At 70.5% G+C, this 55992-nt stretch carries 56 protein-coding genes and 1 pseudogene (1 of these 57 only partly in view); 28 read left to right on the plus strand and 29 right to left on the minus strand.

Going from position 1 to position 55992, the window contains the following annotated elements; genetic code table 11:
* Positions 1-108: 108 nt before the first annotated feature.
* From AB0M73_RS35100 to AB0M73_RS35165, 14 genes and pseudogenes are all read left to right on the plus strand, one after another.
* A pseudogene (locus AB0M73_RS35100) lies at positions 109-819 on the plus strand (glycoside hydrolase family 16 protein); the annotation flags it as partial.
* A 325-nt stretch (positions 820-1144) separates the two neighbouring features.
* Positions 1145-2380 (plus strand): family 16 glycosylhydrolase, encoded by a 1236-nt coding sequence (locus tag AB0M73_RS35105; protein ID WP_363900131.1) that lies wholly within the window; start codon positions 1145-1147, stop codon positions 2378-2380.
* Positions 2380-3450, plus strand: coding sequence for a ricin-type beta-trefoil lectin domain protein (locus tag AB0M73_RS35110; RefSeq protein ID WP_363900134.1), 1071 nt, complete (start codon positions 2380-2382; stop codon positions 3448-3450). Before AB0M73_RS35105 ends, AB0M73_RS35110 begins: the two co-directional genes overlap by 1 nt.
* Positions 3447-4814, plus strand: coding sequence for a ricin-type beta-trefoil lectin domain protein (locus AB0M73_RS35115; RefSeq protein ID WP_363900137.1), 1368 nt, complete (start codon positions 3447-3449; stop codon positions 4812-4814). The genes AB0M73_RS35110 and AB0M73_RS35115 overlap by 4 nt, the downstream gene beginning before the upstream one ends.
* A 75-nt stretch (positions 4815-4889) precedes the next feature.
* On the plus strand, positions 4890-6281 hold the full coding sequence (locus AB0M73_RS35120) for a serine hydrolase domain-containing protein (RefSeq protein ID WP_363900303.1): 1392 nt from the start codon (positions 4890-4892) through the stop codon (positions 6279-6281).
* A gap of 6 nt (positions 6282-6287) precedes the next feature.
* Entirely contained in the window at positions 6288-6953 is a 666-nt protein-coding gene (locus tag AB0M73_RS35125; protein WP_363900140.1) for a YoaK family protein, read from the plus strand.
* Positions 6954-6985: 32 nt separating this feature from the next.
* Positions 6986-8362: a sialidase family protein gene (locus AB0M73_RS35130; protein WP_363900143.1), complete on the plus strand. Its 1377-nt coding sequence runs from the start codon at positions 6986-6988 to the stop codon at positions 8360-8362.
* 4 nt (positions 8363-8366) lie between these two features.
* On the plus strand, positions 8367-9395 hold the full coding sequence (locus tag AB0M73_RS35135) for an MsnO8 family LLM class oxidoreductase (RefSeq protein WP_363900146.1): 1029 nt from the start codon (positions 8367-8369) through the stop codon (positions 9393-9395).
* A 40-nt stretch (positions 9396-9435) separates the two neighbouring features.
* A complete protein-coding gene (locus tag AB0M73_RS35140) occupies positions 9436-10539 on the plus strand; it encodes an AMP-binding protein (RefSeq protein WP_363900149.1) in 1104 nt (367 codons plus the stop codon).
* 2 nt (positions 10540-10541) lie between these two features.
* Positions 10542-11852 carry an aldehyde dehydrogenase family protein gene (locus AB0M73_RS35145; RefSeq protein WP_363900152.1) on the plus strand — a complete coding sequence of 437 codons (1311 nt, stop codon included), beginning with the start codon at positions 10542-10544 and terminating at the stop codon, positions 11850-11852.
* A gap of 107 nt (positions 11853-11959) precedes the next feature.
* On the plus strand, positions 11960-13372 hold the full coding sequence (locus AB0M73_RS35150; RefSeq protein WP_363900155.1) for an FGGY-family carbohydrate kinase: 1413 nt from the start codon (positions 11960-11962) through the stop codon (positions 13370-13372).
* A gap of 48 nt (positions 13373-13420) precedes the next feature.
* Positions 13421-13906, plus strand: coding sequence for a hypothetical protein (locus tag AB0M73_RS35155; RefSeq protein ID WP_043725230.1), 486 nt, complete (start codon positions 13421-13423; stop codon positions 13904-13906).
* Positions 13907-13927: 21 nt separating this feature from the next.
* Complete coding sequence (locus AB0M73_RS35160) at positions 13928-14227, plus strand: hypothetical protein (protein WP_363900159.1); 300 nt, start codon at positions 13928-13930, stop codon at positions 14225-14227.
* Between the two features lie 89 nt (positions 14228-14316).
* Positions 14317-14475 (plus strand): hypothetical protein, encoded by a 159-nt coding sequence (locus tag AB0M73_RS35165; protein ID WP_157495181.1) that lies wholly within the window; start codon positions 14317-14319, stop codon positions 14473-14475.
* Positions 14476-14525: 50 nt separating this feature from the next.
* On the opposite strand, the gene AB0M73_RS35170 is transcribed toward AB0M73_RS35165, so the two are convergent.
* Positions 14526-15749, minus strand: a complete 1224-nt coding sequence (locus AB0M73_RS35170) for an amidohydrolase (RefSeq protein ID WP_363900162.1) — start codon at positions 15747-15749, stop codon at positions 14526-14528.
* A gap of 10 nt (positions 15750-15759) precedes the next feature.
* A complete protein-coding gene (locus AB0M73_RS35175) occupies positions 15760-16179 on the minus strand; it encodes a nuclear transport factor 2 family protein (protein ID WP_363900165.1) in 420 nt (139 codons plus the stop codon).
* Between the two features lie 80 nt (positions 16180-16259).
* On the opposite strand from AB0M73_RS35175, the gene AB0M73_RS35180 reads away from it, so the two are divergent.
* Positions 16260-16781 carry a TetR/AcrR family transcriptional regulator gene (locus AB0M73_RS35180; protein WP_363900168.1) on the plus strand — a complete coding sequence of 174 codons (522 nt, stop codon included), beginning with the start codon at positions 16260-16262 and terminating at the stop codon, positions 16779-16781.
* On the opposite strand, the gene AB0M73_RS35185 is transcribed toward AB0M73_RS35180, so the two are convergent.
* Positions 16768-17709, minus strand: coding sequence for an AsnC family transcriptional regulator (locus tag AB0M73_RS35185; protein WP_363900171.1), 942 nt, complete (start codon positions 17707-17709; stop codon positions 16768-16770). The two genes, AB0M73_RS35180 and AB0M73_RS35185, sit on opposite strands and share 14 nt — an antisense overlap.
* 72 nt (positions 17710-17781) lie before the next feature.
* Between AB0M73_RS35185 and AB0M73_RS35190 the strand changes: the two genes are divergently transcribed.
* The 3 genes from AB0M73_RS35190 to AB0M73_RS35200 all read left to right on the plus strand — a co-directional run bounded on the left by AB0M73_RS35190 (position 17782) and on the right by AB0M73_RS35200 (position 21015).
* A complete protein-coding gene (locus AB0M73_RS35190; protein ID WP_363900174.1) occupies positions 17782-18426 on the plus strand; it encodes a class I SAM-dependent methyltransferase in 645 nt (214 codons plus the stop codon).
* 180 nt (positions 18427-18606) lie between these two features.
* A complete protein-coding gene (locus tag AB0M73_RS35195; RefSeq protein ID WP_363900177.1) occupies positions 18607-19161 on the plus strand; it encodes an NADPH-dependent FMN reductase in 555 nt (184 codons plus the stop codon).
* 3 nt (positions 19162-19164) lie between these two features.
* Positions 19165-21015: a maleylacetate reductase and hydroxyquinol 1,2-dioxygenase domain-containing protein gene (locus tag AB0M73_RS35200; RefSeq protein ID WP_363900180.1), complete on the plus strand. Its 1851-nt coding sequence runs from the start codon at positions 19165-19167 to the stop codon at positions 21013-21015.
* On the opposite strand, the gene AB0M73_RS35205 is transcribed toward AB0M73_RS35200, so the two are convergent.
* Together AB0M73_RS35205 and AB0M73_RS35210 are read right to left on the minus strand one after the other, a co-directional pair.
* Positions 20991-22178 (minus strand): MFS transporter, encoded by a 1188-nt coding sequence (locus tag AB0M73_RS35205; RefSeq protein WP_363900183.1) that lies wholly within the window; start codon positions 22176-22178, stop codon positions 20991-20993. The two genes, AB0M73_RS35200 and AB0M73_RS35205, sit on opposite strands and share 25 nt — an antisense overlap.
* Positions 22175-22945 (minus strand): DeoR/GlpR family DNA-binding transcription regulator, encoded by a 771-nt coding sequence (locus AB0M73_RS35210; protein WP_363900186.1) that lies wholly within the window; start codon positions 22943-22945, stop codon positions 22175-22177. Before AB0M73_RS35210 ends, AB0M73_RS35205 begins: the two co-directional genes overlap by 4 nt.
* 95 nt (positions 22946-23040) lie before the next feature.
* On the opposite strand from AB0M73_RS35210, the gene AB0M73_RS35215 reads away from it, so the two are divergent.
* Complete coding sequence (locus tag AB0M73_RS35215) at positions 23041-23640, plus strand: TetR/AcrR family transcriptional regulator (protein ID WP_043725211.1); 600 nt, start codon at positions 23041-23043, stop codon at positions 23638-23640.
* A 193-nt stretch (positions 23641-23833) separates the two neighbouring features.
* On the opposite strand, the gene AB0M73_RS35220 is transcribed toward AB0M73_RS35215, so the two are convergent.
* The gene (locus AB0M73_RS35220; RefSeq protein WP_363900190.1) at positions 23834-24934 is read right to left on the minus strand and encodes a Gfo/Idh/MocA family oxidoreductase; all 1101 of its coding nucleotides are present in this window, start codon (positions 24932-24934) and stop codon (positions 23834-23836) included.
* A complete protein-coding gene (locus tag AB0M73_RS35225) occupies positions 24931-25665 on the minus strand; it encodes a TIM barrel protein (protein WP_363900193.1) in 735 nt (244 codons plus the stop codon). The genes AB0M73_RS35220 and AB0M73_RS35225 overlap by 4 nt, the downstream gene beginning before the upstream one ends.
* A 141-nt stretch (positions 25666-25806) precedes the next feature.
* On the opposite strand from AB0M73_RS35225, the gene AB0M73_RS35230 reads away from it, so the two are divergent.
* Positions 25807-26565, plus strand: a complete 759-nt coding sequence (locus AB0M73_RS35230; protein ID WP_363900196.1) for an SDR family oxidoreductase — start codon at positions 25807-25809, stop codon at positions 26563-26565.
* Between the two features lies 1 nt (position 26566).
* On the opposite strand, the gene AB0M73_RS35235 is transcribed toward AB0M73_RS35230, so the two are convergent.
* The 7 genes from AB0M73_RS35235 to hsaA all read right to left on the minus strand — a co-directional run bounded on the left by AB0M73_RS35235 (position 26567) and on the right by hsaA (position 34409).
* Positions 26567-29347: a BTAD domain-containing putative transcriptional regulator gene (locus tag AB0M73_RS35235; protein ID WP_363900199.1), complete on the minus strand. Its 2781-nt coding sequence runs from the start codon at positions 29345-29347 to the stop codon at positions 26567-26569.
* Between the two features lie 100 nt (positions 29348-29447).
* Positions 29448-29642, minus strand: a complete 195-nt coding sequence (locus tag AB0M73_RS35240; RefSeq protein WP_043725204.1) for a ferredoxin — start codon at positions 29640-29642, stop codon at positions 29448-29450.
* 25 nt (positions 29643-29667) lie between these two features.
* Positions 29668-30900: a cytochrome P450 gene (locus tag AB0M73_RS35245; RefSeq protein ID WP_363900202.1), complete on the minus strand. Its 1233-nt coding sequence runs from the start codon at positions 30898-30900 to the stop codon at positions 29668-29670.
* 80 nt (positions 30901-30980) lie between these two features.
* Positions 30981-31508 carry a 3-hydroxy-9,10-secoandrosta-1,3,5(10)-triene-9,17-dione monooxygenase reductase subunit gene (hsaB, locus tag AB0M73_RS35250; protein ID WP_363900205.1) on the minus strand — a complete coding sequence of 176 codons (528 nt, stop codon included), beginning with the start codon at positions 31506-31508 and terminating at the stop codon, positions 30981-30983.
* Positions 31509-32408: an iron-dependent extradiol dioxygenase HsaC gene (gene hsaC, locus AB0M73_RS35255; protein WP_363900208.1), complete on the minus strand. Its 900-nt coding sequence runs from the start codon at positions 32406-32408 to the stop codon at positions 31509-31511.
* A 1-nt stretch (position 32409) separates the two neighbouring features.
* Positions 32410-33243, minus strand: a complete 834-nt coding sequence (gene hsaD, locus AB0M73_RS35260) for a 4,5:9,10-diseco-3-hydroxy-5,9,17-trioxoandrosta-1(10),2-diene-4-oate hydrolase (protein ID WP_363900211.1) — start codon at positions 33241-33243, stop codon at positions 32410-32412.
* A complete protein-coding gene (hsaA, locus tag AB0M73_RS35265) occupies positions 33243-34409 on the minus strand; it encodes a 3-hydroxy-9,10-secoandrosta-1,3,5(10)-triene-9,17-dione monooxygenase oxygenase subunit (RefSeq protein WP_363900214.1) in 1167 nt (388 codons plus the stop codon). The genes hsaD and hsaA overlap by 1 nt, the downstream gene beginning before the upstream one ends.
* A gap of 102 nt (positions 34410-34511) precedes the next feature.
* Here hsaA and AB0M73_RS35270 point away from each other — a divergent pair, with 102 nt between their 5' ends.
* The 3 genes from AB0M73_RS35270 to AB0M73_RS35280 are packed head-to-tail and all read left to right on the plus strand — an operon-like array spanning position 34512 to position 36805.
* Positions 34512-35636: a Rieske 2Fe-2S domain-containing protein gene (locus tag AB0M73_RS35270; RefSeq protein WP_043725192.1), complete on the plus strand. Its 1125-nt coding sequence runs from the start codon at positions 34512-34514 to the stop codon at positions 35634-35636.
* A gap of 4 nt (positions 35637-35640) precedes the next feature.
* A complete protein-coding gene (locus AB0M73_RS35275; protein WP_043725191.1) occupies positions 35641-35868 on the plus strand; it encodes a hypothetical protein in 228 nt (75 codons plus the stop codon).
* The gene (locus AB0M73_RS35280) at positions 35861-36805 is read left to right on the plus strand and encodes a ferredoxin--NADP reductase (RefSeq protein ID WP_363900219.1); all 945 of its coding nucleotides are present in this window, start codon (positions 35861-35863) and stop codon (positions 36803-36805) included. The genes AB0M73_RS35275 and AB0M73_RS35280 overlap by 8 nt, the downstream gene beginning before the upstream one ends.
* Here the strand turns inward: AB0M73_RS35280 and AB0M73_RS35285 are convergent.
* Positions 36793-37692, minus strand: a complete 900-nt coding sequence (locus AB0M73_RS35285) for an LLM class flavin-dependent oxidoreductase (RefSeq protein WP_363900222.1) — start codon at positions 37690-37692, stop codon at positions 36793-36795. The genes AB0M73_RS35280 and AB0M73_RS35285 overlap by 13 nt on opposite strands.
* A gap of 127 nt (positions 37693-37819) precedes the next feature.
* On the minus strand, positions 37820-38587 hold the full coding sequence (locus tag AB0M73_RS35290) for a class I SAM-dependent methyltransferase (RefSeq protein WP_363900225.1): 768 nt from the start codon (positions 38585-38587) through the stop codon (positions 37820-37822).
* 46 nt (positions 38588-38633) lie between these two features.
* On the opposite strand from AB0M73_RS35290, the gene AB0M73_RS35295 reads away from it, so the two are divergent.
* Positions 38634-39197: a TetR/AcrR family transcriptional regulator gene (locus AB0M73_RS35295; RefSeq protein WP_363900228.1), complete on the plus strand. Its 564-nt coding sequence runs from the start codon at positions 38634-38636 to the stop codon at positions 39195-39197.
* On the opposite strand, the gene AB0M73_RS35300 is transcribed toward AB0M73_RS35295, so the two are convergent.
* Entirely contained in the window at positions 39181-39798 is a 618-nt protein-coding gene (locus tag AB0M73_RS35300) for a phosphotransferase (protein WP_363900231.1), read from the minus strand. The two genes, AB0M73_RS35295 and AB0M73_RS35300, sit on opposite strands and share 17 nt — an antisense overlap.
* A gap of 33 nt (positions 39799-39831) precedes the next feature.
* Here AB0M73_RS35300 and AB0M73_RS35305 point away from each other — a divergent pair, with 33 nt between their 5' ends.
* Positions 39832-40713 carry an ankyrin repeat domain-containing protein gene (locus AB0M73_RS35305; protein WP_363900234.1) on the plus strand — a complete coding sequence of 294 codons (882 nt, stop codon included), beginning with the start codon at positions 39832-39834 and terminating at the stop codon, positions 40711-40713.
* A gap of 127 nt (positions 40714-40840) precedes the next feature.
* On the opposite strand, the gene AB0M73_RS35310 is transcribed toward AB0M73_RS35305, so the two are convergent.
* The 5 genes from AB0M73_RS35310 to AB0M73_RS35330 are packed head-to-tail and all read right to left on the minus strand — an operon-like array spanning position 40841 to position 45820.
* Entirely contained in the window at positions 40841-41653 is an 813-nt protein-coding gene (locus AB0M73_RS35310; protein WP_363900237.1) for a DUF1932 domain-containing protein, read from the minus strand.
* A gap of 9 nt (positions 41654-41662) precedes the next feature.
* Positions 41663-42664 carry a 4-hydroxy-2-oxovalerate aldolase gene (gene dmpG, locus AB0M73_RS35315; RefSeq protein ID WP_363900240.1) on the minus strand — a complete coding sequence of 334 codons (1002 nt, stop codon included), beginning with the start codon at positions 42662-42664 and terminating at the stop codon, positions 41663-41665.
* Positions 42665-42667: 3 nt separating this feature from the next.
* Complete coding sequence (locus AB0M73_RS35320) at positions 42668-43549, minus strand: acetaldehyde dehydrogenase (acetylating) (protein ID WP_363900243.1); 882 nt, start codon at positions 43547-43549, stop codon at positions 42668-42670.
* The gene (locus AB0M73_RS35325; protein ID WP_363900245.1) at positions 43546-44346 is read right to left on the minus strand and encodes a 2-keto-4-pentenoate hydratase; all 801 of its coding nucleotides are present in this window, start codon (positions 44344-44346) and stop codon (positions 43546-43548) included. The genes AB0M73_RS35320 and AB0M73_RS35325 overlap by 4 nt, the downstream gene beginning before the upstream one ends.
* Positions 44333-45820, minus strand: a complete 1488-nt coding sequence (locus AB0M73_RS35330) for an FAD-binding protein (RefSeq protein WP_363900248.1) — start codon at positions 45818-45820, stop codon at positions 44333-44335. Before AB0M73_RS35330 ends, AB0M73_RS35325 begins: the two co-directional genes overlap by 14 nt.
* Positions 45821-45903: 83 nt before the next feature.
* Between AB0M73_RS35330 and kstD the strand changes: the two genes are divergently transcribed.
* The 3 genes from kstD (at position 45904) to AB0M73_RS35345 (ending at position 49248) form a co-directional block, all read left to right on the plus strand.
* A complete protein-coding gene (kstD, locus tag AB0M73_RS35335; RefSeq protein WP_363900251.1) occupies positions 45904-47532 on the plus strand; it encodes a 3-oxosteroid 1-dehydrogenase in 1629 nt (542 codons plus the stop codon).
* On the plus strand, positions 47522-48325 hold the full coding sequence (locus tag AB0M73_RS35340) for a MaoC/PaaZ C-terminal domain-containing protein (RefSeq protein ID WP_363900254.1): 804 nt from the start codon (positions 47522-47524) through the stop codon (positions 48323-48325). The genes kstD and AB0M73_RS35340 overlap by 11 nt, the downstream gene beginning before the upstream one ends.
* Positions 48326-48480: 155 nt before the next feature.
* Positions 48481-49248: a hypothetical protein gene (locus tag AB0M73_RS35345; protein WP_363900257.1), complete on the plus strand. Its 768-nt coding sequence runs from the start codon at positions 48481-48483 to the stop codon at positions 49246-49248.
* Here AB0M73_RS35345 and AB0M73_RS35350 read toward each other — a convergent pair.
* The 7 genes in view from AB0M73_RS35350 to AB0M73_RS35380 are tightly spaced (at most 60 nt apart) and all read right to left on the minus strand, a layout consistent with a single transcriptional unit that may run on beyond the window.
* Entirely contained in the window at positions 49232-49558 is a 327-nt protein-coding gene (locus tag AB0M73_RS35350) for a hypothetical protein (protein WP_363900259.1), read from the minus strand. The two genes, AB0M73_RS35345 and AB0M73_RS35350, sit on opposite strands and share 17 nt — an antisense overlap.
* Positions 49558-50718, minus strand: a complete 1161-nt coding sequence (locus AB0M73_RS35355) for a lipid-transfer protein (RefSeq protein ID WP_363900262.1) — start codon at positions 50716-50718, stop codon at positions 49558-49560. The genes AB0M73_RS35350 and AB0M73_RS35355 overlap by 1 nt, the downstream gene beginning before the upstream one ends.
* On the minus strand, positions 50715-51086 hold the full coding sequence (locus tag AB0M73_RS35360; RefSeq protein WP_363900265.1) for a MaoC family dehydratase: 372 nt from the start codon (positions 51084-51086) through the stop codon (positions 50715-50717). Before AB0M73_RS35360 ends, AB0M73_RS35355 begins: the two co-directional genes overlap by 4 nt.
* Positions 51083-51964, minus strand: a complete 882-nt coding sequence (locus AB0M73_RS35365; RefSeq protein ID WP_363900306.1) for a Zn-ribbon domain-containing OB-fold protein — start codon at positions 51962-51964, stop codon at positions 51083-51085. Before AB0M73_RS35365 ends, AB0M73_RS35360 begins: the two co-directional genes overlap by 4 nt.
* Before the next feature lie 59 nt (positions 51965-52023).
* On the minus strand, positions 52024-53178 hold the full coding sequence (locus AB0M73_RS35370; protein WP_363900268.1) for an acyl-CoA dehydrogenase family protein: 1155 nt from the start codon (positions 53176-53178) through the stop codon (positions 52024-52026).
* On the minus strand, positions 53163-54101 hold the full coding sequence (locus AB0M73_RS35375) for an acyl-CoA dehydrogenase family protein (RefSeq protein WP_363900271.1): 939 nt from the start codon (positions 54099-54101) through the stop codon (positions 53163-53165). Before AB0M73_RS35375 ends, AB0M73_RS35370 begins: the two co-directional genes overlap by 16 nt.
* A 60-nt stretch (positions 54102-54161) precedes the next feature.
* A protein-coding gene (locus AB0M73_RS35380; protein WP_363900274.1) for an acyl-CoA dehydrogenase crosses the window boundary here: on the minus strand, positions 54162-55992 show its 3' portion. 131 nt of this gene lie beyond the right edge of the window; only the last 1831 of its 1962 coding nucleotides appear in the window; its start codon lies off the right edge, out of view; its stop codon occupies positions 54162-54164.

Genomic DNA, 55992 nt, shown 5'->3' on the forward strand with positions numbered 1-55992 from the left:
CCGGTGGAGGGTGGCGTCGGCGATCGCGGCGGCCTTCTCGGCGCCGTCGGCGAGCACCTGGTCGAGGTAGCCGGGGTCGCCGCTGATCTCGTTGAGCCGCAGCTGACCGCCACCTTCACCGAGGACTTCAACGGCGCGGCCGGCAGCCCGGCCAACAGCAGCCGCTGGAACTACGAGACCGGCGACAACGTGAACAACCACGAGCGTGAGTGGTACACGTCCGGGGCGGCCAACGCCGCGCTGGACGGCAACGGCCACCTCGTGATCACGGCCAAGAAGGAAGGCGGCCACACCTGCTGGTACGGCCCGTGCCAGTACACCTCGGCCCGCCTGAACACCTCCGGCAAGTTCACCGCGCAGTACGGCCACGTCGAGGCGCGCATGCAGATCCCGCGCGGCCAGGGCATGTGGCCGGCGTTCTGGCTGCTGGGCACCAACATCGGCAGCGCGGGCTGGCCCAACTGCGGCGAGATCGACATCATGGAGAACGTCGGTTTCGAGCCGAACACCGTGCACGGCACCATTCACGGGCCGGGTTACTCCGGCTCCGGCGGCATCGGCGCCGGCTACAGCGGCCCGGTCTTCGCCGACACCTTCCACACCTACGCGGTGGACTGGTCGCCCAACAAGATCGTGTGGTCGGTGGACGGCCACGCCTACCAGACTCGCACGCCGGCCGATCTCGGCGGCAAGAGCTGGGCGTTCAACCACGGCTTCTTCATCATTCTCAACCTGGCGGTCGGAGGCTACTGGCCGGGCGACCCCAACGGCAGCACGCCGTTCCCGGGCAAGCTCACCGTGGACTACGTGCACGTCACAACCGGCTGACATATCAGCGTTTCCGACGTTCCCGCCCGGACCGCACGACGCCGGGCGGGAACGCCGCGCGCCCTAGTTGATCTTGACGTCGCGGGACTTGTTCCTAGTCCTGGACGAACTGGCCGCCAAAGCATTGCCAAATCCGGTCCCACCCTCGGATACTCGTCGCACCGACGGGCAAACCCCTGTGCCCGCTGGATTTCGATCCCTGCCACAGACCGATTTCGCGACCCTGCAAGGTAAACCGCCGCACACAGCCGAGATCCGCCCTCGGCCGGTGCCTCCTGCGGTGCGAACTGACGTTCCCCGAGAGGCGAGACCCATCATGCGCAGACCCAGACATCTCCTGCTGGCCGCGGTGTTCGCGGCCACCACCATCGTCCCCTTGGGACTGACGGCCTCGGCCGCGCCCGCCGCACCGGCGGCCGCCACCTTCACCGACGACTTCGACGGTCCGGCCGGCGCCGCCGCCGACGGCAGCAAGTGGCAGTACGAGACGGGCGACAACGTCAACAACCACGAGCTGGAGTGGTACACCGCCGGCAACTCCAACGCCGCGCTGGACGGCCAGGGCCACCTCGTGATCACGGCCAAGCAGGAGGGCGGCCACAACTGCTGGTACGGCCCGTGCCAGTACACCTCGGCCCGCCTCAACACCGCGCAGCACTTCACCCAGGCCTACGGCCACTTCGAGGCCCGCATGCAGATTCCGCGCGGGCAGGGCATGTGGCCGGCGTTCTGGATGCTCGGCGACAACATCGGCGACCCGAACGTCGGCTGGCCCAACAGCGGCGAGATCGACATCATGGAGAACGTCGGTTTCGAGCCGAACACCGTGCACGGCACCATCCACGGCCCCGGCTACTCGGGCTCCGGGGGCGTCGGCGCCGGCTACTCGCTGCCCGGCGGCCAATCCTTCGCCGACGGCTTCCACACCTTCGCGATCGACTGGTCGCCCAACCGCATCACCTGGTCCGTGGACGGAAACGCCTACGAGACAAGGACTCCAGCCGACATCAACGGCAACCGCTGGGTGTTCGACCACGGCTTCTTCATCATCATGAACCTGGCGGTCGGCGGCTACTGGCCGGGCAACCCCGACGGCAGCACGCCGTTCCCGGGCAAGCTCACCGTGGACTACGTGCACGTGACCACGGGCGACAGCGGGCCTCCCCCGGGCGGCGGCGGCTCGATCACCGGCCTCGGCGGCAAGTGCGTCGACGTGGCCGGCGGCAACAGCGCCAACGGAACCCCCGTGCAGCTCTACGACTGCAACGGCACGGCCGCGCAGCAGTGGAAGGTCGCCAACGGCCAGATCCAGGCGCTGGGCAAGTGCCTCGACGTCTCCGGCGGCGGCACCGCCAACGGAACCCCGGTGCAGCTCTACGACTGCAACGGGTCCGGCGCGCAGAACTGGGCGGTCAGCGGGGCCAACGACATCGTCAACGTCCAGGCCAACAAGTGCCTCGACGCCTCGAACAACAGCTCCGCCAACGGAACCCGGCTGCAGATCTGGGACTGCGGCGGCAACGCCAACCAGAAGTGGACGGTGAACAGCTGATGCGCAGGCGAATTCTCACCGTGCTCGCCGGTTTCCTGTTGGCCCTGCCCCTGTTCGGCGTGACCTCGGCGCCGGCCATGGCGTCCGATCCGGGCGGCCCGTCGGCCAGCCAGCTGCTGGCCAAGGTGACCAACTGCCAGCAGATCTCCAACGGCACCTACGCCACCGACGAGGGCCAGGGCGGCAGCGTGCCCGTCTGCCAGGCTAATGGCGCCGTGTTCTTCAAGGGCGACATGGACGTTGACTGCGACGGCGTGCGCACCTCGCAGTGCAACGAGCAGACCGACTGCTGCTTCTACCCGGACACCGCTTTCCACACGTCCACCGACCAGCCGCTGAACGCGGCTCAGCTGCCCTACATCGTGCTGCCGAGCCCCTCGGGCATCTGGGACTACCGGACGGCCGGCATCGAGGGCGGCGCGGTGGTCGCGGTGATCTACAACAACCAGGTGACCTACGCGGTCGTCGGCGACACCGGTCCGACCGGGATCATCGGCGAGGCCTCGTACGCCACCGCGCAGTCGGTGGGCATCAACCCCGATCCGCGCAACGGCGGCACCGCCAGCGGTGTCACCTACATCGTGTTCCCGCACTCGCAGGTGAACCCGATCGAGAACCACGGCAGCGCCGTGTCTCTGGGCCAGCAGCTGGCCACCACGTTCGTCGGCGGTGGCGGTGGCAACCCGCCGCCGCCCACCGGCGGCACGATCACCGGCATCGGCGGCAAGTGCGTGGATGTGGCCGGGGCCAACAACACCAACGGCACCGCCGTCCAGCTGTACGACTGCAACGGCAGTGCCGCGCAGCAGTGGAGCGCCGGTTCCGACGGCACGATCCGGGCCCTCGGCAAGTGCCTTGACGTCTCCGGCGCGAACTCGGCCAACGGAACCGTGGTCCAGCTGTGGGACTGCAACGGCAGTGCCGCGCAGAACTGGTCCCGCCCGGGCGACGGCTCGGTGCGGGCGCTGGGCAAGTGCCTCGACGCCTCGAACAACAGCTCCGCCAACGGAACTCGGCTGCAGATCTGGGACTGCGCCGGCTCCGCGAACCAGAAGTGGACGGTCGCATGATCAGGAAATCTCTCGTGCTGCTCGCCGGCGCGGCCGCGATCACGACCGTGCTGCTGCCGGGCACCGCGTCCGCGGCCACCGGGGCGATCACCGGCTTCGGCGGCAAGTGCGTCGACGTGGCCGGGGCCAACAGCGCCAACGGCACCGCCGTGCAGCTCTACGACTGCAACGGCACCACCGCGCAGCAGTGGACGGCCGGCTCCGACGGCAGCCTCCAGGCGCTGGGCAAGTGCCTGGACGTGGCCGGCGCGAATCCCGCCAACGGCACCAGGGTGCAGCTGTGGGACTGCAACGGCTCCGGCGCACAGCAGTGGACGGTCGGCGGTAACGGCTCGCTCCAGGCGCTGGGCAAGTGCCTGGACGCCACCAACAACAGCTCCGCCAACGGGACCCTGCTCCAGATCTGGGACTGCGCCGGCTCGGCCAACCAGACCTGGGCGGCCCCCGGCGGCGGCACCACTCCCCCGCCGCCGCCCCCGCCGCCCAACGGGGCGATGGCCGTCGCGCCGTACTACTACAACGGCTGGGGCAACCCGCCGGACCCGCGCACCATCATGAACGCGACCGGCGTCAAGTGGTTCACGATGGCGTTCGTGCTCAACAACGGGTACTGCAACCCGATGTGGGACGGCGGCCGGCCGCTGACCGGCGGCGTGGACCAGAACACCATCAACACCATCCGCTCGGCCGGCGGTGACGTGGTGCCGTCGTTCGGCGGGGCCAACGGCAACAAGCTGGAGGCCTCCTGCAACACCCCGGGCGAGCTGGCCGGGGCGTACCAGAAGGTGATCAACACCTACGGCCTCAAGGCGATCGACCTCGACTTCGAGGGCGACGTCTACGGCAACGCCACCTACCAGCAGCGCATGGTGGACGCCCTGAAGATCATCCGGGCCGGCAACGCCGGCATCGCCATCTACATCACCATCGGCAGCGGCCAGGACGGCCCGGGCAACGACCTGATCACCCGGGCGGCCAACTCCGGGCTGACCGTGGACGTGTGGACCATCATGCCGTTCGACTTCGGCGGCGCCGGCCAGGACATGGCCAGGCTCACCGCACAGGCCACCGACGGCCTGGAGCGGGCGGTGCGCGACGCCTACCACTACAGCGACGACGTTGCCTACCGCCACAGCGGCCTGTCCTCGATGAACGGCATCACCGACAACAACGAGCGGGTGACCGTAGCCAACGCCCAGACCATGCTCGGCTACGCCAACCAGCACCACCTGGGCCGGTTCACGTACTGGTCGGCCAACCGGGACCGGCCGTGCCCCGGCGCCTACCCGAACGACGACACGTGTTCGGGTGTTGCACAGAACGCGTGGGATTTCACTCGTACATTCGCGCAATACAAGGGCTAAAGCCCCTGATGTTGTGACCTGACAGGACGGCGCGGGGCGACCCGCGCCGTCCGTATGCTCCCTCCGGTGCAGCGTATGGAGCACTGGCAGAACAGGCTCGACGAACTGGCCCGGCGGCACGGTGTGCCGGGCGCCGTACTGGGGATCTCCTCCCCCGGCATGACCGGGGTGGCCGCCACCGGCGTGCTGAACGTGAGAACCGGCGCGCCCGTGCGGCCGGATTCCGTGTTCCACCTGGGGTCCATCACCAAGGTCTTCGTGACCACGGCGGTGCAGCGGCTGGTCCAGGACGGCCGACTGGACCTCGACAAACCGGTGTCGGCCGTGCTGCCGGAACTGAACCTGGGCGAGATCACCGATCGGGTGAGCCTTCGTCACCTGCTCACCCACACGAGTGGCATCGACGGCGACGTCATCGTGGACACCGGGCGGGGCGACGACTGCCTCGCCCGGTATGTCGCCCAGTTGGCCGATGTCGCCCAGAACTCCCCGCTCGGCGCCACCTGGTCGTACTGCAACTCGGGTTTCAGCCTGGCCGGGCGGGTCATCGAGCAGGTGACCGGGCAGGTGTGGGACGCCGCCATGCGGGACCTGGTGTTCGACCCCCTGGGATTGCGGGACACCCTCACCCTTCCGGAGGAGGCGCTGCTGCGTTCGGCCGCCGTCGGCCACATGGTCGAGGACGACAGGACGATTCCCGTGCGGCAGTGGCAACTTCCCCGCGCCATCGGCCCCGCCGGCCTCATCGCCGCCACGGTCTCGGACGTGCTGACGTTCGCTCGCCTGCACCTCGACGGCGGCGGGGAGCTGCTGACGACGTCGTCACTGGAGCAGATGCAGGCCGAGCAGGTCCGGGTGGACGCCAAGTACTCGCTGGCCGAGACCTGGGGCCTGGGCTGGCAGCGTTTCGTGTGGGACGGGCAGCGGCTGATCGGACACGACGGTTCGACCATCGGCCAGCAGTCGCATCTCGTGCTGCTGCCGTCGCAGGGGCTGGCCGTGGCGCTGCTGACCAACCGGCGCACCCCTCACCTGTACGAGGACCTCTACCGGGAGATCTTCGCCTCGGTCGGCGTGGAGATGGCCCGCCAGCCCGTGCCACCCGTCACGCCCCTGGGGTTGCTGCCCACCGACTACGTCGGCGTGTACGAGCGGGCCGGGCAGCGCATCGAGGTGCTGCTTTCGTCAGGGAAGCCCATCCTGCGGGTGACGACCCTGGGCAAGCTGGCCGAGTACATCCCCGATCCCGTCGAGGAGCTGCCCATGGTGGCCCTGGAGCCGGACGTCTACCTGGTCCCCCTGACCGGCAGCGACCACTGGCTCCCCGTCAGCTTCTACAGCCTGGCGGATGGCAGCCCGTACCTCCACTTCTGCGGGAGGGCAAGCGCTCTCAATGACATGCCGCGCGTCCCGCGCGGGGCGAGGTCGCACCGTAACGGCGGTGGGTCCGGCGACACGGCAAACTGATCCGCCATGGAGGTCATCACCGCCAAGACCCTGCGGCTGATCGTGCTGCTCGGCGTCGCGGGCGGCTACCTGGACGCGTTCACGTTCGTGGCCCACGGCGGCGTGTTCGCCAACGCCCAGACCGGCAACGTGGTGCTGCTGGCCGTGGACGCGGCCCGCGGCGACGTGGGCGGGGCGCTGGCCCACGTGCCGCCGCTGATCGCGTTCGTGCTGGGCGTGGCGGCGGCGGAGACGCTGACGCATCCCCGCATCGCCCCGGTCGTGCGCCGGCCGATCCGGGTGGCGCTGGTGATCGAGATCGTGGTGCTGCTGGTCGTGGGCGTGATCCCGACCTGGTTCGCGAGCAGCGCGGTGGTGCTGGCGGTGGCGTTCGTGGCGGCGCTGCAGAACGCCACCTTCGGCACGGTCCGGGAGTGGTCGGTGAACACGACGATGACCACCGGCAACCTGCGGACCGCCGCCCGGGCCACGTACCGGGCTGTGTTCCGCCGCGACGAGGATGCCGGCCGCCAGGCCCGGACCTTCGGCCTGGTGGTGCTGTCGTTCCTCGTCGGCGCGGGTGTGGGCGCGCTGGTCGCCGAGCTCGTCGGCAACATGGCGGCCTGGGGTGCGAATTTCCTGATCGTGACCGGATTGGCGCTTTTCTTCCTCGACGAGCGTGCCCCGGGTTAGGGTCCCCACCGCCACCGAGCAGGGGGGACTACATGAAAAAGTACCTGGTCACGGCCATCGCCGGTTTACTGGCGCTGGCCCCGGCAACCGCTCACGCGGACACCCCGCCCACCGCGGTCAAGATATCGACGCCCAGCCCCTTCCCGGCGGGCTGCGACCACAAGGACCCGGTCGGCGTCAACTACCCGAACGCCGAGGTGCAGCCGGACATCGCGGTCGACCCGCGCAACCCGTCGCACATGGTCTCGGCCTTCCAGACCGACCGCTGGCAGGGCGTCGGCGGCCACGGCCTGATCACCGCGGCCACCTTCGACGGCGGCCGCACCTGGACCTACGCCACGCCGCCGGCCGTGTCGACGTGCTCGGGCGGAGCTTTCGACCGCGCCACCGACACCCAGGTGTCCATCGCCCCCAACGGCATGGTCTTCCTGACGTCGCTGAGCATGAACACCACCACCCCGCACGGCGACCACGCGCTGCTGGTCGTCAAGTCGGGTGACGGCGGCCGCAGCTGGGGCACGCCGACCACGATCACTCGTGAGGGCACGGGCGACACCGACAACATCTGGAACGACCTGCCGACGGTGTACACCACCGGCAAGGACGTCTACGTGGCGTGGGACCGGATCAACCTGGACGACGGCACCGGCCCGATCTACCTGGCCCACAGCGGCGACGGCGGCGCGACGTGGGGCGCGCCTCGCAAGGTCGTGGACTTCGGCGTCGGCAAGGGCGCGTCCGGCGTCCGGCTGGCGTCCGTGCAGGGCAAGCTGGTCGCCTTCTTCGCCTACTACGAGCCGATTCCGGGCACGGCCGACTACGCCACGTCCTGGCGGTCGATCACCTCGGCCGACCTCGGCGAGACCTGGTCCGCGCCGGCCGTCGCCGGTCAGGCCAAGTCGGTCGGCACCAAGGAGCCGGGCGGCAAGAACGTGCGTGACGGGCACGACGTGTTCGGCCAGCTCGCGGCCGGCCCGCACGGCGAACTCCGTGCCGTGTGGCAGGGTTCGCAGTTCGCCGGCGACCACGACGGCGCCGTCATGGCCACCTCGACCGACGCCGGGGCCACCTGGTCCGCGCCGGTTCCGGTCGGCTCCTCGCCGGCCAAGCAGTTCATGCCGGCCGTCGCGGTCAACTCCGACGGGGTCGTCGGCGTGACGTACTACCAGCTCGACAGCACCGGCACGTCGTACTGGCAGGCCACCTCGGCCACCGGAACCTCGTGGCACACCACCAAATTGTCCGGTCCGTTCGACATCACGGCCGCGCCGGTCGTCAACGACGGCTCGTACTACGTCGGCGACTACCACGGCATGGCCGCGGCCGGCACGTGCTTCGTGTCGGTGTTCGCCAAGACCAACAGTGGCCAGCCGGACAACCGTACGGACATCTTCTTCACCGTATCGTAGAAGCATGATCCCACTGTCCGTATTGGACCTGTCGCCGATCGTCTCCGGCGGCAGCGCGGCCGAGGCGTTGCGCAACAGCGTCGACCTCGCCCGGCGGGCGGAGGAGCTGGGCTACCACCGTTACTGGGTGGCCCAGCACCACCTCACGCCGGGCGTGGCCGCGGCGGCCCCGTCCGTGCTCGCCACCGCCATCGCCGAGGCCACGTCCCGCATTCGGGTCGGCTCGGCCGCGGTGCTGCTCGGCTACGTCTCGCCCGTGGTCGCGGCCGAGCAGTTCGGCACCCTCGCACACCTGCACCCCGACCGCGTCGACCTCGGCCTGGGCCGGTCCGGGACGACCAAGCTGGCCGAGGTGGTCGGCAAGGTCCCGGACGCGCAGCTGACGGTGTGGGAGCAGCTGAACCGGATCCTCATTCCCGTGGACGCCGGCCCGTACCTCGACCAGGTGCGGTCGATCCTGGAGTTCCTGGACGGCACCGGCGAGCACCACGCCGTCGCCGCCGAGCACGCGCGCTTGCAGGTGTGGATCCACGGAGCGACGCCGGGCGAGAGCGCCCGGGCCGCCGGGGCGCTGGGCCTGCCGTTCGGCGTGGCCTACCACTTCGCGCCGGAGACCGCTTTCGACACGATTGCCGCCTACCGCGCGGCATTCGTGCCGTCGGCCCGGCTGGCCGAGCCGTACGTTGCCGTGTCGGCAGATGTCGTCGTGGCCGAAACCACTTCCGCGGCAAGGGAACTGGCCAGCGGCTACGGTCAGTGGGTGCTCGGCGTGCGGTCCAGCACCGGCGCGCCGCCCTATCCCTCGCCGGCCGAGGTGGCAGCATTCCCTTGGACCGAACGGCAGCGCGCCTCGGTGGCCGACCGGGTCGGCTCGCAGTTCGTTGGCGCGCCGGAGGAAGTGGCCGCCGACCTCGAGGAGTTGCGCGCCAAGGCCGGCGCGGACGAGGTCGTCGTCACCACGATCACCCATGACCACGCCGCGCGCGTGCGTTCGTACGAGCTGCTGGCCAAGGCCTGGGGTACACCCGGATGATGTACTCCGCGCGGGTTGGCGCCGGGTTATGTTCGAATGCGTGTGGGACAACGATGATCTCCCCGGGGCCGAACTCTCCGGGGCCGAGCTCTCCGGCGCCGACGCCGACGGGTACATCCGCGCGGCCATGCGGTGGCACTTCGATCCCGAGACGGGGTCGCCGTTCTGGCTGGCGCAGGCCGCCTCGCTCGGCTTCGACCCGCGCGAGGCGGTGCGGTCGGTCGAGGATCTCCGGCTGTTCCCCACTGTGGTCGACCAGCTGCGGAATGTGCGCCCCGAGCACCTGATCCCGCGCGGCTACGGCGATGCCGCCGACATCGTCGGCGTGTACGACAGCGGCGGCACCACGGGGGCGCCCAAGCGGGTGGTGTTCCTCGACGACTGGCTCCAGCGGATGATCACCCACATGCTGGAGCCGTTGGACCGCCTGGGCATTCCCCTCGGCCTGAACTGGCTGGGCATCCTGCCCACCGGGCCCCACGCCGTCGGCCACTTCATCGGCCTGGCGGCGCGGGCCCGGCGCGGCCTGATGTACACAGTGGACATGGATCCCCGCTGGGTCCGCAAGCTCATCGCCTCCGGCCAGACGGCCCAGGCCGACGCCTATGTCGAACACCTGGTCGAGCAGTCCTCGCATATCCTGCTCAGCCAGGAGATCGGCGTCCTCATGACCACGCCGCCCATGCTGGAGCGCCTGGCCCGGCGGGATGACCTCCTGGCTGCCATCACGCGCAACGTCCGGCTCATCATGTGGGGCGGCGCCCACATGGACGCCGACACCCACGACCTGTTCCGCAACGAGGTCTTCCCCGGCATTCCCCTGCACGGCGTGTACGGCAGCACCATGATCATGGGCGGCGCCAGCCAGCGCCTCGGCGACACCGAGTACCCGATCTTCGACGGCTTCGGCCCGCACATCACTTTCCGTGTGGTCGATCCCGTCTCGCTGGAGCGCGTCCCCTACGGCACGCGGGGCCAGGTCGTCACCAACCACGTCAGCCGTTCCATGTTGCTGCCCAACAACCTTGACCGTGACACGGCCATCCGGGTGCCCGCGCTGCCCGGCCAGCCCGGCGATTCCCTGGGCGATCTAGCGCCCGTGCAGGTGTTCGGCAGCGAGACCGTCATCGAGGGCGTGTACTAGCCATGCTCGCCGTGGACGCCCTGGGCCCAGCCGGCCCTTACCGTTCCCGCAAGCAGCTCACCGTCACCGACGTCACCGGCGTGCCGGTCGCGTCGGTCAGCCTCGTGCCCCGGCTCTACGTCACCCGCACCATGTCGGCTCTCCACCGCGCTGCGGAACTGCCTCTGGCGCAACGGCTTCGGGCCCTGGCCACCGCCGGTTCCTTGTTCGCCAAGGATTCCGACGACTACGTGGACCTGGTGACCCGCGTCTCCGGCCTGCCCCTGGACGACATCCGCTTCGCCGCCAACGCCATCTCCGAGGCGTGCTGCACGGCTTTCGAGGCCGCCCAGCAGGGCCGCCCGCGCGGCGCGTCCACTGTGGAGGATGACCGGGCGGTCGAAGGAGCCGTGTGGACCCGCCGCGGCCACGTCTTCGCCGTCCATGCCGCCGGCAACCATCCGGCCGTGCATTCCCTGTGGCTGCAAGCCCTTGCCCTCGGCTACCGCGTCGCCGTCCGGCCTTCCCGCCGGGAGCCCTTCACCCCGCACCGGCTCATCGCCGCCCTGCGGGCCGCCGGTTTCCCCGACGACCACGTGGTTCTCCTGCCGTGCGAGCACGACGTCGCCGACGAGATCCTTCGCTGCGCCGACCTCGGCATGGCCTACGGCGGCGACGAGGTCATCGCCAAGTACGCCGGGAACCCCCGCGTCCTGCCCCAGGGCCCCGGCCGCTCCAAGATCCTCGTCACCGCCGGGGACTGGGCGCCTTTCCTCGACACCATCGTGTCGTCCATCGCCCATCACGGCGGCGTCGGCTGCATCAACGCCACCGGCATCCTCGTCGAGGGCGACCCCGCGCCCCTCGCCGCCGCCTTGGCCGCCCGCCTCAGCGCCCTGCCCGACACCGTTCTCCCCCGCTACCCCCTCGCCGCCGCCGTTGCCCTGCGCGACCACCTCGCTCAACGAGCCGCCGGCACCCGGCCCTTTCTCGGCGCCGACCAGCTGATCCACGACCTCGGCGACGGCTCCGCCGTCCTCCGGCCAGCCCTGCACCTGCTGCCGTCGGCCGCTTCCCCCCAACTCGGCGCCGAGCTCCCCTTCCCCTGTGCCTGGATCGCCCCCTGGACGCGCGCGGACGGCCTAGCCCCCCTTCGCAACACCCTCGTCCTCACGGCCATCACCGACGACCGCCCCCTGATCGCCGCTCTCCTGTCCGAACCCACCATCGCCAACCTCTACCTAGGCAACCGCCCCACCCACTACTTCCACCCCCACCTCCCCCACGACAGCTACCTCACCGACTTCCTCATGCGCACCAAATCCCTCGCCTGAACCCCCGCGAGTCCCGCTCTCCGTCACACCGAAACACGGTTTCCGGCAGACTGCCCGAACCTGACATTCGGTGGTTCCGAGGGCGTGACTCGCGGAGGTAGCAGGGCGTGCGTGAAGCGATGGTGGGGATCGACGTCGGCACCACCGCGGTGAAGGTCGCGGCCTTCGGCCTGGACGGGGAGCTCCTGGCGAACCACCGGGTCGGCTACCCGATCCACCGCCCCCGGCCGGGCTGGGCCGAGCAGGACGCCGACGACTGGTGGCGTGCGGTCCAGGAAGGCCTCCAGGCCATCGCCGGCCGCTGTGCGATCACCGCGACCGGGATCGTCAGCCAGGTCAACACGCATCTCCTCGTCGACCAGGACTTGAACCCGCTGACGCCGGCGATCATCTGGCAGGACCAGCGGTGCGCGGAGATCGCCAAGAAGCTCGACGGGCGGTTCACCGCCGAGGACAAGGCCCGGATCTGGGGCGGCCCGATCACGCTGGACGCCTCGTTCGTCGGCGCGCGGGCGGAGTGGTTCGCCCGCAACGAGGCGGAGGCGTGGCGGAAGGCCCGCTGGCTCCTGAGCCCGAAGGACTTCATCGGCGCGAAGCTGACCGGCCGCGTGGCGACGGACCTCCTCTCCGGCGTGCGCATCGCGAACGCGGGCGGCTACATCCCGGAAGCCGCCGGCGTGACCGAAGGGCTGCGGGAGCGGCTGCCGGAGATCCTCGAACCGGAGTCGGTCCTCGGGAACGGCCTGGTCGTGGGCACGATGGACGCCTTCGGGGCGGTCTTCGGCGCGGCCACGACCAAACCGGGCCGGGGCATGATCTCCTGCGGAACCTCCCTGGTCGTGGCGGGCGCGTCCGAACACAACGTCCCCACGGCCGGGATCGTCACCTTCCCGCCCCGCGACGGCCTCTACGTGCACGCCGGCCCCACCCAAGCCGCCGGCGACGCGGTGCGCTGGTGGAGCGAGACGACGGGCCTGAGCATCCCCGAGGTATTCGACGACGCCGCGAACGGCGCCTCGCAGGTGATCTTCACGCCCTACCTGTCCGGCGAACGGGCCCCGCTCTGGGACTCCACGCTGCGGTCCAGCTTCCTCAACGTGAGTTCGGCGACCACCCGCGCCGACCTGTCCCGAGCGGTGCTCGAAGGCGTCGCGATGTCCGGCCGGCACGTGCTCGAATTCGTCGAAAAGGCCTGTGGTGCGCCGATGAAAGCGCTTGCCTTCTGTGGCGGCGGGGCCCGGAGCGACGTCTGGGCGCAGATCTTCGCCGATGTGCTGCAACGGCCGATCCACCGGCTCCGGGTGCACGACGCCGGCGTGCTCGGCGCGGCGCTGCTGGGAGCCGTCGGCGCGGGCCTGTACCCGAACGCCGAAACCGCTGCTGAGGCCGCTGTCACGGTCGCGAAGACCGTTCTGCCGTCAAAAACCAACAACCTCTATGACGTTTATGTTGAGATCCACCAAGCGCTGCACGGCATCCACCACCGTCTGGATCCCCAGTTCCCGCGAACGGAGGATTGAGATCAACCGGATCGGGTAATCCCTGGGCCTGATGGGAGGGGAGGACACATGAACGACCGCAAGGACGGCATGGTGCGGCTGCTGGTGCGCACCGCGGTGACCCGCATGCAGGACGAGGATCCGGACGGCGCGCTCGACGCGCTGACGGCGCTGTACCAGGGCGCCGACCACAGCCCGAGAGAGGCCGCCGACGTGCTGGCCGATGCCTCGGCGGACATGCTGAAGTCCCTGTGCGTGCAGGTCGGCGATGGTGCACCGATCAAGATGCAGCTGGGTGACACCGAGGGCAACGAGATCCCCATCGACGACATCGACCCGCCGCTGCGGGCCAGCTTCCGCGCGGTGATGGCGCTGGTCAACTCCGACGAGCAGTCCGCGGACCTGCAACTGGGGCTGGTGTTCGACCGGCACGATCCGGAGGAGGACACCGTCGCGCTCATGCACCTGCTGCTGTGGACCACCGACCTGCTGACGGCCTGTCGCGAGGGCGGGGCCCGGGCGCCGGACTGGCTGGCCGACACCTCGGCCGGCTAGAGCGAAAAGGAAGCACCCCATATGGACTCCTTCGAGGAGACGGTCGAGCTCGCGGTGCCGCTGCGTTTCGCCTTCGAGCAATGGGCCAGCCACAGCTCCTCACCGCGCCCGGTGACCGCGCAACGCCAGGACGAGCTGATCGCCTGGCCCGGGGGTCGCGTTACCTTCCAGTACGTCGACACCCACACCACCAGACTCACGCTGCGCGCGGACCCGGACACCACACCGGCCGGCATCCTGCTGCGCTTCAAGGAGTTCGTGGAGTCGGCGCCGCTGACCTCGCCGGCCACCCGGCAGTACTGGCGCGTGGAAAGAGCCTGATCGGGTTACCCCCGGCGGGGTAGTTTCCCCCTCGGGCACGCCCGGAGCCTGGTAGGCAGACATCAGCACCTGGGGAGGGAGTTTCGCTGATGTCGCCAGGCACTCCGATCTTCGACCAGCTGGCCGAGGCCAGCGGCCTGCACTGGGTGATGCTGCCGGACGGCCGGATCAAGGTCGCCCTGGGCGAACCACGGCCCAAGGAGCAGGCCTCGGACCAGGCCGCCGCCCACCGGGCGCCGGCCCGATGACACGCCGCCCGACGACGGCCAGGCCGACGACGGCCAGGGGCCGGTGAGCGCTACCCCAGCCAGGCCAGCGCCGCCGCCACCAGGGCCGTGACGCCGCCGTCGAGAGTGGGCTGGACCAGGGGCGCGAAGTGCGGCGAGTGGTTGGACGGAATGTCCCGCTCGAACGTGCCGCCGCTGTAGGCGGTCACGAAGCGCTCCTGGTCCTCGCCGCCGAACAGCCAGTAGCAGGTGGGCACGCCGGCCGTGGCGCCGAAGTGGCCGAAGTCCTCGCTGCCGGTCACCGGCCCGGGGTCGACGACCATCGGGAACGCCTCGTCGAAGGCCGCCTTGGTACGTGCCATCGCCGCCTCGTCGTTGACCAGCACAGGGAACGCGTTGGACCGGGTGATCTCCGGGTCCTTGGGCGCGCCGGCGGCAGCGGCCTCGGCGCGCACGATCCGTTCGATCGAGGCCAGCACCCGCGCGCGGACCTGGTCGTCGAAGGTGCGCACGTTCACGCCGAGGTCGACGTGGTCGGGGATGATGTTGTCCTTGGTCCCGCCGTGCACCATGCCGACGGTGACGACCGCGGAGTCCTTGGCCGCGATCTCACGGGAGACGATGGTCTGCAGGCGCAGGATGGTCGACGCCGCCATCACCACCGGGTCGACGGTGGTCTCGGGCCGTGACCCGTGTCCGCCCTTGCCGTGCAGCCGCACGTCGAGCGTGTCGGTGGCGGCGAACGCGGGCCCGGCGTGGCAGCCCAGCCACCCCGCCGGGATGGGCGCGAGGTGCTGGCCCAGCGTGATGTCGGGCTGGCCGAACCGCTCGTAGAGGCTGTCGTCGACCATGGCCTCGGCCCCGACCGCCAGCTCCTCGGCCGGCTGGAACACGGCCAGGATGGTGCCCGACCAGTGGTCACGGCCGCGGGCCAGCAGGTCGAGCGCCCCGAGCAGGCAGACGGTGTGCATGTCGTGCCCGCACGCGTGCATCACGCCGTCGACCGTCGAGGCGTACGGCAGGTCGGTCTGCTCCTGCACCGGCAGCGCGTCCATGTCGGCTCGCAGCAGCACGGTCGGGCCGTCTCCGTTGCGCAGCACGGCAACCACGCCGGTGCGGCCGACGCCGGCGGTGACCTCGTAGCCGGCCGCCTGCGCCCGCCGCGCGACCTCGGCGGCGGTGCGATGCTCCTCGAACGCCAGCTCCGGGTGCGCGTGCAGGTCCCGGTAGAGGTCTTCGAGGCCGGCCCGGACGTCGTCCAGGCCCGCCATCACGTGCTCGCGCGCCGCGGTCATGCTCCCGACACTACAGAGCGAGCCTGCGCTCCTCGGCGGTGATCTTGAGGTCGTTGATGCTGGCGTAGCGCCGCGCCATCAGGCCGTTCTCGTCGAACTCCCACTGCTCGTTGCCGTAGCTGCGCCACCACTGGCCGTCGGCGTCGCGCGACTCGTACTCGAAGCGCACCGCGATCCGGTTGCCCGTGTACGCCCACAGCTCCTTGCGCAGCTTGTAGTCCTGCTCCCGGGCCCATTTCTGGGTCAGGAACTCGCGGATCTCGGCCCGTCCCTTGAGGAAGGTGTCCCGGTTGCGCCACTCCGAGTCCTCGGTGTAGGCCAGCGACACCCGTTCCGGGTCGCGGCTGTTCCAGGCATCCTCGGCCGCCCGCACCTTGGCGCGGGCGGTCTCCTCGGTGAACGGCGGCAGCGGCGGGCGCTGGTCGGCCATGGTCGGCTCCGATCGCTAGAGAACGAGCGTTCTCCGCGTTACCCTAGGAGAACGTTGGTTCTCCAGGCAAGGGGCCGGACATGATCCAGGAAGCCGAAGTGCTGGCCGCGGCCGAGGCGCTGTTCTACGAACGCGGCGTGCAGCAGGTCGGCATGGATCAGGTGCGGGCCGCCGCGGGCGTCTCCCTCAAGCGCCTCTACCAGCTCTTTCCCTCCAAGGACGACCTGGTCATCGGCTACCTGACCGCTCGCGACGAGCGCTGGCTGGCCTCGGTCGCCGCCCACGCCCGCGCCGCCGACGACGTGCTCGCTGTCTTCGACTGGCTGGCCGAGTGGTTCGCCGAACCCGACTTCCGCGGCTGCGCCTTCGTGAACTCCTTCGGCGAACTCGGCGGAACCTCCGAGGCCGTCGCCGCCATCGCCCGACGCCACAAAGAGGCCTTCCGCCAGCTCATCCGCGACCTGGCCGGCGACGACGAACTCGGCGACCAGCTCACGCTGCTGGCCGAGGGCGCGATCACCATGGCCGCCATCGGCGGCTCGCCCGAACCGGCCCAGCAGGCCAAACGGGCGGCTCGGGCGCTGCTCGCTATCCCTGCTTGACCGTCCGCATCAGCACCGCGGTTTCGAGCGACGTGATCTTCCGCAGCGCCCCCACCCGCTCCGTCAGGTACCGGTAGAACTCACCGCTGTCCCGACACGCCACCACCGCCACCAGATTCGTCGGCCCGGTGGTCGCCGCCACGAACGACGTCTCCTCGTGCTCGGCCAGCCGGCGACCGACCTCCGTCAACGCATGCGGTGGCACGGTCATCCACAGCCGGGCCTGGGTGCCGAACCCGAGCACCGCCGCCGGTATGTCCACTTGGTACGAAACAATCCCGTTGTGCCGCAAGATGTCCAGCCGTCGGCGCACGGTCGACTCCCCCAGCGTCGTACGGCCGGCGAGCTCCGCGTACGGCATGCGGCCGTCGCCGGCCAGCAGCTCCAGCAACGCCCGATCGGCGCCATCGACCTCAACCCGAGCCACGCTCGACTCTGGCGGCCGCAGCCGCGAAGCCTGGTCCTCGTCGAGAAACCGCAGGCCCGACCAGTCCGACGGCAGCGAGAAGGCACTCAACACCGAATGCGCGCTGACACCCAGCACCCGCCCGGATCGCGGCAACTTCTCCAGCAGCAGCGTCTCCTCGCCGGGCGGCAACTGGGCGTGGCAGGAGATCTCGGCGCCACCGGACATCACGTGCACCCAGGACACATCGGGACGTTTCGCCAGCGCCTTGGCCAGCGGCAGCGCGACATCCGGCGTGCAACGCAGCCGCAGCGTCCAAGCGCTCCGGCCGAACAGCACGCCGTTGACCGCGCCGACTACCCGCAGCCCGGCCACCGCCCGCAGCCGCCTGTAGCGCCGCGCGACCGTGGTCTCCGAGACGCCCAGCACGTCGGCCACCCGGGCGAACGGAATCCGGCCGTCGAGCTGCAAGGCGTGCAGGAGTCCGCGATCCAGCTCGTCAAGAACGACAGATTCTGCCATATCGGGCAGCCTAGCGCCGGAATGCGCCACCTCCCTAGGCGTTCCCGCCGCCGACGGCTCAGACTTGGGCCCATGAGCCACGACTTCGACGCCTTCTACCAGGGCGAACCGCTCGCCCCCGGGCTGAAGCACAACGGCATCCCGTGGGACATCGCACGGCCGCAACCGGCGCTGGCCGGTCTCGACTTCCACGGCGACGTGCTCGACATCGGCTGCGGTTTGGGCGACAACGCGGCGTTCGTCGCGAACCAGGGCTTCGCGGTGACGGCCGTCGACAGCAGTCCGACCGCCATCGCCGAGGCCAGCAAACGCTTTCCGGACGGCAACGTCCAGTTCGTCCTGGCCGATGCGATCGACCTGGCCGGTTACGCTGCCTCTTTCGACACCGTGCTGAGCTGTGCTCTCTTTCACTGTCTGGACGTCACCGACCGGATCCGCCACCTGCACGCGCTGCGCCGGGCCACCCGGCCGGGCGCGGTCCTGCACCTGCTGACGTTCTCCGACCGGGTGCGCGACGGCCTGCCGTCGCCCTTCCCCCAGTCCGAAAAGGACGTTCGCAAACCGTTGTCCGACAACGGGTGGAACATCACCGACTTCGACGAGGGCACCCTCCTGGCCAACGGCGCGACCATGGTCGCCTTCTTCGACGCCGTCGGCCGGCCGCCCACCGAGCGGCCGGCGTTGCCGTGCTGGGTGGTGCGCGCGGTTCGGGGGTGATCTGGGACACCGAAACTTTCCGAATGGGTCCACCTCAGGATGCGGGCTGGCACGGGGCTTCGGTTCGCGATTAAGTGGACCTTGTCGAATCTTGAGGAGCCGCGTGACCGAGCTTGCGAGGGCACCATTCAACACGGGGACATCGGTCGCCGACGCTCCGAGCGCCACCGAGGAGAGTTTGTGACCGACCTGAACATCCTGGCCATCTCCGGCAGCCTGCGCGCGGGCTCGTTCAACACCGCACTGGTGCGCAACGCCCAGAAGCACGCGCCGGCCGGCATGACCATCTCCACCTACGAGGGGCTCGGCGACCTGCCGCACTACAACGCGGATCTGGACAACGACGAGAACCTGCCGGCCTCGGTGGCCCAGCTGCGGCTGGCCATCGCCGACGCCGACGGGCTGCTCATCGCCACCCCCGAGTACAACTACTCGATCCCCGGCGGACTGAAGAACCTGCTGGACTGGGCCTCGCGGCCGGCCGCGAGCTCGGTGCTGCGGCACAAGCACATCGCCATCATGGGCGCCTCGCCCAGCCAGTTCGGCACCGTGCGGGCGCAGCTGGCCCTGCGGCAGGTGTTCCTGTGGACGCACTCGCACGTGGTGATCAAGCCCGAGCTGATGCTGTTCGGCGCGGCCCAGCGGTTCGACGACGGCGGCAACATCACCGACGAGATGACCATCAACCTGCTGCGCGAGCTGCTGACCGCGCTGCACGACCAGATCCGAGGCTGAGCCATGACGCGCGGTTTCGTGCATTCCCCCAGTCCCACCCGGGTCGTCTTCGGCGCCGGCACGGTGGCGGCGGTGGCCGAGGAGGTGCGGCGGCTGGGTGGTTCCCGGGTGTTGCTGCTGGCTCGGCCCCGGCACGCCGAGCGGGTCGCCGCAGCGCTGGGTGATCTGGTCGTCGCACAGTTCGACGGGGCGCGCATGCACACCCCGGTCGAGGTCACCGCGCAGGCGCTGGACGTCCTGAAGTCGGCCGCCGCGGACTGCGTGGTCGCGGTCGGCGGCGGCTCCACCACCGGCCTGGCCAAGGCGTTGGCCGTGCGAACCGGTGTGCCGCAAGTGATCCTGCCCACCACGTACGCCGGCTCCGAGGTGACGCCGGTGCTCGGCGAGACCGAGAACGGCCGCAAGACCACCCGCCGGTCGCCGGACATCCTGCCGGAGACCGTGATCTACGACGTGGACCTGACGGTGGAACTGCCGGTTCCGACGACGGTCACAAGCGCCGTCAACGCCCTGGCCCACGCCGTGGAGGCGCTGTACTCGCCGGAGGCCAACCCGGTCACCGATGCCGTTGCCGTGCAGGCGATCCATGGCATCACGCACTCGCTGCCCCTGGTCACGGCCGATCCGTCCGATGTGGATGCCCGGGCCGAGCTGCTGGAGTCGGCGTGGCTGGCCGGCAGCCTCATGGCGCAGGTGAGCATGGGCCTGCACCACAAGCTGTGCCACCAGCTCGGCGGCCAGTTCGACCTGCCGCACGCCGAGACCCACACGGTGATGCTGCCGCAGGTCATGGCGTACAAGGAGAAGGAGTCGCCGGAGGCGCTGGCGAAGGTGGCCGACGCGCTGGACGTGCCGGACGCGGCGGCGGCCGTGTACGACCTCGTGCACTCGCTGGGCGGCCCGACCTCGTTGCGGGATCTCGGTCTTGCCGAGTCCTCTTTGGACGACATCGAGCCGGCGTCGGTGCTGCGTGCGGCCTGGGAGGGCACCCGGCCCGAGGGCGCCCCGGACCTGAGCGCGCTGACCGCGCAGGTCATCGCCAGCTTCGACGAGACCCCGAGCCCGCGGCTCAAGCAGCTGATCACCGACCTCGTGCGGCACCTGCACCACTTCGCCGTGCACAACGACCTCACCGAGGACGAGTGGCTGTTCGCCATCGACTTCCTCACCCGCACCGGGCAGATCAGCGACGACAAGCGCAAGGAGTTCGTGCTGCTGTCCGACACTCTCGGCGTGTCCAGCGTCGTGGACGCCCTGACCAACTCACGCAGCCCGCTGACCACGCCGTCGGCGGTGCTCGGACCGTTCTATGTGGAGGGTCCGCCGGCCATGGAGCACGGCGCGGACATCTCCGGCGGCCTCGACGGCGATCCGCTGTGGGTGTCCACGCAGATCGTCGACGTGGACGGCAAGGCGGTGCCGGGCGCGGTCGTGGATGTGTGGCAGGCCAACAAGGACGGCTTCTACGACGTGCAGTTGCCCGAGGTGGACGGCCCGGTGCTGCGCGCCCGGTTCGTCGCCGACGACGAGGGCAGGCTGACGTTCTGGACCACCCTGCCGCGCGAGTACCCGGTGCCGGAGGACGGGCCGGTGGGCCAGATGCTCCAGGGCGCCAACCGCCATCCGTACCGGGCCCCGCACGTGCACTTCATGATCATGGCCCCGAACTACCACAAGCTGGTCACCCAGCTGTTCGTCGAGGGCGGCGCGTACATGGACTCCGACACGGTGTTCGGCGTCAAGAACGGCCTGATCGTGGACTTCCCGAAGGCGCAGGGCGAGCCGCCGGCCGGTCGCGCGGTGGGGCCGGACGGCTGGCACCGGCTGGACTACACGTTCCGCATCGGCCGCTGATCGACGAGTTCGTCGTCCTTGCGTGGATTCAACGCCGACGCGAACACGACGGTCAGCACACACAGGACGATGGGCACGAAGAAGGCCGCGTTGAGGGGCATGAACCGGGTCAGGCCGCCGATGACGGCCGGCCCGGCCAGCAGGCCGACGTAGCCGAGGCCGACGACCCGGGCCATCAGGGCGCCGGCCGAGCGGTGGTCGAGGTTGCCGGCGGCGGTGAACAACTGCGGCACGCCACCGGCCAGCCCGATGCCGAACAGCGCGTATCCCACCAGCGCCAACCAGATCCACGGCGAGAACACCACGACCGTCAGCCCGATCGCGGCGATCGCCGCGCCGTAGCGGACGATTCGGGTCGCCCCGATCCTGGCGGCGACCCGGTCGGTGGCGAAGCGGCCGACGGTCATGGCCACCGCGAACGCCCCGTAGCCGAGCGGGGCCTCGCCGGCCGAGGCGTTGAGGATGCCCTTGAGCTCCAACGTCGCCCAGTCGTTGGCGACGCCCTCGGACAGCATCAGCGCCAGCGCGAGGAAGCCGAGAATCCAGACCAGGCCCTTCGGGGCCGGCTTGGCCGGCGTGACAACGGTTTCCTCGGCCTTGTGGTGGTCGGCGTCGATGGTGAAGCGGCCGGCCACCAGCGAGAGCGCGGCCACGAACAGGCCCACGGCGGTCAGCGTGATCCCGGTCGGCACATTGGCACCAAGCACGACCGAGCCGATCAGGGCGGCGAAGGCGCCGCCGATCGACCACACCGCGTGGAACGCCGCCATGATCGGCCGGGGGTAACCCCTTTCCACCACCACGGCGTGAGCGTTCATGGCGACGTCCAGCGCGCCGTTGGCGAAGCCCATCACGATCATGATCAGGCCGAGCGCCCACCACGAGGTCAGCCAGCCCGGCACCGTCAGCGAGAGCCCGAAGGCCGCCGCCGCGGCCGGCACGAGCCGGCGGGGGCCGATCTTGTCCACCAGCGGGCCGACCACCTGCATGCCGACCAGGGCCGAGCCGCCCAGCACCAGCAGGAGCAGGCCGAGCACGCTGTGCGGGATGTCGACGTCGCGCTCCACGTTCGGCAGGTGCACCAGCCACATGCCGAGGCCGAAGCCGTTCAGGCCGAAGGTCAGGAAGGTCGCGAAGCGGGCAGCCCGTGGGGGCGAGGTCATGCGGTCTCCTCTGTGACGTGCACCAGCACGCCACGTTCGGCCAGCGCCCGGCGCTGGTCCTCGGGTGCGGTCGGGTCGGTGACGACGACGTCGGGGCGGTCGGCCGCGCAGACGTGGGCCAGCGCGGCGCGGTCCCACTTCGCGCCGTCGATCAGCGCGAGGGTCCGGGCCGACATCGCGAGGGCCTGCTGCTTGACCTCCGCGTCGTCCAGGTCGAAGGCGGTGAGCCCGTCGTCGAGGTTGAACGCGCAGGGGCTCAGCACCGCGACGTCGAATCGGAGCTGTCGGAGGGAGTTCAGGGTCAGCGGGCCGACCATGGCCAGCTCCCCAGGCCGCGGCTCACCGCCCGGGATCAGCAGCCGAACCCTTGGCGCGTCAAGGAGTTCCGTCACCGCGTGCAGCGACAACGGCAGCACCGTCACCGCGCGGTCGCGCAGCCGGCGGGCCACCTCCAGCGCGGTCGTGCCGCTGTCCAGGACGATCGTCTCGCCGTCACGGATCAGGTCGACCGCAGCCTCGGCAATGGCCCGCTTGGCCTGCGTCGCCGACACGGCCCGGGCCGCGAACGGCGGTTCCACTCCGGACGGCGTCGCCGGCACCGCGCCCCCGTGCACCCGGCGCAGCACTCCGTGCGCGGCCAGGACGTCCAGGTCGCGGCGCACGGTCATCTCCGACGCGCCCATCTCCACCGCGAGCTCCGCGACCGTCACCTGAGCCGTGCTCTTCAGCCGCTCGACGATCACCCGCTGCCGCTCCGCTCCTCTCACCCGTGGGATGTTTCCATTCCGGACCGTGTTCGCACAACCCGTTTGTTCGTTCTATCACCCGGCTTGTGCCTTTGCCGCTGCGGCATGATGGTTTCATGCGCGCCGTCGACACCGGGGGCTACCTGAAGGGCCGGATCCGCCGGGAGGACATCATCTCCGCGGCGGAAGTCGTGTACGGCGAGGTCGGCTACCACGGGGCGTCGCTGCGGGAGATCGCCAAGCGCGTCGGCATGTCCCACGCCGGCCTGCTGTACTACTTCCCCACCAAGGAGGCCCTGCTCGCCGCCGTCCTGGAGCGCCGCGACGCCGAGGACGCCGAGCGGGAGCAGCTCGCCTCGCCGCCCGGGCTGGAGGTGCTGCGGCACTACCTGGCCCTGGCCTCCCACAACGTCCGCCACCCCGGCATCGTGGATCTGTACTCCCGCCTGGCCGCCGAGGCCGTCGCCGCCGACCACCCCGCCCACGACTACTTCCGTCGGCACTACGACGAAGCCCGGGCCGGTGTGCGGGACTCCTTCCGCGTGCTGGCCGACTCCGGCGACCTCCGTCCCGGCATCGACCCCGAGCAGGCCACCGTCACCTTCATCGCCCTCATGGACGGCCTCCAGGTCCAGTGGCTCACCACCCCCGACGACGTCGACCTCGTCGCCTCCCTCCGCTTCTACCTCCAATCCCTGCTCACAGTCCCCCTCTGACACCGCGAGTCCCGCTCTCGGGCAACTGAATGTCGAGTCACGGAACTCGACACATGGCTGCCCGACAGCGGGACTCGCGGTTGCGGGCCGTGCTCGCCGCCACCATGACCGCCAGGCACCGCAAGGCCGGGTCCGGCGGCGGAGCGGTGGTGGGACAGCACCGAACCGGCCCCACCCGCCAAGAACCGGTCGGTCAGGTGCCGAAAGTAGCGCTGAAAGGATCCCAGTCCACCGGCAGGGCGGGCGGAACCTCAACGGTGCTGGCGACTTCTACGGAATGGCCAGCGGCGATGGACTCCTCCACGGCGAGCAGGGCGTCCAGCACGTGGTAGGCCAGTTCGCCGGAGGCGCGCTCGGGCACGCCGGCGCGGATGGAGCGGGCCAGTTCGAGGGCCCCGGTGCCGCGCTCGGCGGAATGTCCTTGCGCCGCAAGCTCCTCCGGCTCGTCGCCGAGATGCAGGACGGTGCTGCCGACGAACTTGTTGGGGTCGGGCAGGACGGCGGTGCCGGCGGAGCCGGTGACCTCCAACTGGCCCCGCCGCACGAGCTTGGAGTCGAAGCTGAACACGACCTGGGCGGAGCCGCCGCGCTCGAACTCCAGCAGCGCGGTGACGTTCGTGAGGACGTCGACGGGGAACTCGGTGCCGGCCTTGGGTCCGCTCGCGATGACCCGGCGGTCCTGGGCCCGCGCCCCGGATCCGGTGACCCGCCGGATGGGGCCGAAGAGCTGGATCAAGGTGGTCAGGTAGTACGGCCCCATGTCCAGCAGCGGACCGGCCCCGGGCTGGTACAGGAACTCCGGCGACGGATGCCAGATCTCGGGCCCGGGCACCTGGAACAGCGCCAGGGCCGACAGCGGCGTGCCGATGGTGCCGGCGTCGACGGCCCGGCGCGCGGTCTGAAGGCCGGCGCCGAGGACGGTGTCAGGGGCGCTGGCGACCCGAAGGCCGCGCTCGCGGGCACGGTCGAGCAGCTTCCGGCCGGTCTGCCGGTCCATGGCCAACGGCTTCTCGGCCCACACGTGCTTGCCGGATTCCAGCGCCGCCAGGCCGACGTCGACATGCGCGCTGGGCACGGTCAGGTTGATGACGAGCTCGATGTCCGGCGAGGCCAACAGCTCGGCCACGGCGCCGGAGGAAGGCACGCCGAACTTGGCGGCCTGGGCGGCGGCGCGGGCGGTGTCGAGGTCGGCGACGAACAGCACCCGCAGGTCGGGGAAGCTGGTCAGGTTGGTCAGGTAGGTGTCGCTGATGACGCCGGCGCCGATCACACCGACGCCCATGGGCCCGCTCACGGCTCAAGCCCCACGACGAAGGCACGGCTGGCGGCGATGCCCTCGTAGATGTCGCCGTCGTACTGGTCGAACTCCACGACCCGCAGCGCCTGCGGAGCGGCGGCGAGGACCTCGGCGACGGGCACGGTGCCCTGGCCGGCCGGGACCTGGCCGGTGGCGTCGGTGTTCAGGCCGCCGTCCTTCACGTGGATGGCCCGCACCCGGTCCCCGAGCCGCCGCAGCAGCGCCGGGGCGTCCTCGCCGCCGGCCGTGGCCCAGTAGGTGTCGACCTCCAGCACCAGGGCGGGGTCGAGCTGGTCGGCGAACACCTCGAAGGCGCTGCGGCCGTCGAGTCGGGACTGCAACTCCCACCAGTGGTTGTGGTAGCCGACGCGCACCCCGTGCTCGGCGGCGAGCTTGGCGGCGGCGTTCAGGGCGTCGGCGGTAGCGCCGATATCGCCGGCCTGCTGCCAGTGCTCGGCGCCGACGAACGGGTCGATCACCACGTCGATGCCCAGCTCGGCCGCGGCGGCGAAGACCGCGGCCTGGTCGGCGCCGATCAGCCGGGCGTGCGCGGTGGGCGCGGTGAGGCCGTTGGCCGGCAGGCCGGTGCGCAGCGTGGCCACGTTCTCCAGCACGCCGTACGGCTCGACATGCTTGAACCCGATCTCGGCCAGCCGCGCCAGCACGGCGGCCGGGTCCTCGGCGAACCTGTCGCGGACCGAGTACAGCTGCACGGAAAGCTCGCTCATCCCAGCTCCTTGGGGTCGGTGACCGCCGTCACCCCAAATCTCTACCACTTGGTAGAAATCTACGCCAGAGGGTTATGGCTCCGCGAAAGATGGCGTGGGCGGTGGTTGTGCGCCGTCCGTGAGCCGTGATCATGTAACCGAGTGAAACGATTCGACGGACGCCGGGTGCTGATCACCGGCGGCGGTTCGGGCATCGGCCGGGCGGTGGCGTTGCGCCTGGTGTCCGAGGGCGCGGAGGTCGTGGCGGTCGACGTGGCCGAGGACAGCCTTCAGGAAACCGCTCAGCAGGCCGGCAAAGGCCTATATCCGCTCATAGGCGACGTTTCCTCGGAATCGTCGGTCACGGATTTCATGGCCACGGCGTTGCACCACCTGGGCGGCCTGGACGTGCTGGTGAACAACGCGGCGGTGCTGCACGCGGCGCACACCCACGAGACCTCTCTGGAGCTGTGGAATCGCACGATCGCGGTCAACCTGACCGGGATGTTCCTCGTCACGAGGGCGGCCTTGCCGGCGCTGACCGCAACCGGGAACGGAGTTGTCGTCACGATCGGCTCGACCGCCGGCTCGTTCACCCATCCGTTCCTGTCGGCCTACGCGGCGACCAAGGGCGGGGTGCAGGCCTTCAGCCGGGCCATCGCGGCCGAGTACGCCGACCAGGGTCTGCGAGCGGTCACCATCCAGCCGGCCGGCATCGACACCGGCATGCCGGCCCGGGTCGGCGAGATCCTGCCCGAGGGCGCGGACATCATGCTGCTGGCCCGAAACGTCTCGCTGCTGACCAAGGGCGCGCTGGTGCCGCCGGACCGGGTCGCGGGGGTGGTGGCGATGGTGGCCTCCGACGACGGCCGGCACATCACCGGCACCGAGATCCGCGTCGACGGCGGCGCGCACGCGTGAGCTAAGCCAGGCCCAGCGCCACGGCGTCGTCGATGGACAGCCGACTGCCGACGGCGAAGGCCAGCTCGTACCCACGATCGCCCAGCGCCTGCCGGGCCAGCTGCTCGCACTGCTCGTGCGGGGCGGCAAAGTTGCGGGAGCCGAACAGCGGAACGCCCACGTGCGGCCAGATCCCGGCGACCGCGCCCAGCAACTGGGCCGCCCGCTCCGCCTCGCCGACCATCGCGGCCAGCAACGCCAACAACTCCACCGACAACGCGATGCCCAGCAGGTCGTTGAAGGTCTGCTTGATGGCCAGGCACTTCTTGGCGTGGGCGACGGCCTGCCCCAACGCGCCCTGCAGACACGCGGCGAAGCCCAAAACGTAGTGCGCATAGGCCAACGCCCACTGCTCGCCGTGCTGTTCGGCGACGGCGTGGGCGTCCTGGGCCAGGGCGACCGTGGTCGGCAGGTCACCGGTGAAGGCCACGGTCATGGCCAGGGCGACCTTGGTCATCACGACGTTGCTGTCGAGCTGGCCGAGGCCGGTCAGCCGCTGGTTGGCCTCGGCGAACAGGGCCGTGCCGGCGACGAGGTCGTCGGTGAAGATGGCCGCGGCGCCGCGGACGTAGATGGAGTACGCCACCGCGACGAGGTCGTCGGACTGGGCCCGGCACTCGTCGAGCATGCCGATGGCGGCGGGCGTGTCGCCCTGCAAGGTGGCGACGTAGCCGTTGACCCACAACGCCTTGTGTCGCTCGTAGCCCCGAAAGGGCAGCCCTAACAAGGCATCGAGCCACCGCCGCCCCTCGGCGAACACCCCGCACCCGATCCAGTAGAACCACAGCGTGCCGGCCAGCCGCAGACCGGCGGCCGGATCCGATTCGAGACCGAACTCCAGTGCCGCACGGAGATTCGCCCGATCAAGGTGGATCCGCGTGAACACCACGGCCTGGTTGGGCCCGAACCACTCCTTCTCGCCCCACGACGCCAGCCGCTGGCACCAGGCCAGATGCCGACGCCGCAACGTCTCCGTGAAGCCGTCGGCCAGCAGCTGCTCGGCCCCGAACTGCCGCAACGTCTCCAGCAGCCGGTACCGCACCACGCCGCCGACGGTCTGCGACGACAGCACGGACTTGTCGACCAGCCGGGCCACCAGCGACAACACGTAGTCGCCGCCGCACACCTGCTCGACGGCCTCCAGGTCGAAACTGCCGGCGAACACCGAAAGCTGGCTCCACAGCAGGCGTTCCGCCGGCGTGCAGAGCTCGAAGCTCCACTCCACCGCGGCCCGAATCGTCTGGTGCCGGGCCATCACGCCCCGTCGGGCCCCGCTCAGCAGCGCGAATCGATCATCCAAACGGGACAACAGCTGGGACGGCGACAATGTGCGCAGCACGAGGGTGGCCAGCTCGATGGCCAGTGGGATCCCGTCCAGCCGCCGGCACAGGTTCTCCACGATCCGCACATTGTCGGCCGTCACCTCGAAATCGAGGACGGCGTCCCGGGCCCGCTCCGCGAACAGCCGCATCGCCGCGTGCTCGACCGGCATCGGCGGCACGATCAGCACCTGCTCGCCCTCGACGCCCAGCGGCTGCCGGCTGGTCACCAGCATCAACAGCCGTGGGCATCCTCGCAGCAGCGCCGTCACGAAATCGGCGCAGGCCTCCAGCAGGTGCTCGCAGTTGTCCAGCACCACCAACACATCCCGGTCCCGCAGCACGTCGACCAGAACGTCCACAGGGGACCGTCCAGACTGGTCGCGAACCCCCAACGCCTCGGCCACGGCATGGGGCACCAATGCCCGGTCCCGCAGCCCGGCCAGCTCCACCAGCCGCACCCCGCCCTGCACGGACGCCGCCAACTGCCCGGCGCACCGCAACGCCAGCCGGCTCTTGCCCACCCCGCCGGTGCCGGCCAAGGTCACCAGACGGCCGCCGGCGAACATGCCGCCCAGCTTGGCCAACTCCTCCTCGCGGCCGACGAAGCTGGTCAGTTCCGCCGGCAGGCCGACGGAAACCACGGCCTGCAACGACACCGGCGGCTCCTGCACCGGCTCGTCGGCCAGGATGGCGCTCTCCAGGCTCCGCAGCCGTGTCCCCGGCTCCACGCCCAACTGCTCCACCAGCGTCGACCGCGCGCGCCGGAAGGTGGCCAGCGCCTCGGCCTGCCGCCCGGACCGGTACAGGGCGAGCATCAGCTGCTCCCACAGGCGTTCCCGGAACGGATGGGCCACGACCAGACCGGCCAGCTCCCCCAGCACCTCGCCGTGCCGGCCCAGCGCCAGCTCGGCCCCGATCAGGTCCTCGTGCGCGTCCAGCCGGGCATCCCCGAGCCGGGAGGCCTCCTGCCGTACCCACTGGCCCTGCCGGCAGTCGCCCAGCGCGTCCCCACGCCACAACGCCAACGCGGCCTGCAACTGGTCGGCGGCGGCACGGTGATCACCGGACGACAGGGCCTGATGCCCGCGTCGGGCCAGCGACTCGAAGCGCACGACGTCCACCGAGAACGGCGGGATGCGCAGCAGATACCCGGGATCCCGAGTGACGATCATGTTCAGCACGTCGGCGGCCCGCAGGTCGCGGCGCATGTGCGCGACGTGGCTGCGCAGCGTTTTGGGCGCGGTCGGCGGCGCCTGGTCCCACAGCGCGTCGATCAGCGCGGACGAGGCGACGGGCTGGCCGGGCCGCAGGGCCAACCGGGCCAGCAGGGTTCGGTGCCCCCTGCCCCGCAGCGTCACCGGCCCCTGCGGGCCGGCGATCTCGACGGGGCCGAGCACCCGGACTCTGATGTCGTCGGACACGAGTGCTCGGATCGACAGCGCAACGCACGCACTCCATCGGCCAACCGGGTGTCATCACCACACGTCTCGGTGATTTAGCCCGGTTGGCCGATGGCTGCGATCACTCCTTGTCGATCCAGATGGCCGACGACGGGCACACGTTGACCGCCTGGCGGACGGCGTCCTGCTCGCCGGTCTCCGGGTCCATGGTCAGCGGCGCCACCAGACCGTCGTCGTCCTGGTCGAACACGGCGGGCGCGGCCAGCACGCACTGGCCGGCGCCGACGCACCGCTCCCTGTCCGCGGTGATGTGCATGGTGTGGCCTCTTCCTGCGAGAGCGTCAGAAATTCACGGGAACCCGGTAGATACCGTAGATGCCGGCGTCGTCCTTGTACGGCAGTTCGCCGGCCGGCACGGCCAGCGACAGACTCGGCACCCGACGGAACAACGTCTCGAAGACGATCTCGAGTTCCAGCCGGGCCAGGTTCTGCCCGAGGCACTGGTGGACGCCGTAGCCGAAGGCCACGTGGTGGCGGGCGCCGCGGTGGAAGTCCAGCTGCTCCGGGTTCTCGAACACGTCGCCGTCCCAGTCGGCGGCCAGGCCGGACACGATGACGCCCTCGTCCTTGCGGATGGCCACGCCGCCGAGCTCGAGGTCTTCGGTGACCACGCGGGCGGTCGCGCTCTCCACGATGGTGAAGTAGCGCAGCATCTCCTCGATGGCCGAGGGCAGCAGCGAGGAGTCGGCCACGACCTGGGCCTTCTGCTCCGGGTTCTCCAGTAGCGCGACCGTGCCGAGCGAGATCATGTTGGCCGTGGTCTCGTGGCCGGCGATCAGCAGCAGGATGGCGGTGCCGACGATCTCGTCGTGGGTCATCACCTGCTTCTCGCGGTTGCGGGCGATGAGGCGGCCGATCACGTCGTCGGTGGGCTCGCCGGCCTCCTTGGCGGTGACCAGCCCCTCCAGGAAGTCGTTGAGCGCATCGGCGGCAGCGGCCCGCTCCTGCGGCTCGGTGGTCCGGCTGATCAGCTTGCGGGTCCACTCGTGGAAGCCGTGCCGCTGCTCGTAGGGCACGCCGAGCAGCTCGCAGATGACCAGCGACGGCACCGCCAGCGACACGTGCTCGACCAGGTCCGCGCCCTGACCGGCGGCCAGCAGGTCGTCGATGCTCTGGTCGACGATCTCCTGGATGCGCGGGCGCAGCGCGGCGATGCGGCGCACGGAGAACTCGCTGATCAGCATCTTGCGGTGGGCGCCGTGCTCGGGCGCGTCCAGGCCGATCATGGATCGGCGGATGCTGAGCCGGCTGTTCTGCTGGAACGCCTTGCGCTGCTCGGTGGTCAGCGCCAGCGGGAAGTTCGGGTGCTGCCGGTCGGAGCTCACGCGCGGGTCGGACAGCAGCTGGCGGCTCAGCTCGTGGCCGGTGACCAGCCACGCGAGCTGACCGTCGGGCATGCGGACCCGGCTGACCGGCTCCTGTGCGCGGATCTCCCGGTACTCGGCCGGCGGGTGCATCGGGCACTCGCGGGCCATCGGGAACGACGGAAGGTCGGTTTCGAGCATCTCGGTCATCGGACGCGCTCCCCAGGGTCGTCACAGTTGCCTGTTACAACCAACGTACCCGAAGCGGAGGGAAATCGTCCACATATTGGCTACAGCCAGTCGGCACTCCGTGACCAGGTGAGAAGATTGTCCAGTTCCCCGTCGACCTCGTACCGGGAATCCGTGGCCGCGTAGGCCCCGCGGTAGAACAGCAGCGGCTGCCCGTCGCGGCATTCGCCCAGCTCGGTCACCCTTCCGACGACCACGTGGTGGTCGCCGGCGTCATGCACGTCCTCGACCTTGCAGTCGATCCAGGTCAGCACCCCGTCCAGCACCGGGCAGCCGCTGGGCGACGGCCGCCAGCCGGTGCCGCTGAACCGGTCCGCGCCGCGCGTGCCGAACAGCTTGGAGACCGGCTGCTGGTCGTGGGCCAGCACGTTCACGCAGAACAGGCCCGAGTCCCGGATCGCCGGCCAGGTGCCCGACCGGCGGTCCGGGCAGAACAGCACCAGCGGCGGGTCCAGCGACAGCGCCGCGAACGACTGGCAGGCGAAGCCCACCGGCACGCCGTCCACCACGGTCGTGACCACGGTGACGCCCGTGCAGAAGTGGCCGAGAACCGAGCGGAAGCGGTCCATCTAGCGGCTGCCGATGCCGAAGTCGTGGCCCCACAGGCTGACCGCGGTGCTCTCCCGCGCGATCCACGACTCGTCCTCGACCTGCCGGCCCTCGGTGCCGAACTCGACGTCGAAGCCGCCGGGGGTCTTCATGTAGAAGCTGAGCATCAAGTCGTTGACGTGCCGGCCCAGCGTCGCCGACATCGGCACCTTGCGGCGCGCGGCCCGGTCCATGGCCAGGCCCACGTCGTCGGAATTGCCGACCTCGATCATCAGGTGCACGATGCCGCTCGGCGTCGGCATCGGCAGGAACGCCAGGCTGTGGTGGCGCGGATTGCAGCCGAAGAACCGCAGCCACGCCGGCGCGCCGTCGGCCGGGCGGCCGACCAGCTGCGGGGGCAGCCGCATGGAGTCGCGAAGCTTGAAGCCGAGCACGTCACGGTAGAAGCGCAGGGCCTCCTCGTCGTCACGGGTGCTCAGCACCACGTGCCCCAGCCCCTGCTCCCCCGTCACGAAGGTGTGCCCGTACGGGCTGACGATGCGCCGGTGTTCCAGCGCCGCCCCGTGGAAGACCTCCAGCGTGTTGCCGGAGGGGTCGTCGAAGCGGATCAAACCGTTGACACGACGGTCTTTCAGGTCGTCGTCGCTGGCCTTCTCCACGGCCACGCCGGCGGCGTCCAGGGCGGTGGCGATCTCGGCCAGCTCGCCTTCGTTGGCCACTTCCCAGCCGGCCTGGGCCAGGCGGTCCCTCTCGCCGGGGAAGATCACCAGGCGGGCCGGGAAGTCGTCCATACGCAGGTAGAGCGCCTCGGGGTCGGAGCCCTTGCCCTCGATCATGCCCAGCACCTTGAGGCCGTATTCGCGCCAGGCCGCCATGTCCGTGGCCTCGATGCGCAGGTATCCCAGTGACCTGATGCCCATCTCAGTCCTCGCTCAGGAAGTCGATCGCCAGCCGGTTGAACTCGTCGAACTTCTCCAGCTGGGCCCAGTGTCCGCAGCCGCCGAACACGTGCAGCTGGGCGCGCCGGATCAGCTTCAGCGCCACCAGCGCCCCGTCCAGCGGGTTGACCCGGTCCTCACGGCCCCAGACCAGCAGGACGCGCTGGCGCAGGCGGTGGGCCTCGCGCCAGAGCATGCCCTCCTCGACCGTGTCCGGGCGGGAGAAGGAGGCGCCCATGGCGGCCATGGCCTTGAGCGACTCGGGCTGGCTGGCGTACTGGAAACGCTCCTCCACCAGCTCGTCGGTGATCATCTTCTGGTCGAAGACCAGCGTCTTGAGGAAGGCCTTGAGCGCTTCCTTCGACGGCGCCATCCCGAAGGCCCCCAGGCGTTTCACGCCTTCGGTCGGGTCCGGCGCGAAGACGTTGAGGCCGAGGCCGCCCGGGGCCATCAGCACCAGCCGGCCAGCCCGTTCGGGGTACTTGAGAGCGAACCGCACGGCCGTGCCGCCGCCGAGGGAATTGCCCAGCAGGTCGGCCTTTTCCACGTCCAGTTCGTCGAGCAGGGCCTTGAGCGCGTCGGCGCTGTGCGTGAAGTACTGGCCGTGCTCGGTCGGCTTGTCCGACTGGCCGAAGCCCGGCTGGTCCGGCGCGATGACCCGGAAGTGCTTGGCGAACACCGGGACGTTGCGGCCGAAGTTGCTCCACGCCGAGGCGCCGGGGCCGCCGCCGTGCAGCAGCACCAACGGTTTTCCCTCGCCGGCGTCGTGGAAGTGCAGCCGGACAGCCGCCTTTTCGGTGTGCTTTCCGTTGGACATCACAGCATCGCGTCCTGCACCGGGATGCCGAACTCGCCGTTGCCGAACATCATCAGCGCCCGCTCGGGGTCGTTGATCGCGTGCGCGCGGCCGGCGTGGGCGTCCCGCCAGAAGCGCTGGATCGGCGTGCCCATGCGGATCGCGCGGCCGCCGGAGTTCTCGAACAGCATGTCGATGGCCTCGATGGCCCGGCCGGTGCCGCGCACCTGGTCCCGGCGGACCCGCAGCCGCAGCGGCAGCGGGATTCGCTCACCGCGGTTGGCGTGGCCCATCAGCTCGGTCATGTTGTGCGTGAGCTGCAGCCAGGCCGCGTCGATCTCGCTGGCCGCGGTGGCGATGCGCACCTTGGCGAACGGGTCCTCGCTGGAGCGTTCACCCTTGTAGGACACGCGAACCCGGGCCTTCATGTGCTCGACGTGCGCGTTGTAGGCGCCGGTGGCCATGCCGATGATCGGCGTGGTAATGGCGTACGAGAAGAGCGAGGCGAACGGCAGCTTGTACAGCGGCGAGGTGTTGAGCTCCTGGCCCGGACACACGCACTTCGACGTGTCAGCGAAGCTCAGCGCCCGGTGCTTGGGCACGAAGACCTTGTCCACGATGATGTCATTGCTGCCGGTGCCGCGCAGGCCGACCGTGTCCCAGACGTCCTCGATGACGTAGTCCTGGCGTGGCAACAGGAACGTGCAGAAGTCGACCTGCTTGCCGCCCTCGTCGCTGACCACGCCGCCGAGGAACACCCAGGACGCGTGGTCGCAGCCCGAGGAGAAGCTCCAGCGTCCGGTCAGCTCGTAGCCGCCGTCGACCAGCGTGGCCCGGCCCGTCGGCGCATACGAGGAGGAGATGCGGCTGTCCGGGTCATCGCCCCAGACCTCGCGCTGCGCTTCGTCCGGGAACAGGCCCAGCTGCCAGGGGTGGATGCCCACCACCGAGCTGACCCACCCCGTCGATCCGCAGGCGCTCGCGATCGCGCGGATCGTCTCGTAGAACGTGACCGGCTCCGCCTCGAAGCCGCCGTAGCGCTTCGGCTGCAGCAGCTTGAACACGCCGGCCAGCTGCAACGCCTTGATCGACTCGTCCGGCACCCGCCTGCGGTCCTCGGCCTCCTGGGCCCGCTCACGCAGCGCCGGCAGGACATCCCGGACCGCCGCGGTCACCTGCTCGCTCATGGACCTAGACTAGAACGTGTTCTCGTTCGTGTCGACCGCTGACGGTAGCCATCCGAGGCTCTGAAACTATAACCTGTTCCAGTAGTCGCCTCTGGAGGTGTGATGGGTACCGACGTCCGCACGATCGAGGCCGGCGCGCCGCCGTCCCGGTTCGCTCGGGGCTGGCACTGCCTGGGGCTGGTCGCACAGTTCGCCGACGGGCAGCCGCACGCCGTGCAGGCTTTTGGCACCAAACTGGTGGTGTTCCAGGGCACCGACGGCTCGCTCAACGTACTGGACGCCTACTGCCGGCACATGGGTGGGGACCTGACCCAGGGCACGGTGAAGGGGACCGAGGTGGCCTGCCCGTTCCACGACTGGCGCTGGGGCGGGGACGGCCGCTGCAAGTCGATCCCGTACGCCAAGCGGGTGCCGCTGCGGGCGCGCACCCGGGCGTGGACCACGTGCCAGCAGAACAAGCAGCTGTTCGTCTGGCACGACCCGCAGGGCAACCCGCCGCCGCCCGAGCTGGCCATCCCGGCCATCGAGGGCGCCTTCTCCGACGAGTGGAGCGATTGGACCTGGGACTCGGTGCTCATCGAGGGCGCCAACTGCCGGGAGATCGTCGACAACGTGGTCGACATGGCGCACTTCTTCTACGTGCACTTCGCCTTCCCCACGTACTTCAAGAACGTGTTCGAGGGGCACACCGCCAGCCAGTACCTGAACTCCAAGGCCCGGCCGGACGTGCACGCCAAGACGGCCTACTCGGGCGAGAACGACCTGGCGACGCGGTCCGAGGCGTCCTACTACGGGCCGTCCTACATGATCGACTACCTGTGGAACGACTTCCACGGGGCCACCGTCGAGACGGTGTTGATCAACTGCCACTACCCGGTGACGCCCAACTCCTTCGTGTTGCAGTGGGGCGCGATCGTGAAGAAGTTCCCCGGCATGGACGACGACCAGGCCAACAAGATCGCCGGCAAGTTCGCCAAGAACACCGGCGTGGGTTTCCTTCAGGACGTGGAGATCTGGCGCAACAAGTCCCGTGTGGACAATCCGCTGCTGTGCGAGGAGGACGGCCCGGTGTACCAGCTCCGGCGCTGGTACGAGCAGTTCTACGTGGACGTGGAGGACGTCCAGGACGACATGGTGCGGCGGTTCGAGTTCGAGGTGGACACCACGCGGGCCAACGAGGTGTGGCAGCGGGAGGTCGCCGAGAACCTGGCCCGGCGGGGCGGCTGAGCCCGTGCGCGAGTCGGCCAGGTACCTGACCGAGGGTCTGCGGCCGCACGTGTGCGACGGCTGCGGAACCACCGTGCTGGTCAAGAAGAACAGCCCGCAGCACACCAGCGTGCAGTGGCAGTCCGCCACCTGCTCGCGGTTGGGCCCGCAGGTCGCCGGCTGTCCCGCGTTGCGAGACAGCATCGACCGGGCCGTTCGTGAGGGCTCGATCGAGGTGCCCGCCGATGAGTGAGGTCCGGGTGGCCGAGGTGATCTCGGAGACCGCCGACGCCGTGTCCCTGGTGTTGGACGCGGAGCTGTCCTACGAGCCCGGGCAGTTCCTGACGTTCCGGCTGCCGAACGGGCTAGAGCGGTGCTACTCGCTGTCCAGTTCCCCTTACACCGGCGAGAAACCGACCGTCACCGTCAAGCGCATGCCCGGTGGCGCCTGCTCTTCGTGGATCTGCTCCTCCGTCGTCGCCGGGACCGTGCTGGAGGCTCGGGACCCGGCCGGGGTTTTCGTGCCGTCCTCTTTGGACCGGGATCTGATGCTGTTCGCCGGCGGGAGCGGGATCACTCCCGTCATGTCCATCATCAAGTCCGTGCTGGCGGCCGGGTCCGGTCGGATGGTTCTGTTCTACGCCAACCGTGACCCGTCGTCGGTGATCTTCGCTGCCGAGCTGCGGCGGTTGGCCGCCGAGCACCCTGCACGCCTTCAGGTGACGCATTGGCTGGAGTGCCTCCAGGGCATTCCTTCTCAGGCCCAGCTGGAGGCTTGGGCTTCTCCGTTCGGCGCTCGTGAGGCATTCGTCTGCGGCCCCGGTCCGTTCATGGACGCCGTGGTCTCCGTCCTGCCGTCGGCCCGGGTCGAGCGGTTCGACGTCTTCCAGGAGGAGATCACCGAGACCGGAGACTCGTCCACTGTGGACGTGTCCTTGGACGGGGTCCGCAAGCGTTTGGCCTGGCCCTCGCACAAGCGTCTGCTGGATGTGTTGCTGGACAGCGGTTTGGACGCCCCGTACTCGTGTCGGCAGGGCCAGTGCAGCGCCTGCGCGTGCCGGATCGTCCGAGGCGAGGTCCGCCTGCTGCACAACGAGGTTCTCGATGACGACGATCTGGCCGAGGGCTATGCCCTGGCCTGCCAGGCCCTTCCCGTGACCGACGAGGTCGAGGTCACCTACGAGGACTGACGGGCCTCCGCCAGCAGCTCCACCTGCCTGAACCAGTCGCCGCCGGCGAAACTCACCACCAGCTCCTCGGCCCCGGCCGCGAAGTGGCTGGCCATCCGGTCCGCCGCCTCCCGGCCGACCCCGGTGATCGGGATCGACTCGGCCTGCTCCAGGGGGATCTTGAAGCCGTTGGCCAGGCTGGAGACCAGCGCCTGCCGGCTCGGGGCCCCGTCACCCAGCGACGCGACCACGCCCGTTGTGATGGTCGGCGGCTTGCGTCCGCGCTGGTCCGCGCCGTCGTGGAGGATCTGGCGGACGGCCGCGACCGAGGTCGGCGTCACCATCGACGGGAACCAGGCGTCCCCGAACTCCAGGGTGCGGCGGATCGCCACCCGTCCCGCGCCCCCGACGATCACCGGCGGCATCGGCGACCCCGGCGCCAGCGTGATCGTCGGCGTGCCGGGGAGATGAGCCAGCTTCGTCGGCTTGCCCGTGACCAGGCCCGGCAGCACCGCCAGGGCCGCATCCGTCAACCGGCCTCGGTCACCCTGCGGCACCCCGACCGCCTGCCACGAGGAGACGCCGTGCGGCGTACCGCCCGAGCCCACCCCGAGCAGCACCCGGTTGCTGGAGAGATGTTGGAGCGCCGAGACCTGCTTCGCCACCGCCGCCACCGGCCGTAGCGGCAGGATCAGCACGCCGAACCCCACCCGGATCCGCTCCGTCACCGCCGCCGCCGTGGTCAGCACGACCATGGCATCCAGCATCGGCGTCCCGGAGCCCACCACGATCTGATCACCGGCCCAGACCGCGTCCAGCCCGTGCGCCTCCGCGTGCCGCGCATACGCGACGACGTCGCCCGGACTGCCGCCCCGACCCACGGTCGGCAGGAACACACCGACCCGCACCGCGACATCCTAACCGGGAAGGTCGAACTCCAGCCGCATCAGCCAGCGCGGACGGCGCTCGGACACTGCCTGAGTGCACACCACCGGCGGAATCCCGCCGCCTCGAACACCGGCGTCGTGCCGAACCCTAGGTCGTGGCTGTCACCGCTGCTGTCAGGTAAGGCAGGGTGAAGCCGTCGCCGAGGGCCGGGGCGATGTCGGTGAGGATCTCCGCGCGCTGGTCGGCGGTGAGCGGGGTCATGCCGCCGTGGGTGGACAGCAGTTCCAGCCATTCGTCGCGGGTGTAATGGCGTTCCCAGGGGTAGCGCCAGATCTCCGGTTCGGTGAGGCCGGCCTGGCGCATGCCGTCGGCCGCCCGCTCGAACTGGGCCTCGTACAGCTCGATCATTGACTTGGTGGTGTTGAAGTCGAACGGCGCGTCCGGCACCACCCGGCGGTAGATCTCCGCGAACGCCGTGGCGATGGGTTTCGGCAGGTCGAACACGTGCCAGAAGGTCGCCAGCCGGCCGCCCGGCCTGAGCACCTCGACCGCCTTGGCCGTGCCGGCGACCGGGTCCACCCAGTGCCAGGCGGTGCCCGAGACCACCGCGTCGAACCGTCGTTTTCGGGCGTCCCAGGCCTCGAAGGTCGACACCTCGGCCTCGACGCCCGTGGACCGGGCGAAGTCGGCCATCCGCGCGTCGGGCTCGACGCCCAGCACCGTGCAGCCGGCCGCCTGGAACTGACGCGAGGCGATGCCCGTCCCGCAGCCCACGTCCAGGACGGTCGGGCCGGGACTGCCGGCCACGATCCGCGTGATCAGATCATTCGGATAGGACGGGCGATTGCGGTCGTATCGGGCGGGGTCGATGCCGAACGACTCCGCCACGGCGCGCTGCTGATCCGGAGTGGGCATGCGCCCACCTTAGTGGGCGGCCGCCCACTTGGATAGAGTGCGCCCCGTGCCGACTGGGGTTCACATCCAGGACGCCCGCTCGCAGCTGTTCGACGCCGCCGAGCGGGTGCTGCTGCGCGACGGTCCGCACGCCCTGACCAGCCGGGCCGTCACCGCCGAGGCCGGGTTCGCCAAAGGCGTGCTGCACCGGCACTTCGCGGACTTCGACGCCTTTCTGAGCGAGCTGGTGCTCGACCGCGTCGCCCGGCTGTCCGCGCTGCCCCTGGTCCCCGGCGCCGGTTCCGTCGTCGACACCCTCACCGCGTTCCTGACCGACGTGTTCTCCTCGGTGGCCGTCGCTATCGTCGCCCTGATCACCTTCCGCGACGACCTCCGGCAGCGCCTGCGCGCCGCCCTCGGGCCCGGCATTCCCCTCGCCTCCGAGGCCGCCGCCCTCGTCCACGGCTATTTGACGGCTGAGCGCTCCCTCGGCCGTCTCCCCGCGGATGCCGACATCGACGCCCTCGGCCTGGCCCTCATCGGCAGCGCCCACATGCTGTTCGCCGACCGCCAGGCCGGACCGCCCTCCCCCGACGCCGTGCGGCGCATGGTCGTCACCGTCCTGCCGTGACGTCTCGGACCAGCTCCGCCGCCCGGTCCAGGTCCGCCAACTCCCGCTCCGTCATCGTCGGATTCGCCCGGCGGTACTCCACGGCGCGGTTCAACTCCGCCACCGCATCCGTCCGCGGTGCGAACTCGCGCAACAGCCCTTCGGCCAGCCCCGCCAGCGCCGCCTCCCCCACCGCCACCTGCGCCAGGATCAGCGCCGACACCGCCGCGTCCAGCTCCGGCGGTCCTTCCGCGCTGTTCGTCCAGTCGATCAGCACCGGTCCGTCCGGGCCAAGCAGGATGTTGTCCGGGTGCAGATCCAGATGCAGGATCCCAACCCCGCGAAGCTTCTCGTGCAGGGCCAGCATGATCTCCGCCGCCTCCACGACTCCCTTGTCGCCGCTGCTCATCGCCGCGAGCAGGCTTGGACCCGGCACCCGTTCCATCACCAGGTCCCGGCCCGAGGCCTCATACACCGCCGGCACCGGGAATCCGTCCGCCCGGAGCCGACGCATCACCGCCGCCTCTTTCGCGACGTCACCGTCATAGCGGCAGCGCCTCAGCACCCGGCCGTTCCCGATGTCGAAGACGTCCGCGTCCCGCCCCTTGGCCAAAAGCCTCACGCGGACACCGTATCCAGGCCAGGATGATCCACCGTGAACTGGAGTGACATCGGCTACGACGGGTGGGCCGACCTCGACAAGGTGCGGGCGGTGCTGGCCGCGGGCGCGGACCCGGATGCCGACAACGATTGGGCCGGGCCTGCGTTGCATCAGGCGGCGGAACGCGGATCGCCGGAGGTGGTGGCGGAGCTGGCCCGCCGGGTGGCCGACGTGGACGCCCTGCACGACGGGGCCACGGCGCTGTGGCGGGCGGTCGCCGCGCGTCAGCCGGACAACGCCCGGATCCTGGCCGCCGCCGACGCGGATCCGTTGCGGGACATGATGTCCGGTTGGTCGCCGGCACGGCTCAGCCTCACCGGCCCCACCCCCGACCTGTTCGACACCACCGCATCCCTCAGCGACGACGAGGCCGAGACGGTGCGCGAAAGCCACCGGCTCATCGCCCTGTTCGACGACCTGGACTACGAGGGCCTCGGCCTGGCGTGCGTCGCCGGCATCGACGCCGCCGAGGCGGTCCGTCGGATCAACGCCACGGTCGTCGAGCCCGAGTCGACCGGCGACCTGTCGACCATGTGGGCCACCGATGTGCCCGGCGGCTGCGTGATCGCGCAGCCCTGGGGCTACGCGCCGACCGGGTCCGAGCTCACGGTGCCCCTGTCCGCCGGCACCACCTGCTACGACCTGTACGCCAATCCCAAGAGCGGCAACCAGGGCGACATCGTCCGTGACGGCGAGATCATCGGCTCAGATCTCCACCCCGGCGGCGGCGTCGACCCCGACGACGAGAATCCGCTGCTCTCCTACCTCTACGAGGACGCTCCCGTCGCCTACTGCTTCGCGTTCGCCGGCCTCCGCCCCACCGACACCCGCGCCGTCACCGGGCCGCCCGACCTCTGGATCCGAGTTCCTGCCTGATCGGCCGGCGCTTCCCGCACAGGTCCGATTCCGCCGCTAGCCTCGGGTGCGTGCGGCGGCTTCTGTCCACTGAGGACGTCGCCGGCGTCACCGTCGAAAGTCGACGAAAATGGCGCTCTGTCGACAGTCAGGGCGCAAGCAGCCCGAGCACGTCCTCGACCGGCAGGTCGGTGCGGTCCTTGGCGGGTTCCCAGCGGCGCATGGTGTCGGCGGAGCCGAGGGCCAGGCCGTCGGGGAGGCCGGCGGCGCGGAGAGAGGCGGCGACTTCGAGCATCTCGGGGGCCCAACGCCAGCCGCGGGCGGCGACGGAGGGGTAGGAGTCGGTCTGGAGCAGGGGGCGGGCCTGGAGGCGGGCGGCCTCGGCCAGCAGCTCGGCGCCGACGCCGTGGGCGGCGGCCAGGGCGTGGGAAACGGCGGCGAGGGCCCAGGTGGTCTTCTGGTACGAGGCGTAGGCGATCTTGAGGGCGGAGGCGACGCCGACCTTGCCGTCCAGCACGACGACCTCCAGGGCGGTGCCGGCGAACAGCTCGGGCACGCCGCCGGAGGGGCCGGAGAGGTACAGGCGGGTGGAGCCCGAAGCGCAGGGCGGGCCGCCGATGATGCCGCCGTCGACGAACCGGGCCGACGGCAGCAGCTGGGCTATGCGCTGCGAACGCTCAGGGGCGATGGCGTTGGCCTCGACGTAGACGCCGGTGAAGCCGGCGGCCGACAGAGCGACATCCTCGGCGAAGGCGGGCGGGCAGATCGAGAACACGACGTCGGACTCCGCTAGGGCGGCGTCGACCGAAGGCCGCTCGACCAGGCCGGCGTCGACGGCGCGGCGGCGGGTGGCGTCGGAGCGGCCGGCGCCGACCCAGAGCACGGTGGCCCCGGCGGACACGGCCTGCCGGCCGACGGCGGCGCCCATCGCGCCGGGGTGGAGCAAGGTGACGACGGTCATGCGCCAGTTCTACCGCCCCCGCAGCTCCAGGGCGATGTCGATGAGCTGGTCCTCCTGGCCGCCGACCAGGCGCCGCTCGCCGGCCCGGACCAGGATCTCGGGGCCGGAGACGCCGTAGCGCTCGGCCTGGCGGTAGGCGTGGCGCAGGAAGCTGGAGTAGACGCCGGCGTAGCCCATGAGCAGGGCCATGCGGTCGAGCAGGCATTCCTGGTCCATGACGGGGGCGACGACGTCCTCGGCGGCGTCGAGCATCTTGAAGAAGTCGATGCCGGTGGTGATGCCGAGCTTGTCGCAGACGCCGACGAAGGCCTCGACTGGCGTGTTGCCGGCCCCGGCGCCGAAGCGGCGGGCGCTGCCGTCGATCTGACGGGCGCCGGCGCGGTAGGCGATGACGGAGTTGGCGACGCCGAGGCCGAGGTTCTCGTGGCCGTGGAAGCCGACCTGGGCGTCGGAGCCGAGCTCGGCGACCAGGGCCGAGACCCGCTCGCCGACCTGGTCCATGATCAGGGCGCCGGCGGAGTCGACGACGTACACGCACTGGCAGCCGGCGTCGGCCATGATCCTGGCCTGCCGCGCCAACACTTCCGGCGGCTGGGAGTGGGACATCATCAGGAATCCCACGGTCTCCAGCCCACGCTCGCGGGCCAGGCCGAAGTGCTGCACGGAGATGTCGGCCTCGGTGCAGTGGGTGGCGATGCGGCAGATCTGGGCGCCGTTGTCAGCGGACACCAGGATGTCGTCCTTGACGCCCACGCCGGGCAGCATCAGGAAGGCGATGCGAGCGCGCTTGGCCGTGGCGACGGCGGTCTTGATCAGCTCCTGCTCGGGGGTGTGGCTGAAGCCGTAGATGAACGAGGAGCCGCCGAGCCCGTCGCCATGGGTGACCTCGATGACGGGCACGCCGGCATCGTCCAGCGCCCCAACGATGTTGCGCACGTCGTCGACGGTGAACTGGTGCCGCTTGGCGTGCGAGCCGTCCCGCAACGACGTGTCGGTGACACGGACGTCCATCGCTCAGCCCTTCGCCAGTTGCTCGCCGACGCGCGTCGCGGCGGCGGTCATGATGTCCAGATTCCCGGAGTACGGCGGGAGAAAGTCGCCGGCCCCCTCGACCTCGATGAACACGCACACGCGCGCCATGCCGCCGGTGGCCGGCGAGGGCGGGTCGAACTGGGGCTCGTCCAGCAGCCGGTAGCCGGGCACGTAGCCGGCGACCTCGGCCACCATGTCCCGAATGGACACCGCGACCAGCTCGGTGTCGGCGTCCTCGGGAATGGCGCAGAAGATGGTGTCCCGCATGACCATCGGCGGATCGGCCGGGTTCAGCACGATGATCGCCTTGCCCTTCCGTGCGCCGCCGATCACCTCGATGCCGTGACTGGTGGTCCGGGTGAACTCGTCGATGTTGGCCCGGGTGCCGGGACCGGCGGACCGCGAGGACACGGTGGCGACGATTTCCGCGTAGCTGACCGGAACCGCCCGCGACACGGCCTTGACAATGGGTATTGTCGCTTGCCCGCCGCAGGTGATCAGGTTGACGTTGGGGGCGTCGAGGTGCTCGCCGAGATTGACCGGCGGCACGACGTAAGGCCCGATCGCCGCCGGCGTGAGGTCGATCGCCTTGATGCCGGCCTCTTCGTAGCGCGGGGCGTTGGCCCGGTGCACGGCGGCGGAGGTGGCCTCGAACACGAGATCCGGCCGCACGTCCTGAGCCAGCAACCAGTCCACACCGTCGACGGAGGTCTGCAAGCCGTGTTCCCGCGCCTGGGCCAGGCCCACGCTCGACGGGTCGATGCCGACCATCCACAGTGGATCGATCAGATCCGACCGGAGCAGCTTGTGCATCAGGTCGGTGCCGATGTTGCCGGAGCCGACGATCGCGGCCGTCGCCGTCATGACAAGCCCTCCCCAGAGGTGATCGATGCGAAGTTCAGGGAAACCCGGCCCAGGCCGGTGAAGTCGGCCTGGAACCGGTCGCCGGGACGGACGTCGATGGCACGGGTGCACGAGCCGGGCAGCACGATGTTGCCGGCCCGCAGCCGGACGCCGAAGTCGGCGACCTTGCGGGCCAGCCAGGCGACGGCGGTGACGGGATTGCCGAGCACGGCGTCGGATCGGCCCTCGGCGACCACTTCTCCGTTGCGCCGCAACGTGGCCTCGATCTTGCGAATGTCCAGCGCCCCCGGCGGCACCCGGGCCGCGCCGAGCACGAAGCCGGCCGAAGAGGCGTTGTCGGCGATGGTGTCGGCCAGTCCGATCTTCCAGTCGGCGATCCGGCTGTCGATCAGCTCGATCGCCGGGGCCAGCGCGGAAGTGGCCCGCAGCACGTCGTCCTCGGTGCAGCCCTCGCCCGGGAGGTCGTCGCCCAGCACAAAACCGACCTCGACCTCGACCCGCGGCTGGCAGTACCGCAGCGGCACGGACTGCCCCTCGTCCAGTGCCATGTCGTCGAGCAGGTGCCCGTAGTCGGGCTCGTCGACGCCCATCATCTGCTGCATGACCAGCGACGACAGGCCGACCTTGTGCCCGAGCACGGGCCGCTCGCGGCGGCGGATGTTGAGCAGCTGGATCTCGTATGCGTCGACCACGTCGATCTCCGGCCATACGGCGGTCAGCGGCGGGATCGGCGCCCGGTCCCGCTCCGCGGCGGACAGCCGGGCGGCCGCTTCGGCACGCTGGTCAGCGCTGAGCACCGGACCTCCTCACCGCGGCGACGTGCCGGCCGGCCCGTCGGCCCGAGTAGACGCAGTCGGCCAGAGACAGGCCGCTGACGTACGAGTTGGAGCAGATGCCGACGGCGGTGCGGCCGGCGGCGTACAGACCGGAAATGGCGGCGCCGTCGGAGGAAAGCACCTCGCCGGTGCGCTCGTCGACGACGAGGCCGCCGAGCGTGAGCATCGGGCACGGGTAGCCGACGCTGCGCTTGATGGAGACGTCGATGAGCGAGAACGGCGGCCGGCCGTGGAATCCCTTGATCATGACGCCGGTGCGCCGGGACAGCTCGTCCAGCCGGTCGGAGGTCGTTCGGGCCCGGCCGAGCAGGTAGTGGGTCTGCAACCGCTGGAACCAGGTTGTCTGGGAAGGAATCTGGCGCTTGGCCTCGTCCAGCGTCGGGCCGTCGACCAGCAGCCAGGCCTGGCCGCCGTGCTCGGTGATCATGGCGTGGCCGACGGCCGCCCCGTAGCGGTTGAGGTCACAGATCTCCTCGCCCGACCGGTTGATCAGCTTGCCCTTCATCAACGCGCTCGGCGGCGTCACGAACCGCCAGGCCGACACGTGATCGAGTTTCGCCGTGGCGGCCCCGAGGTCGGCGCCGAGGCGGATGCCGCTGCCGTCGTCGCCCAGGGTGCCGAGCGGGAGTCCACGCCGGTAGGCGGGCGCGTGTTCCTTCATCATCACGGGATTCGCCACGAACCCGCCGGCGCAGAGGATCACGCCGTCGCGGGCATCGATGGTGGTCTCGACGCCGTGCCGGCTCTCGATGCGGCGGATGGACCGGTGCAGACGGCGACGCAGCGACGGCACGTACAGGCCGGGCTTGGCGGCGAGCTTACCCAGGAACCGGTGCAGGCGGGCCGGAAACCCGGTCAGCTGCCGGCACACGACGCCGGTGACACGGCCGTTCGGATCGGTGATCAGCCGTTGGGCGGTGGTGCGCCGCATGATCCGCACACCCCGGTCGATCGCCGCCTGCTCAAGCCGTTGGAACAGCAGCTTTCCCGAGGTGCCGCGGCCGGCGGTGCGATGACCGCGCGGGGCCGGGTTGTCGTACAGCGTCTCGCTGCCCGAGTAGTAGAGGTAGTGCCGGTCCGTCGGGTACGACGTCTTGTACGGGCAGACGCTCGACGCGAACGGCACGCCTCGCTCCTCCAGCCACGCCAGCATGTCCGAGCTGCCGTCGCAGAAGGCCCGCAGCGTCTGCGGCGTGACGGCGTCGCCGACCTCGTGCCGGAGGTAGTCGTACATGGCGTCGGCGGTGTCGGCGATGCCGGCCTCGGCCTGCTGGGCGGTGCCGCCGCCGGCGTAGACCACGCCGCCGGACAGCGCGGTCGCCCCGCCGCCGTCGAACCGGTCGAGCACGAGCACGTCCGCCCCGGCCTCGGCGGCCTCGATCGCGGCGCACGCGCCGGCCGCCCCGAACCCGATCACCACGACCCCCGCGAGCACCCGACCTCCCGAGTAGAACGTGTTTCAGTTTCTACGCCTCCAACCATAGCGTTCCAGGCGTTGTTGTCTATAACCTGTTCTACATGCCAGAGTTCGACACCGTTGTCGTCGGCAGCGGGGCCGCCGGCATGACGGCCGCGCTGACCGCCGCCCGCCGCGGCCTGAGCACGGTCGTGCTGGAGAAGGCCGACCGGTTCGGCGGCTCGACCGCCCGCTCCGGCGGCGGCATCTGGATCCCCAACAACGAGGTCCTCGCCCGGGCCGGCGTCCACGACAGCGACGAGGACGCCCGCGCCTACCTGGCGTCGATCGTCGGCGCCGACGTGTCGGCCGAGCGGCAGCGGGCCTATCTCGACCATGGACCACGGATGCTGTCGTTCGTGCTGGCCAACAGCCCGCTGCGGCTGCGCTGGGTCGCCGGCTACAGCGACTACTACCCCGAGCGGCCAGGCGGACGGCCACGAGGCCGGTCGGTGGAGCCGCGCCCGTTCGACGCCAACCTGCTCGGCGACGACCGCCGGCTGCTGGCCAAGCCGTACGTGCCGAGTCCGCTGCCGATCACCGCCGCCGACTACAAGTGGCTCACGCTGATCGCCCGCAACGTGCGCGGACCGGCGCGGGCGGCCCGGGTCGGCGTCCGCGGGATCATCGGTCGACTGCGCGGACAACGGTTGTTGACGATGGGGCAAGCGCTTGCGGCCGGGCTGCGGGTCGGCCTGAGCCGGGCCGGCGTGGAGGTCCACCTCGACACACCGCTGGTTTCCCTGCTGACGGAGGGCGATCGTGTCGTCGGCGTGGTCACGCCCACCGGCGAGTACCGGGCCCGCTACGGCGTGCTGATCGCCTCCGGCGGGTTCGAGCGCAACGAGGCGATGCGGTCGAAGTGGCAGGACATCGGCATCGACTGGACGGTCGGCGCGCCCAGCAACGAGGGCGACGGCATCCTGGCCGGCCAGGAGCTCGGGGCCGACGTGGCCCTGATGGACGACGCGTGGTGGGGTCCGTCGATCCCGCTCAGCGGCGGCCCGTACTTCTGCCTGTCGGAGCGGACCCTGCCCGGCTGCATCCTGGTCAACGGCGAGGGAAAGCGCTTCGTCAACGAGGCCGCCCCGTACGTCGACGCCGTGCATGCCATGCGGGACACGGGAAGCGTGCCGGCCTGGCTGATCGCCGACCAGCGCTACCGTGACCGCTACATCTTCGCCGGCGTGCCGCCGCGACGGCCGTTGCCCGGCCGCTGGCACAAGTGCGGGGCCGTGCACAAGGCGCAGACGTTGGCGGAGCTGGCTTCGGCCATCGGCGCGCCGGCCGAGGCCTTGCAGGACACGGTCTCCACGTTCAACGGCTACGCCAGGACCGGCAAGGACCAGGACTTCGGGCGCGGCGACAGCGCCTACGACCACTACTACGGGGATCCTCGCGTGCGCCCCAATCCCAGCCTCGCCGAGCTGGTCAAGCCGCCGTTCTACGCGGTGCGGATCGTGCCGGGCGACCTCGGCACCAAGGGCGGCCTGTGCACCGATGTCGACGGCCGCGTGCTGCGCCCGGACGGCACGGCCATCCCCGGCCTCTACGCCGCCGGGAACGCCAGCGCGTCGGTGATGGGCCACACCTACGCTGGCCCCGGGGCGACCATCGGCCCCGCGATGACCTTCGGTTACCTTGCGGCGCTGGCGATGTCCGCGGTGAAGGAGCAGCCCGGTGTCCATTGATCCCGAGATCGCCGTCGGCGCCTCCCTCGGCGTACGCGAGTTCGAGTGGGCGGCGTCGGACGTGATCCTCTACCACCTGGCCCTGGGCGCCACCGAGCTGAAGTACGCCTTCGAGCCGCAGCTCACCGTGTTGTCGACGTTCGGGATCGTCGCGCCGACGTTCCACGTGACCGAGCCGCCGGCGGTGGTGTTCCCCGGCATCGACATCGACCTGGCCGACACCCTGCACGGCTCGCAGCAGATCACCGTGCACGCCCCGCTGCCCACCAGCGGCAAGGCCCGGGCCACCGGCCGGATCGCCGACGTGTACGACAAGGGCTCGGCCGCCGTGATCGTCACCGAGTACGAGGTCGCCGATCTCGACGGCCCCCCGCTCTACACCATGCGCTCGGAGATCTTCGCCCGCGGCCACGGCGGCTTCGGCGGCAACCGCGGCCCGTCGGCCAGGTCCACGCTTCCCGACGGCCCGCCCGATGCCGTCCTGGTCACGCAAACGCTTCCGCAGCAGGCATTGTGGTACCAGCTGTGCGGCGACCGGAACCCGCTGCACGTCGATCCCGAGTTCGCCGCCCGGGCCGGTTTCCCGCGCCCGATCCTGCACGGTCTGTGCACCTACGGAATGGTGTACAAGTCCATTGTGGACCATCTCGGCTCGGCTGTGCCGGAGTTCCAGGCCCGCTTCGCCGGCGTGGTCCTCCCCGGCGACACGCTCAGCACGAGGCTGTGGGACGGCCGGTTCGAGACCTCCGTGGCGGACCGTCCCGTGCTCACCGGGGCCTACAACATCGCTTAGCGTGCACCGGTCCCGTGCATTCCGAACACGAAATCCGCCGTGTCCGACCGATCGGGACGTGTTGTCGCCCGTTCCGAACGATTCCCTCGGCGACCTCCGCATCGCACTCCGCCGGCTGGTACCCGTGAAAACGGACCAAGCCGTTGGAGGAGCAGATGCGTGGGCAGGATGTCGTGGCGGAGCAAGCCACCTGGGATCTGTTGACCGGCCCGACCTTCTGGGACTTCTGGCTGGGGCTGGCGGTCGGGTTGTGCCACGTGTCGTCGGTGCCGCATCTGGCCGCCGCCTTCGGCTCCACCGGCGAGTTCGAGTCGGATCCCAACCGCCGCAGCAAGCAGGCGCTGCGGATGCTGCTGACCGTCGCCCGCCTGGGCACCGAGCACCCGACGACCCGGGCCGCGCTGAGCCGGATGAACCAGGGCCACCGCCATGTCCGGCTCACCCGGGCCGACGTCGGCTACGGGCTGGCGGTGGTGGCCGAGTTCCCCATGTGGTGGGCCGAGAACTTCGGCCGCCGCCCGTGGTCGGACTCGGAGGTCGCGGCCACCGTTGTCTTCTACACCCGGCTGGGCCAGCACATGGGCCTGCGCGATCTTCCCGGCGATCGGGCCGGGCTGCAACGCCTGATCGTGGATTACGAGCGCGAGCACCAGGCCTTCTCGACGGTCGGCGCGCGGCTCGTCGGCGCCCAGCTGGCCGACGTGATCGGCGGCAACGGCGTGCTGCAGGCGCTGGGCCGCGCTGGTCTGGCCGCCGCCCTCGACGACAACACTCGTGTCGCCGTCGGCCTGCCGTCGCTGAGCCCGACAACATCTGTTGTCGGACGCGGCGCACTCCGCTTGCTCAGCCGCGTCATGTCTCGCCGCAGGCCGAACCTGCCGACCCTCGACGTCCCGCGCGGGATCGCTATCGCAGTGCCGTGAGCAGCACGGACAGGTCGTCCCTGTGCATGGCCTTGGCGTGGCCGGGACGTGGGTCCAGCGGCTGCCGGAACACCTCGACCGGCACCGACTCCAGGCCGAGGCGTAGCGCGACGGCGATGCGGTGATTGCCGTCCAGTGTGGCGAACTCCTCGTTGAAGCCCAGGCTGAGCGGAGTCAGGATGCCGCGCGCGCCGATGTCGGCGGTGAGGGCGTCGAGGTGGTGTGGGGTGTCGACGAGGGCGGAGCCGACGAGCTCGCGGTCGACCGCCCGGTAGCGCGCGACCATGGCCGTGGGGAGGTGGACCGGCATCACCGGTCCCGCGTCAGGACAAGACCGCTGGTGGGGACGCCGGTGCCGGCGGTGACGACGACGTTCTCCACGCCGCGGACCTGGTTCACGGAGCTGCCCCGGATCTGGCGGACCGCCTCGGCGATGCCGTTCATGCCGTGAATGTACGCTTCGCCGAGCTGGCCGCCGTGGGGATTGAGGGGCAGGGTGCCGGTGAGCCCGATCCGGCCGTCGGCGATGAACTCCTTGGCCTCGCCGCGACCGCAGAAACCCAGCTCCTCCAACTGGATCAGCACGTACGGCGTGAAGTGGTCGTACAGCACGGCGACGTCGATCTCGTCCGGCCCGAAGCCGGCCTGACGCCACAGCTGCCGCCCGACCAGGCCCATCTCCGGCAGCCGGGCGATGTCGTCGCGGTAGTAGCTGCTCATCACATACTGGTCGGAGGAACTTCCTTGCGCCGAGGCGGAAACGACGGCGGCGGGTTGGGCAAGGTCGCGTGCTCGCGCCACGGACGTGACGACGATGGCGACGGCCCCGTCGCTCTCCTGGCAGCAGTCGAGCAGGTGCAGCGGCTCGGTGATCCACCGCGAGGACTGGTGATCGGCCAGGGTGATCGGCCGGCCGTGGAACCACGCATTGGGGTTGGTGGCGGCGTGTTCGCGCATCGTCACGGCGACGCGGCCGAAATCCTCGCTGGTAGCGCCGAATTCGTGCATGTAGCGCCGGGCGACCATCGCCACGGTCGAGGCGGGCGTGCCCAGGCCCATGGGGTAGGACCAGCTGTTGTCCACACCGGACGATGTCGGCATGGTGGCCGCGGCGGTGGCGAACTGGCCGAACCGGTGGCCGGAGCGCTCGTTGAAGGCCCGATAGCACACGACGACCTCGGCGGTTCCGGTCGCGACGGCCATCGCAGCCTGCTGCACGGTCGCGCAGGCCGCGCCGCCGCCGTAGTTGATGCGGCTGAAGAACGTCAGCTCGGGAACGCCGAGTTCCCGCGCCACGGCGATCTCGGCGTTGCTGTCCATGGTGAAGGACACCAGTCCGTCCACATCAGACGGTTTGAGCCCGGCGTCGGCCAGCGCCGCCGTCACGGCCTCCACGGCCAGCCGGAGCTCGCTGCGGCCGGAGTCCTTGGAGAACTCCGTCGTCCCGATGCCGGCGATCGCGGCGGTCATGGCAGCACCACCTTGACCGTGCCGGTGACGTGGTTGCCGAGGCTGTTGCGCCCGACGACCCGCACGGTCGCCTCGGATCCCTCCCGCGCGGTGATCTCCCCGCTCAGGGTCAGCGTCTCCCCGGCGTAGCAAGGAACTCCGAGCTTGATCGACACGTTGCGGACGAAGGCGTCCGGGCCGGCCCAGTCGGTGACGAACCGCTGCACCAGGCCGGTCGTGGTGAGGATGTTGAGGAAGATGTCCTTCGATCCCCGCCGCACGGCCTTGTCCCGGTCGTGGTGCACGTCCTGGAAGTCCCGCGTCGCCAACGCCGTGCTGATCACGAACGTCGGCGTGACGTCGATGGCGAGTTCCGGCAGCTGTATCATCGAACCTCCCACGCCGGCAGGACAAACTCGCCCGAGGGCACGAACCGCACCCGCACCGGCAGTCCGACCTTGACCTGCTCCGGGTCGACGTCCAGCAGCTCGCCGAGCATGCGAACGCCCTCCTCCAACTCCACCAGGGCGATCACGAACGGCGTCTGCTTGCCGGGCACCTGCGGATGGTGGTGCACGACGTAGCTGTACACCTCGCCCAGCCCGCCGGAGACGATGTGCGTGGGGGCAAGTGCGTTGCAGCGCGGGCACATCGGGCCCGGCGGATGCCTCAGAGCACCACAGGCCGCGCACTTCTGGATCCTCAGCTCGCCCAGTTTGGTGCCGTCCCAGAAGAACGCCGTGTCCCGGCTGACCATCGGCGGCACGGAGGCCTGCGTCGCCGGCTTCGGCTTGAACTTCAGGACCCGGAACATCATCTCGCCCACCGGCTCGTCGCCGGACCACCAGGTGCTGCGGGTGGTGACGAACCAACCCTCGCCCAGCGCCGTCTGCTTGGGGCCGACGACCTCTTCCAGCCGGCTGGTCACCGCCAGCCGCTCCCCCGGCTTCAGGTGGCGGTGGTAGGTCTGCTCGCTGTTGGTGGCCACCACGGAGGTGTAGCCGGTGGCGTCGAGGACCTCCATCATCCCGCCCAGCGGGTCGTCCTCGCTGCGCTCCGGGTGCAGGCCACCCATGGTCCACACCTGGATCATCGCCGGCGGCGCCACCGCCGGGTAGGCGGGGTTGCGGTCCCCCAGCGCCTCGGTCCAGTTGTTGATCATCGGCTCGTTGACGGGATCTCGGGCCGGCCGCGGTGTGCATTCGCCGGCCGCACGAAGTTTGTCGGCCACGGCGGTGATGCGCGCAGAGGCATCGTCGGTCCCCACGGCGGCGGCGCCTTCGCCGGTCACGGCGGATGTCTCCGCGCTTGATCCGCTCGCGGCGCTCATCGCGGCACCCTCGGCAGTCCCAGGCCGGCCGTGGCGATCAGTTCCCGCTGGATCTCGTCCACGCCGCCTCCGAAGGTCAGCACCAGGTTGCGTTTGGCCTGCACGTCCAGCCAGCGCACCAGTTCCGCGGTGTCCCGGTCGGCCGGGTCGCCGTGCCGGCCGACGATCTCCTCCAGCTCGGCGGTGATCGTCTGGGTGCGGCCGGAGGCGAAGACCTTGGTCGCCGAGGCGTCGGCCACACGGTCCAGGCCGGTGGACGCCGAGCCGGCGACCTGCCAGTTCAGGAGCTCGTTGACCCGAACGGTGGCTCTGACGCGGGCCAGCGTGGTGGCAACGTCCACATGGGACAGTAGGTCGTGCTTGGCCGCCCACTCGTGCACGCGGTCGTGCAGCGCGGCCATCCGGCCGGCCGGGCCCAGCATGACGCGCTCGTGGTTGAGCTGGGTGGTGATCAGGCGCCAGCCGGCGTTCTCGGTGCCGACGAGCCGTGTCAAGGGAACGCGGACATCGTTGTAGTAACTGGCGTTCACGTGGTGCGCGCCGTCGCAGGTGATGATCGGCGTCCACGAGTAGCCGGGATCGGTGGTGTCGACGATCAGGATGGAGATGCCCTTGTGCTTGGGGGCGTCCGGATCGGTGCGGCAGGCCAGCCAGATGAAGTCGGCGTCGTGGGCGCCGGTGGTGAAGATCTTCTGCCCGTTGACGACGTAGTGGTCGCCGTCGCGCACCGCCTTGGTCCGCAGCGAGGCCAGGTCGGTGCCGGCGGCGGGCTCGGTGTAGCCGATGGCGAAGTGCAGGTCGCCGGACAGGATTCGGGGCAGGAAATAGGACTTCTGCTCCTCGGTGCCGAACGACTGCAGCGTGGGGCCGACGGTCTGCAGCGTCACGTACGGCAGCGGCACATCGGCCCGCGCGGCCTCGTTGACGAAGATCTGCTGCTCGATCTCGCCGAAGCCGTGGCCGCCGTACTCGACCGGCCAGCCGACGCCGAGCCAACCGTCACGGCCCATGCGCTTGACCACCTCGCGGTAGATCTCGCCGTGCCGGGCGGTCAGCATGGTGTCGCGTTCGGACGGTGTGAGCAGCCCGGAGAAGTAGGCGCGCAGCTCGTCGCGGAGTTTGCGTTGCGCGGCGGTCAGTTCGATGTGCACAGCGCCTCCAGACGATGCCGTGCGCCGCCGATCGAGCGCACCAGGTCCTTGGCGAGCGAGTAGTAGCGGTGCAGCGGATACGTGACGTCGAGGCCGAGGCCGCCGTGCAGGTGGTGGCAGGTTCTGACGGCCGGCAACAACTCCTCGGCCAACCAGTGCGCCGCTATGTCCACATCGGACTCGGCGTCCAGTCCCTCGGCCAGCCGCCAGCACGCCGACCAGGTGGCCAGGTGCAGGGTTCGGGCGCAGATGTAGACGTCGGCGATCTGCTGCGCGACGGCCTGGAAGGCAGCCAGCGGCCGGCCGAACTGCTCGCGGGTGGCGACGTGTTTCCTGGTGAGCTCCAGCGCCGCCGCGAGCAGGCCGTCGGCCGTGGCGCAGGCCCCGGCCAGGGCCAGCCGGTGCAGGTCGGCCAGCCCGTCGAAGGTCCGCTCGTAGGGCACGTCGACCAGATGCAGGCTGAACTCGGGGAAACCGCTGGACGTGGGGGCGGGATTGAGCGTGACACCGGGCGAAGCCGGGTCGACGAGTGCGACGGCGGAACCCTCGTCGGTCGACACGGGCACGAGGATCCGGTGCGCCCCGACGGCGTCCGGCACCCCGATCTTCACCCCGTTGATCACGCCGCCAGCGGCCCGCGTGCGCGGCCGTGACGTCATGGGGTCGGACGGTTCGTGCAACGCGGCGGTGACGCGGGCACCGTCCGGCACCTCGATGCCGTGTCTGGCCAGCGGCAGCACGCCGAGCGCGAGCCCGGGCAGCGACGTCGCCGCCCGGCCGGCCTCGGTCAGCACCACCATCGCGCTGAGCACGTCCATGTCGGCGGTGACCAGCGTGGGCCAGGCGGCGGAAGGGGCGTCGCGGAACACCTCGGCCGCCACCTCGCGAAGGGTGCTCCGCGTGTCGTCGAGCGTGAAGTCCACCCGCACCCCCTAAACTGGAACGTGTTCTAGTTCTAGCGCAGTATCGACTCCTGGGCAAGGTCACGCCCTGGGCAAGCCCAGCAAGCGCTCCCCCGCCAGCGTGAGCAGCACCTGCTCGGTGCCGCCGGCGATGCTCAGGCACCGCGTGAGCAGGAACTCGCGGCTGTGCCCGCCGGTGATAGCGCCCAGCGGCCCGTCGAGATCCAGTGCCGTCTCGGCCACGTTCTGCCGGTGCCGGACCCCGACCAGCTTGCGCACGCTGGAGGCCGCGCCCGGGTCGAGATCGGCCAGCCGCTGCAGCGTCGCGCGCAGCTCCAGCAGCGACAGGGCCAGTCCGTCGGCGACCAGCGCGCCCACCCGTTCGCTCGGCTCGGCGGCGGCCAGAACACGTTCCACCTCCTCGCCGATGGACGAGCCGCCGCTCATCGCCACCCGCTCGTTGGCCAGGGTGGTCCGGGCCAGCTTCCAGCCGCCGTCGACCGCGCCGACCACGTGCTCGTCGGGCACGACCACGCCGTCCAGGAAGACCTCGTTGAACACGGCGTCGCCGGTGATCTCCCGCAGCGGCCGGATGTCGATGCCGGGCGTGCGCATGTCGACCAGGAAGTACGTGATGCCACGGTGTTTGGGCACGTCGGGGTTGGTGCGGGCGAGGCAGATCGCCCAGTCGGCCTCGCGGGCCAGCGAGGTCCACACCTTCTGCCCGGTGATCTTCCAGCCGCCGTCGACCCGCTCGGCCTTCGTGCGCAGCGAGGCCAGGTCGGAGCCGGCGCCGGGCTCGCTGAACAGCTGGCACCAGGTGATCTCGCCGCGCAGCGTCGGGCCGGCGAACCGCTCGCGCTGCGCCTCGGTGCCGTGGGCCAGGATCGTCGGCACCGCCCACCAGCCGATGACCAGGTCGGGCCGCTGCACGCCGGCCTGGTCGAGCTCCTCGTCGATGATCAGCTGCTCGGTCGGGCCGGCGTCGAGGCCGAACGGCCGCGGCCAGTGCGGGGCCAGCAAACCGCTGTCCGCCAGCTGTTTACGCTGGTCATCGGCATCGACGACGGTCTGGACGAGGCTGCGGATCTCGGTGCGGTCGGCGTCGATCGTCACGCCGAGAGTGCGGCGGCCCCCGGCCTTGGCCAGTTCGGCGACGCGGCGGCGCCAGCGTGCGGTGCCGCCCAGCAGCTGCCGGGTGGAGACCGCACGGCGGAGATAGCGGTGGGCGTCGTGCTCCCAGGTGAAGCCGATGCCGCCGAGGACCTGGATGCAGTCCTTGGCGTTCTCCACCGCGGCGTCGATGGCGATCGCGGCGGCCGCCGCGGCGGCCAGCGGGAACTCGCCAGGTTCCTGGTCGTAGGCGCGGGCGGCGTCCCAGGCCACCGCGGCGGCCCGCTCGGACCGGCACAGCATCTCGACGCAGAGGTGTTTGACCGCCTGGAAAGCGCCGATGGGCTGGCCGAACTGGGTGCGCACCTTGGCGTAGTCGACCGCCGTGCGCAGGCACCAGTCGGCGATGCCGGCGGCCTCGGCGGCGGCCAGCGTGGCCAGGATGTCCTCCACCGGCAACGGTCCCAGCCGCTGATCGTCAGCGATCGGGCCTACCTGTGGAAACCCGAGTCCCCGGCCCAGATCCACGGGGTCGGCCGGGTCGACCACGGCATCGACCAACGCCCACTCGTCGCCGTCCCGGACCAGCATGGACCCGGACTCACCGAGGGCCAGCGGTCCACAGTGGACGGCGACGGCGGCGCTGCCGTCGGCGATGCCGGGCAGCAGCTTGGCGGCCAGCGGATGGTCGGGGACCCTGGCCAGGGCGATCGCGGCGGTCAGAGTGGGCAGGACGGGACCGGGGGCCAGCAGCTCGGCCACCGCCTCGACGGCCACGGCCAGGTCGGCGACCGGGTTG

It is taken from the genome of Kutzneria sp. NPDC051319 (assembly GCF_040682195.1).
Classification (GTDB): domain Bacteria; phylum Actinomycetota; class Actinomycetes; order Mycobacteriales; family Pseudonocardiaceae; genus Kutzneria.

Excerpts from the sequence above, each read along its gene's own strand:
- AB0M73_RS35190 (WP_363900174.1), top strand. The coding sequence starts at position 17,782 with ATGAGCCACGACTTCGACGCCTTCTACCAGGGCGAACCGCTCGCCCCC.
- AB0M73_RS35280 (WP_363900219.1), top strand. The coding sequence starts at position 35,861 with ATGAGTGAGGTCCGGGTGGCCGAGGTGATCTCGGAGACCGCCGACGCC.
- AB0M73_RS35180 (WP_363900168.1), top strand. The coding sequence starts at position 16,260 with ATGATCCAGGAAGCCGAAGTGCTGGCCGCGGCCGAGGCGCTGTTCTAC.
- AB0M73_RS35165 (WP_157495181.1), top strand. The coding sequence starts at position 14,317 with ATGTCGCCAGGCACTCCGATCTTCGACCAGCTGGCCGAGGCCAGCGGC.
- AB0M73_RS35215 (WP_043725211.1), top strand. The coding sequence starts at position 23,041 with ATGCGCGCCGTCGACACCGGGGGCTACCTGAAGGGCCGGATCCGCCGG.
- hsaC (WP_363900208.1), bottom strand. The coding sequence starts at position 32,408 with ATGGGCATCAGGTCACTGGGATACCTGCGCATCGAGGCCACGGACATG.
- AB0M73_RS35320 (WP_363900243.1), bottom strand. The coding sequence starts at position 43,549 with ATGACGGCGACGGCCGCGATCGTCGGCTCCGGCAACATCGGCACCGAC.
- hsaA (WP_363900214.1), bottom strand. The coding sequence starts at position 34,409 with ATGAGCGAGCAGGTGACCGCGGCGGTCCGGGATGTCCTGCCGGCGCTG.
- AB0M73_RS35170 (WP_363900162.1), bottom strand. The coding sequence starts at position 15,749 with ATGACCGCGGCGCGCGAGCACGTGATGGCGGGCCTGGACGACGTCCGG.
- AB0M73_RS35240 (WP_043725204.1), bottom strand. The coding sequence starts at position 29,642 with ATGCACATCACCGCGGACAGGGAGCGGTGCGTCGGCGCCGGCCAGTGC.
- AB0M73_RS35290 (WP_363900225.1), bottom strand. The coding sequence starts at position 38,587 with ATGCCCACTCCGGATCAGCAGCGCGCCGTGGCGGAGTCGTTCGGCATC.
- AB0M73_RS35360 (WP_363900265.1), bottom strand. The coding sequence starts at position 51,086 with ATGATACAGCTGCCGGAACTCGCCATCGACGTCACGCCGACGTTCGTG.
- AB0M73_RS35130 (WP_363900143.1), top strand. The coding sequence starts at position 6,986 with ATGAAAAAGTACCTGGTCACGGCCATCGCCGGTTTACTGGCGCTGGCC.
- AB0M73_RS35270 (WP_043725192.1), top strand. The coding sequence starts at position 34,512 with ATGGGTACCGACGTCCGCACGATCGAGGCCGGCGCGCCGCCGTCCCGG.
- AB0M73_RS35125 (WP_363900140.1), top strand. The coding sequence starts at position 6,288 with ATGGAGGTCATCACCGCCAAGACCCTGCGGCTGATCGTGCTGCTCGGC.
- AB0M73_RS35245 (WP_363900202.1), bottom strand. The coding sequence starts at position 30,900 with ATGACCGAGATGCTCGAAACCGACCTTCCGTCGTTCCCGATGGCCCGC.
- AB0M73_RS35155 (WP_043725230.1), top strand. The coding sequence starts at position 13,421 with ATGAACGACCGCAAGGACGGCATGGTGCGGCTGCTGGTGCGCACCGCG.
- AB0M73_RS35205 (WP_363900183.1), bottom strand. The coding sequence starts at position 22,178 with ATGACCTCGCCCCCACGGGCTGCCCGCTTCGCGACCTTCCTGACCTTC.
- AB0M73_RS35310 (WP_363900237.1), bottom strand. The coding sequence starts at position 41,653 with ATGACCGTCGTCACCTTGCTCCACCCCGGCGCGATGGGCGCCGCCGTC.
- AB0M73_RS35200 (WP_363900180.1), top strand. The coding sequence starts at position 19,165 with ATGACGCGCGGTTTCGTGCATTCCCCCAGTCCCACCCGGGTCGTCTTC.
- AB0M73_RS35160 (WP_363900159.1), top strand. The coding sequence starts at position 13,928 with ATGGACTCCTTCGAGGAGACGGTCGAGCTCGCGGTGCCGCTGCGTTTC.
- AB0M73_RS35105 (WP_363900131.1), top strand. The coding sequence starts at position 1,145 with ATGCGCAGACCCAGACATCTCCTGCTGGCCGCGGTGTTCGCGGCCACC.
- kstD (WP_363900251.1), top strand. The coding sequence starts at position 45,904 with ATGCCAGAGTTCGACACCGTTGTCGTCGGCAGCGGGGCCGCCGGCATG.
- AB0M73_RS35115 (WP_363900137.1), top strand. The coding sequence starts at position 3,447 with ATGATCAGGAAATCTCTCGTGCTGCTCGCCGGCGCGGCCGCGATCACG.
- hsaB (WP_363900205.1), bottom strand. The coding sequence starts at position 31,508 with ATGGACCGCTTCCGCTCGGTTCTCGGCCACTTCTGCACGGGCGTCACC.
- dmpG (WP_363900240.1), bottom strand. The coding sequence starts at position 42,664 with ATGGACGTCCGTGTCACCGACACGTCGTTGCGGGACGGCTCGCACGCC.
- AB0M73_RS35135 (WP_363900146.1), top strand. The coding sequence starts at position 8,367 with ATGATCCCACTGTCCGTATTGGACCTGTCGCCGATCGTCTCCGGCGGC.
- AB0M73_RS35225 (WP_363900193.1), bottom strand. The coding sequence starts at position 25,665 with ATGAGCGAGCTTTCCGTGCAGCTGTACTCGGTCCGCGACAGGTTCGCC.
- hsaD (WP_363900211.1), bottom strand. The coding sequence starts at position 33,243 with ATGTCCAACGGAAAGCACACCGAAAAGGCGGCTGTCCGGCTGCACTTC.
- AB0M73_RS35350 (WP_363900259.1), bottom strand. The coding sequence starts at position 49,558 with ATGCCGGTCCACCTCCCCACGGCCATGGTCGCGCGCTACCGGGCGGTC.
- AB0M73_RS35185 (WP_363900171.1), bottom strand. The coding sequence starts at position 17,709 with ATGGCAGAATCTGTCGTTCTTGACGAGCTGGATCGCGGACTCCTGCAC.
- AB0M73_RS35175 (WP_363900165.1), bottom strand. The coding sequence starts at position 16,179 with ATGGCCGACCAGCGCCCGCCGCTGCCGCCGTTCACCGAGGAGACCGCC.
- AB0M73_RS35345 (WP_363900257.1), top strand. The coding sequence starts at position 48,481 with ATGCGTGGGCAGGATGTCGTGGCGGAGCAAGCCACCTGGGATCTGTTG.
- AB0M73_RS35355 (WP_363900262.1), bottom strand. The coding sequence starts at position 50,718 with ATGACCGCCGCGATCGCCGGCATCGGGACGACGGAGTTCTCCAAGGAC.
- AB0M73_RS35110 (WP_363900134.1), top strand. The coding sequence starts at position 2,380 with ATGCGCAGGCGAATTCTCACCGTGCTCGCCGGTTTCCTGTTGGCCCTG.
- AB0M73_RS35145 (WP_363900152.1), top strand. The coding sequence starts at position 10,542 with ATGCTCGCCGTGGACGCCCTGGGCCCAGCCGGCCCTTACCGTTCCCGC.
- AB0M73_RS35120 (WP_363900303.1), top strand. The coding sequence starts at position 4,890 with ATGGAGCACTGGCAGAACAGGCTCGACGAACTGGCCCGGCGGCACGGT.